At 39.2% G+C, this 44,695-nt stretch carries 45 protein-coding genes, 1 other RNA gene and 1 riboswitch (1 of these 47 only partly in view); of the genes, 33 read left to right on the forward strand and 13 right to left on the reverse strand.

Annotated features, from left to right (window positions below):
- The 4 genes from IW510_RS14165 to IW510_RS14180 form a co-directional block, all read right to left on the reverse strand.
- Positions 1-284, reverse strand: the 5' portion of a protein-coding gene (locus tag IW510_RS14165; protein WP_202060800.1) for a LacI family DNA-binding transcriptional regulator. Its footprint begins 706 nt before the window's first position; the window shows 284 of its 990 coding nt (coding positions 1-284); its start codon is at positions 282-284; the stop codon falls past the left edge of the window.
- 15 nt (positions 285-299) lie between these two features.
- A complete protein-coding gene (galT, locus tag IW510_RS14170) occupies positions 300-1,781 on the reverse strand; it encodes a UDP-glucose--hexose-1-phosphate uridylyltransferase (RefSeq protein WP_202060704.1) in 1,482 nt (493 codons plus the stop codon).
- 5 nt (positions 1,782-1,786) lie between these two features.
- Positions 1,787-2,782, reverse strand: coding sequence for a UDP-glucose 4-epimerase GalE (gene galE / locus IW510_RS14175; protein WP_202060706.1), 996 nt, complete (start codon positions 2,780-2,782; stop codon positions 1,787-1,789).
- Between the two features lie 144 nt (positions 2,783-2,926).
- Positions 2,927-4,087, reverse strand: a complete 1,161-nt coding sequence (locus IW510_RS14180; protein ID WP_202060708.1) for a galactokinase — start codon at positions 4,085-4,087, stop codon at positions 2,927-2,929.
- A gap of 308 nt (positions 4,088-4,395) precedes the next feature.
- On the opposite strand from IW510_RS14180, the gene IW510_RS14185 reads away from it, so the two are divergent.
- The 20 genes from IW510_RS14185 (at position 4,396) to IW510_RS14280 (ending at position 26,272) form a co-directional block, all read left to right on the forward strand.
- Entirely contained in the window at positions 4,396-5,274 is an 879-nt protein-coding gene (locus tag IW510_RS14185; protein ID WP_202060710.1) for a helix-turn-helix domain-containing protein, read from the forward strand.
- Positions 5,275-5,346: 72 nt separating this feature from the next.
- A complete protein-coding gene (locus IW510_RS14190) occupies positions 5,347-7,632 on the forward strand; it encodes a glycoside hydrolase family 65 protein (protein ID WP_202060713.1) in 2,286 nt (761 codons plus the stop codon).
- Positions 7,633-7,634: 2 nt separating this feature from the next.
- A complete protein-coding gene (locus tag IW510_RS14195) occupies positions 7,635-8,453 on the forward strand; it encodes an alpha/beta hydrolase (RefSeq protein WP_202060715.1) in 819 nt (272 codons plus the stop codon).
- Positions 8,454-8,603: 150 nt separating this feature from the next.
- Positions 8,604-9,611 (forward strand): LacI family DNA-binding transcriptional regulator, encoded by a 1,008-nt coding sequence (locus IW510_RS14200; protein WP_202060716.1) that lies wholly within the window; start codon positions 8,604-8,606, stop codon positions 9,609-9,611.
- Positions 9,612-9,701: 90 nt separating this feature from the next.
- The gene (locus IW510_RS14205) at positions 9,702-10,958 is read left to right on the forward strand and encodes an extracellular solute-binding protein (RefSeq protein ID WP_202060717.1); all 1,257 of its coding nucleotides are present in this window, start codon (positions 9,702-9,704) and stop codon (positions 10,956-10,958) included.
- Between the two features lie 28 nt (positions 10,959-10,986).
- Positions 10,987-11,859, forward strand: a complete 873-nt coding sequence (locus tag IW510_RS14210) for a carbohydrate ABC transporter permease (protein ID WP_202060718.1) — start codon at positions 10,987-10,989, stop codon at positions 11,857-11,859.
- A gap of 15 nt (positions 11,860-11,874) precedes the next feature.
- A complete protein-coding gene (locus IW510_RS14215; RefSeq protein WP_202060719.1) occupies positions 11,875-12,699 on the forward strand; it encodes a carbohydrate ABC transporter permease in 825 nt (274 codons plus the stop codon).
- Between the two features lie 156 nt (positions 12,700-12,855).
- Positions 12,856-15,039, forward strand: a complete 2,184-nt coding sequence (locus IW510_RS14220; RefSeq protein ID WP_202060801.1) for an alpha-galactosidase — start codon at positions 12,856-12,858, stop codon at positions 15,037-15,039.
- A gap of 377 nt (positions 15,040-15,416) precedes the next feature.
- Positions 15,417-17,108, forward strand: coding sequence for an arginine--tRNA ligase (gene argS / locus IW510_RS14225; RefSeq protein WP_202060720.1), 1,692 nt, complete (start codon positions 15,417-15,419; stop codon positions 17,106-17,108).
- Between the two features lie 40 nt (positions 17,109-17,148).
- A complete protein-coding gene (locus tag IW510_RS14230) occupies positions 17,149-17,376 on the forward strand; it encodes a hypothetical protein (protein WP_202060722.1) in 228 nt (75 codons plus the stop codon).
- A gap of 224 nt (positions 17,377-17,600) precedes the next feature.
- Positions 17,601-18,218 carry a TetR/AcrR family transcriptional regulator gene (locus tag IW510_RS14235; RefSeq protein WP_236674755.1) on the forward strand — a complete coding sequence of 206 codons (618 nt, stop codon included), beginning with the start codon at positions 17,601-17,603 and terminating at the stop codon, positions 18,216-18,218.
- 19 nt (positions 18,219-18,237) lie between these two features.
- Positions 18,238-18,924, forward strand: coding sequence for a M23 family metallopeptidase (locus IW510_RS14240; RefSeq protein WP_202060724.1), 687 nt, complete (start codon positions 18,238-18,240; stop codon positions 18,922-18,924).
- Between the two features lie 80 nt (positions 18,925-19,004).
- Entirely contained in the window at positions 19,005-19,532 is a 528-nt protein-coding gene (locus IW510_RS14245; protein ID WP_202060726.1) for a GrpB family protein, read from the forward strand.
- 161 nt (positions 19,533-19,693) lie between these two features.
- Positions 19,694-20,200 (forward strand): HD domain-containing protein, encoded by a 507-nt coding sequence (locus tag IW510_RS14250; protein WP_202060728.1) that lies wholly within the window; start codon positions 19,694-19,696, stop codon positions 20,198-20,200.
- A gap of 145 nt (positions 20,201-20,345) precedes the next feature.
- A riboswitch (Fluoride riboswitch) is annotated at positions 20,346-20,414 on the forward strand.
- Between the two features lie 60 nt (positions 20,415-20,474).
- Complete coding sequence (locus tag IW510_RS14255) at positions 20,475-21,740, forward strand: voltage-gated chloride channel family protein (RefSeq protein ID WP_202060729.1); 1,266 nt, start codon at positions 20,475-20,477, stop codon at positions 21,738-21,740.
- Positions 21,741-21,803: 63 nt separating this feature from the next.
- Positions 21,804-22,079: a UPF0223 family protein gene (locus IW510_RS14260; protein ID WP_202060730.1), complete on the forward strand. Its 276-nt coding sequence runs from the start codon at positions 21,804-21,806 to the stop codon at positions 22,077-22,079.
- 5 nt (positions 22,080-22,084) lie between these two features.
- A complete protein-coding gene (locus tag IW510_RS14265) occupies positions 22,085-22,864 on the forward strand; it encodes an inositol monophosphatase family protein (protein WP_442896435.1) in 780 nt (259 codons plus the stop codon).
- A 155-nt stretch (positions 22,865-23,019) separates the two neighbouring features.
- Positions 23,020-24,861: a translational GTPase TypA gene (gene typA, locus IW510_RS14270; RefSeq protein ID WP_202060732.1), complete on the forward strand. Its 1,842-nt coding sequence runs from the start codon at positions 23,020-23,022 to the stop codon at positions 24,859-24,861.
- Positions 24,862-25,145: 284 nt separating this feature from the next.
- Positions 25,146-25,589: a hypothetical protein gene (locus tag IW510_RS14275; RefSeq protein WP_202060734.1), complete on the forward strand. Its 444-nt coding sequence runs from the start codon at positions 25,146-25,148 to the stop codon at positions 25,587-25,589.
- A gap of 215 nt (positions 25,590-25,804) precedes the next feature.
- Positions 25,805-26,272, forward strand: a complete 468-nt coding sequence (locus IW510_RS14280; protein WP_202060736.1) for an SRPBCC domain-containing protein — start codon at positions 25,805-25,807, stop codon at positions 26,270-26,272.
- 78 nt (positions 26,273-26,350) lie between these two features.
- On the opposite strand, the gene IW510_RS14285 is transcribed toward IW510_RS14280, so the two are convergent.
- Both IW510_RS14285 and IW510_RS14290 read right to left on the reverse strand, forming a co-directional pair.
- Entirely contained in the window at positions 26,351-26,800 is a 450-nt protein-coding gene (locus tag IW510_RS14285; RefSeq protein ID WP_202060738.1) for a threonine/serine exporter family protein, read from the reverse strand.
- Positions 26,801-26,812: 12 nt separating this feature from the next.
- Positions 26,813-27,574: a threonine/serine exporter family protein gene (locus tag IW510_RS14290; protein ID WP_202060740.1), complete on the reverse strand. Its 762-nt coding sequence runs from the start codon at positions 27,572-27,574 to the stop codon at positions 26,813-26,815.
- 189 nt (positions 27,575-27,763) lie between these two features.
- Between IW510_RS14290 and IW510_RS14295 the strand changes: the two genes are divergently transcribed.
- The 3 genes from IW510_RS14295 (at position 27,764) to IW510_RS14305 (ending at position 30,370) form a co-directional block, all read left to right on the forward strand.
- On the forward strand, positions 27,764-27,952 hold the full coding sequence (locus IW510_RS14295; protein WP_202060742.1) for a hypothetical protein: 189 nt from the start codon (positions 27,764-27,766) through the stop codon (positions 27,950-27,952).
- A 238-nt stretch (positions 27,953-28,190) separates the two neighbouring features.
- Positions 28,191-28,910 carry a response regulator transcription factor gene (locus tag IW510_RS14300; protein WP_202060744.1) on the forward strand — a complete coding sequence of 240 codons (720 nt, stop codon included), beginning with the start codon at positions 28,191-28,193 and terminating at the stop codon, positions 28,908-28,910.
- A complete protein-coding gene (locus IW510_RS14305) occupies positions 28,907-30,370 on the forward strand; it encodes a sensor histidine kinase (RefSeq protein WP_202060746.1) in 1,464 nt (487 codons plus the stop codon). Before IW510_RS14300 ends, IW510_RS14305 begins: the two co-directional genes overlap by 4 nt.
- Positions 30,371-30,546: 176 nt before the next feature.
- On the opposite strand, the gene IW510_RS14310 is transcribed toward IW510_RS14305, so the two are convergent.
- The 3 genes from IW510_RS14310 to IW510_RS14320 all read right to left on the reverse strand — a co-directional run bounded on the left by IW510_RS14310 (position 30,547) and on the right by IW510_RS14320 (position 34,107).
- Complete coding sequence (locus tag IW510_RS14310) at positions 30,547-31,092, reverse strand: hypothetical protein (RefSeq protein WP_202060748.1); 546 nt, start codon at positions 31,090-31,092, stop codon at positions 30,547-30,549.
- A gap of 4 nt (positions 31,093-31,096) precedes the next feature.
- On the reverse strand, positions 31,097-31,801 hold the full coding sequence (locus IW510_RS14315; protein WP_202060750.1) for a hypothetical protein: 705 nt from the start codon (positions 31,799-31,801) through the stop codon (positions 31,097-31,099).
- Between the two features lie 191 nt (positions 31,802-31,992).
- Positions 31,993-34,107, reverse strand: coding sequence for an LTA synthase family protein (locus IW510_RS14320; protein WP_202060753.1), 2,115 nt, complete (start codon positions 34,105-34,107; stop codon positions 31,993-31,995).
- A 480-nt stretch (positions 34,108-34,587) separates the two neighbouring features.
- Here IW510_RS14320 and IW510_RS14325 point away from each other — a divergent pair, with 480 nt between their 5' ends.
- On the forward strand, positions 34,588-35,760 hold the full coding sequence (locus IW510_RS14325) for a class I SAM-dependent rRNA methyltransferase (RefSeq protein WP_202060756.1): 1,173 nt from the start codon (positions 34,588-34,590) through the stop codon (positions 35,758-35,760).
- A gap of 118 nt (positions 35,761-35,878) precedes the next feature.
- Positions 35,879-36,367 carry a Cys-tRNA(Pro) deacylase gene (ybaK, locus tag IW510_RS14330; RefSeq protein ID WP_202060764.1) on the forward strand — a complete coding sequence of 163 codons (489 nt, stop codon included), beginning with the start codon at positions 35,879-35,881 and terminating at the stop codon, positions 36,365-36,367.
- Between the two features lie 29 nt (positions 36,368-36,396).
- On the opposite strand, the gene IW510_RS14335 is transcribed toward ybaK, so the two are convergent.
- On the reverse strand, positions 36,397-36,810 hold the full coding sequence (locus IW510_RS14335) for a ribonuclease HI family protein (RefSeq protein ID WP_202060766.1): 414 nt from the start codon (positions 36,808-36,810) through the stop codon (positions 36,397-36,399).
- 82 nt (positions 36,811-36,892) lie between these two features.
- Here IW510_RS14335 and IW510_RS14340 point away from each other — a divergent pair, with 82 nt between their 5' ends.
- The 4 genes from IW510_RS14340 (at position 36,893) to ssrA (ending at position 38,992) form a co-directional block, all read left to right on the forward strand.
- Positions 36,893-37,330: an EbsA family protein gene (locus IW510_RS14340; RefSeq protein WP_202060768.1), complete on the forward strand. Its 438-nt coding sequence runs from the start codon at positions 36,893-36,895 to the stop codon at positions 37,328-37,330.
- A gap of 121 nt (positions 37,331-37,451) precedes the next feature.
- A complete protein-coding gene (locus IW510_RS14345; RefSeq protein WP_202060770.1) occupies positions 37,452-37,928 on the forward strand; it encodes a GAF domain-containing protein in 477 nt (158 codons plus the stop codon).
- Between the two features lie 78 nt (positions 37,929-38,006).
- Positions 38,007-38,429: a VOC family protein gene (locus IW510_RS14350; protein WP_202060772.1), complete on the forward strand. Its 423-nt coding sequence runs from the start codon at positions 38,007-38,009 to the stop codon at positions 38,427-38,429.
- Between the two features lie 198 nt (positions 38,430-38,627).
- Positions 38,628-38,992: a transfer-messenger RNA gene (gene ssrA / locus IW510_RS14355) on the forward strand.
- Between the two features lie 177 nt (positions 38,993-39,169).
- Here the strand turns inward: ssrA and IW510_RS14360 are convergent.
- Positions 39,170-39,658 (reverse strand): hypothetical protein, encoded by a 489-nt coding sequence (locus IW510_RS14360; RefSeq protein WP_202060774.1) that lies wholly within the window; start codon positions 39,656-39,658, stop codon positions 39,170-39,172.
- Positions 39,659-39,768: 110 nt separating this feature from the next.
- On the reverse strand, positions 39,769-40,311 hold the full coding sequence (locus tag IW510_RS14365; protein WP_202060776.1) for a hypothetical protein: 543 nt from the start codon (positions 40,309-40,311) through the stop codon (positions 39,769-39,771).
- A gap of 661 nt (positions 40,312-40,972) precedes the next feature.
- Between IW510_RS14365 and IW510_RS14370 the strand changes: the two genes are divergently transcribed.
- Both IW510_RS14370 and IW510_RS14375 read left to right on the forward strand, forming a co-directional pair.
- Positions 40,973-41,194, forward strand: a complete 222-nt coding sequence (locus IW510_RS14370) for a hypothetical protein (protein WP_202060778.1) — start codon at positions 40,973-40,975, stop codon at positions 41,192-41,194.
- Positions 41,191-41,664, forward strand: coding sequence for an SMI1/KNR4 family protein (locus tag IW510_RS14375; protein WP_202060780.1), 474 nt, complete (start codon positions 41,191-41,193; stop codon positions 41,662-41,664). The genes IW510_RS14370 and IW510_RS14375 overlap by 4 nt, the downstream gene beginning before the upstream one ends.
- A 213-nt stretch (positions 41,665-41,877) precedes the next feature.
- Here the strand turns inward: IW510_RS14375 and IW510_RS14380 are convergent, their stop codons facing one another.
- Positions 41,878-42,090 (reverse strand): tyrosine-type recombinase/integrase, encoded by a 213-nt coding sequence (locus IW510_RS14380; RefSeq protein WP_202060803.1) that lies wholly within the window; start codon positions 42,088-42,090, stop codon positions 41,878-41,880.
- Positions 42,091-42,460: 370 nt separating this feature from the next.
- Here IW510_RS14380 and IW510_RS14385 point away from each other — a divergent pair, with 370 nt between their 5' ends.
- Entirely contained in the window at positions 42,461-42,940 is a 480-nt protein-coding gene (locus IW510_RS14385) for a hypothetical protein (RefSeq protein WP_202060782.1), read from the forward strand.
- Between the two features lie 480 nt (positions 42,941-43,420).
- A complete protein-coding gene (locus IW510_RS14390) occupies positions 43,421-44,527 on the forward strand; it encodes a ComEA family DNA-binding protein (RefSeq protein WP_202060790.1) in 1,107 nt (368 codons plus the stop codon).
- The last annotated feature ends 168 nt before the right edge of the window (positions 44,528-44,695 follow it).

The raw sequence follows: 44,695 nt of genomic DNA on the forward strand, positions 1-44,695 counted from the left end.
GTATAGCCAAGTTCCTCTGCCTTGTGTTCAATGCCAAGACGAATAGATAGATAGTAAATATCCGCCAGCTCTTCCTGAGCGTTGAACCATTGGACCAAGCGAATCGTTTGTTTATCCTGAGGTACGTTTTTCTTGAATTTTGTATAATTCAACTCTTCGGCTGCTTCAAAGATTTTTTTCTTTGTGTCATCACCTACAGATAATCCCTGATCGTAATTTAGAACACGGGAAACAGTAGCAGGAGATACACCTGCGAGTTGAGCAATGTCTTTAATTGTAGCGATACGCTTCACCTTCTCTTATTGCAAATAATCGATAAATCTTTGGAATGCTTCCTGCCCTTGAGCATCTCGTTTGAATACACCGGCGTCTAGCAATACCTGCTCAAACACCTTTCCAACCGCTTCTTGAATAATCGCTGTGACATTCTGAGAAGTGATTGTCTTGCTTGCCTTTAATTGTGCTGCCCAGTCCTTGTGATAGTCAGCCATTTCATTTTTCTGACCTAACAGATAACTTTCCACTTCTTTTAGCTCTTCTGCTAATCGTGGGGGAAGGACGGCTAAGCCCATGACCTCAATCAGACCAATATTTTCTTTTTTGATGTGATGAACTTCTTTATGAGGATGGAAAATGCCATCTGGATATTCCTCTGAGACGTTGTTATCCCGTAAAACTAAATCAAGCTCAAACAGCTCTCCTCTGCGACGTGCAATCGGTGTGATGGTGTGATGCGGTGTTCCATCCTCAGAATAGGCGCGAACTTGAACTGTTTCATCAGAGTAGGCACGCCATTGAGACAAAATCCAGTCAGCAGCTTCCGTTAACTCAGAAATAGTTTGTCCCTGTAGACGAATCACCGACATTGGCCATTTAACAATACCTGCCTGTACAGACTTAAAGCGACTTAGCTCGAAGGACTTCTCTATATCAGCTTCTGCCATTGCAAAGGTATGGCGTCCTCCTTGGTAATGGTCATGAGATAGGATTGAGCCGCCGACAATCGGCAAGTCTGCATTGGAGCCGACAAAGTAGTGTGGCAAAAACTCAGTAATACTCAAAAGTCTCTTAAATGTTTCTTTTGAAATTTTCATTGGGCGATGTTCTTCTGATAAGACAATCGCATGCTCATTATAGTAGGCGTAGGGAGAATATTGCAATCCCCATGCTTCATCATCTAAGCTCATTCGGATAATCCGGTGATTGGTTCTAGCCGGATGATTGATTCGTCCTTTGTAGCCCTCATTTTCCATACAAAGAAGACATTTTGGATAGTTAACAGAAACACTGGTTCTTTCTGCAGCAATTTGCTTTGGATCTTTTTCAGGTTTAGAAAGATTAATCGTTATTTCCAGTATACCATACTCGCTTTTTGTCGGAAAAACGATATTTTGAGCGATAGCCTTTGTTTTGATATAGTTATTTTTTTTGCATAACTGATAGAAATAGTCAGTAGCAGCTTCAGGTCGATCTTCGTAAAGCTGAGCAAACTGTTCATTGACTGCAGCTGGAGAAGGGGTGAGCAAATCCGTCAGCTGGGCCTCCAAAATATCATAATCGGCTTGTAAAGCGCCGATTACGTTGTTGCTTTTGGCTTGTTCCATCAATGTATCAAGCAATTCAAGGGGATCAACACTTTCTGTTTGTTCAATGGGCTCAAGTGCATCCTCACCAATCATCCCAAGTATTCTATTTTGCAAGTACAAGCGATCCATTTCTTTCCAACTGCCGGTTTGAATGGCTAAATCAGCAAAAGCATGGATTGTTTGACTAATCGACATCGTATTCACTCCTGTTCAAGATAGCCGTTTGGGTGGCTGGTATGCCAATTCCAGGCGGTTTCAATAATTTCTTTGATACTTGTATGCTGCGGCTGCCATTTTAGTAGTTCCATCGCTTTGGTGCTGGAAGCGACTAAGGTGCCTGGGTCGCCGGCACGGCGTGGGGCAATGACAGCGGGGATTTCTTTTCCGGTCACTTCACGAGCAGCATCTAGCATTTCTTTGACAGAATAGCCTTGGCTGCTACCAAGGTTAAAGGTATTGCTCTCATTTCTTGCGGTTAAATATTCTAAAGCTAGAATATGCGCAGCAATTAAATCTTCGACATGTACATAATCACGAATGCAAGTGCCATCAGGTGTTGGATAATCATCACCAAAGATAGAAAGCTGTTGCCGTTGACCTAATGCCACTTGCAGAATGATAGGTACAAGGTGTGTTTCCGGTGTGTGATCCTCTCCAATTGACGCATCCGCTGCAGCTCCGGCTACGTTGAAATAGCGAAGCGCCACATAGCGCATTCCGTAGGCTTGGTCGCACCATTTCATCATTTTTTCCATCATTAGCTTGCTTTCGCCGTATGGATTTTTAGGATTCGTAGGAAAGGTTTCGTCAATAGGTGATTTTTCCGGTTCGCCATAGGTTGCCGCTGTGCTGGAAAACACAATTTTTTTCACATTGTAAGCTTCCATGACCTCCAGCAAAATCTCCATTCCGTAAACATTGTTGTTAAAATATTTTAATGGCTTTTCAACGGATTCGCCAACTAAGGAACTAGCTGCAAAATGGATAACACTATCAATAGCTTCTTTTTTAAAGACACTTTCCACGAAAGGCTTATCACGAATATCTCCTTCGTAAAAAACCGCATCAGGATGAATAGCTTCCTTGTGACCGGTCAACAAATTATCAATTACAACAACTCTGTATTTCTTTTCGATTAATTGACGGACTGCATGAGACCCGATATAGCCCGCACCGCCTAATACTAAAACTGTCATATACGTTCCTCCTAAAAGTATTCTCACCACAACGATTGTGGCTTATTGGTTTGGTTGAAAAATAACTATCTTTTTCTATCATCAAGCTGCTTTCAAATGATAGAAACTGTTGTCAATGTTATTTCTTCAGTTGCATTTCGTGGCTTACAGCTTTCTGGCACCATCATCAACATGTGCTTTATAGAAATCTGCTTTGTAGCCAATTTTACTCAGGTACTCTTGTCCAACTGTATCAATAAAAGGCGTTAAGGAAGTTTCTTTGACTAACGCGATTGCACAACCGCCAAAGCCTGCGCCTGTCATACGTGCGCCAAGTACACCATCTTGTTTTTGTGCCGCTTCAACCAGCGTATCCAATTCGATTCCAGTTACTTCATAATCCATCTGAAGCGAATGATGAGAAGCATTTAGTAATTCGCCAAAGGCCTTTAAATCACCATTTTGCAGCGCTTTTTTTGCTTTCAATGTCCGTTGGTTTTCAGTAACTGCATGTCTTGCTCGTTTGATTAACGTCTCGTCAGCAATCAATGGCAGATTTGCTTCGAAGGTTTCTTCGTCCAATTCGCCTAATGCTTCGATGCTTAGCTGTGCTTGTAGACGGCGCAATGCCTCTTCACATTCTGCGCGCCGCTCATTATATTTGGAATCAGCCAGCTCTCTGCGTTTGTTTGTGTTCATGATGACTACGACATAATCGCCGAAGACGGCAGGCACAAGCTCGTATTTTAATGTGTTGGTATCTAACAATATTGCCTGATCCTTTTTCCCCATACCGATAGCAAACTGATCCATAATACCGGAGTTGACCCCGATAAATTCATTTTCTACGCGCTTTCCGGTTTTCACGAGAGTCAGCATATCAAGCTCTAATTGAAAGAGGTCATTTAAGATGACGCCAGTCAATAATTCAATGGAGGCAGAAGAAGAGAGTCCGGCACCGTTAGGAATTGTACCGTAAAACAAAATGTTCATTCCAGAATCAATCGAAGCGCCTTGCTCTATTAAGTAACGAATCATTCCTTTGGGATAATTGGTCCAATCGTGTTCTTTTTGATATGACAAATCATCCAAATCGAATTCGATTATTCCAAGTTCAGCAAAGTTTTCAGAGTATAAGCGAATTTTTTTATCTGTCCTTTTCTCAGCAATCCCATAGGTGCCGATTGTAATCGCTGCAGGGAAAACGTGTCCGCCATTGTAGTCTGTATGTTCACCAATCAAATTGATACGTCCGGGGGCAAAATAGGCTTCCCCATTGTCTGACTCGAAGATTGATGAATAATTTTGTTTCAGCTTTGCTTCCATAAAAAAACCTCCAGTAAATTATTTAGTAAATTTATTGTAAAACATTTACTAAATAATTTCAAGAGAAAAAGAAAGCGTTTCACAAAATAAAAGAATTGTGAAGCGCGCTGAGGGTTGTTTGTGTGTGCGATTTGAATAGTCCGTCGTGGTTTTGCTGTTGGGAGAGATGGGTACATTATTCATATGGCAGTTATTTATCTGTGTTAGTTGCTGAAACTGTAAGTGTGAACAAAAGAGCTTCTGAGCCGTTTTCTGTATTGAGGCATAGAGAATGAATACTCCCTTTTTTAAGTAAATGAGTTATACTGATGTGGATGAATAGAATCTTAAATCAAGAGGTGAGGCATGTGGCTATCCACGAATTTGTACGGAGTGATAATCCGTTGCTGCCGATAAAAATATGGAATCAACAGCTTGGGGGCCCAGAGCTGTCCTCTCCGGTTCATTGGCATAGAAGCTTAGAAATTTTGTTCGTTGCTTCCGGAAGAGTAGGTTTAATGATTGAAGGGAATCAGCAGATAATGATGGCTGGAGACTTAAAAATAATTAATAGTGGTGAAATTCATCAGATTTCTGCTGTTGAGGCAGGGGATGAAATGAGCGGCATTACATTGTTAATCCCTTCCGAATTTATTCAAGCTTGGTTTCCCGAGTACGATCAAGGAATATTTGACTCAAGCTTGGTTTACGAAAACAAATCAGTTTTGACAGAGTATATTGAAGCAATCGGTTCTCTCTATGAGCAGGCAGCTCCTTATTATGAAGCGGAGATCGTCTCATTACTGTTGAAGCTATTACTGCAGCTTTATCGAAAAACACGTGTACCATCTGAGGAAGAAGAACGAGTCTTTGAAATCAAGGAACGATTATCAAAGGTATTGGATATAATCGAACAAGGGTACCAAAATACACTGACCTTGGAGCAGGCGGCGGCTGTTGCCGGCTATTCTGTTTCTTATTTTTCCAAAATTTTCACGGCTACGATGAAGAGAAGTTTTTATCAATATTTAATTGACTTTCGTTTGAATAAATCACTTAGAGAATTGCAACTGGCGAACAAAACAATTACTGACATTGCTATTGATAATGGCTTTTCCAGTATTCATTCGTATATTCATGGGTTTAAAAAGGCTTATCAGATGACACCAAAGGAATACCAAATGAAGATAAGAAATCGACATAAATAAAAGAAGAATTAAAAAGAAATCGATTACAAAGTAGTGGTACACTAAGGCAAAAGAAGAGAGAGGTGTGCGCAGATGAGTAAACAGATGATAAAGCGTGGGTTTCCTTTGACGAATGAAGAGCTGAGACTTCAGGAAACTCTTTTTCATACAGCGAACGGATATATCGGTGTTCGAGGAAATTTTGAAGAGGGATATCCAACCGATTTTGTAACCAGCCGAGGACAATATATCAATGGCGTGTATGATATTGCAGAAATGAAGCAGGCGGAGCAGTTATATGGATTTCCAAATAAAAAAGAGGTCATTCTGAATGTTGCGGATACTCAAACGCTCCACTTGTATTTGAATGGAGAAGAGGTTACGGCATTTAGCCAAGGGGTTCGAGAGTTGACGCGAATACTGGATATGGAGAAGGGGACAGCTTTACGAACATTTGATTGGAAGAGTAAAGAGGGGCAAGCTGTAACTGTTAGTTATCGGAGAATGACTTCCTTTGTTTTACTGCCTTTATTTACAATTGAAGTAACGGTGACCTCCCACGATTTTACTGGTGAGATATCTATCCTGTCAGAGCACCATGGCAGTGCCACAAACTTTGTTAACCCGAATGACCCAAGGATGGCTGCTGAGGCAGAGGACTATTTGACGGTTACAGAAACACTTTACGATGAACGTGAAGCGTATTCAAAAATTACGGCAGAGACAAAGACATCAGAGCTTGCGGTTCAAACACTTGTTTTTCATGATGTATCTCCACAGCTTGACTTGGGACTTGTAGAGGAGAGCGACAGCGTCCCTGTTGTCTTTGACGGCCGGTTAACAGCTGGAGAGACGGCCCGTTTGGTTAAGTACAGCTTGTTTTTAGATTCCAGAAGATACAATCTGATGGAAGATGGTATACTTCTGAAGCAAGCGGTTCAAGAAAAAACATTGGAGGAATGGTACCAAGCCCAGGAGGAGTACCTGCAGCATTTCTGGAAACAAGCAGAGCTGTCTGTGGGGGGAGATCCGCTATTGAATGAATCGTTGGATTACAGCTTGTACAGCTTGATTCAGTCGACGGGAAAAGATGGCATTTCCAATATCGCTGCCAAAGGACTTAGCGGCGAGGGATATGAAGGGCATTATTTCTGGGATACTGAGATATACATGATGCCGTTCTTTACATTGACTAATCCCGAGATTACAGGCAAGCTAATTGAGTTTCGCTACACTATTTTAGATAAAGCACGTGAAAACGCCCGAATCCTAGGTCATAAGCAAGGGGCGCTTTTTCCATGGCGAACAATTTCCGGAACAGAATCCTCCGGCTACTACCCGTCAGGAACAGCGCAATACCATATCAACAGCGATATTGCGTATTCAATTATCCAATATTATCAGGCAACCGGGGACCTGGAATGTTTGATTGACTACGGTGGAGAAATTCTAATTGAGACAAGTCGTCTGTGGCTGGATGCAGGACATTATGAGGGCTCGAGGTTTGTCCTAAATTGTATGACCGGTCCTGATGAATATACCTGTGTGGTCAATAACAATTATTACACGAATCAGTCTGTTCAATACCAATTACGCTGGTTAGTAAAGCATTATCCGCTTTTAAAGGAAAAGAATGCACCGTTTTTAGAAAAATTAGCGGTGACTGAGGAAGAAATAGCGGCTTTTGAAGCAGCAGCGAAGGCGATGTATTTGCCCTATTCTGAAGAGCTTCAAATTCACGCACAGGACGACAGCTTTTTAGGAAAGCCGATATTGCCAATTGAAGAGCTGCCAAAAGAAAACTTTCCATTATTGCTGCATTATCATCCTCTGTACCTATATAGACATCAGGTATGTAAACAAGCGGATATGGTGTTGGCCTATTTCCTGCATGATGAATCCTTTAAAACGGAAGAAATCGAGCGAGGCTATACTTATTATGAAAAACTGACAACCCATGATTCATCGCTGTCCTCCTGTATTTTCAGTATTGTTGCAAACCAAATTGGGGATGTAGAAAAGGCATACCGCTATTTTGAAGAGTCTTCAAAAATAGATATTACGAATTCTCATCACAATACACAGGACGGCATTCATGCAGCGAATATGGGTGGGACTTATTTAGGCTTGGTCTTTGGCTTTGCCGGATTACGAATTAGAGAAGACCTTTTGGAGCTAACACCGCGATTGCCAAAGAAATGGACAGATTGTCGATTTTCTATAAAATATCAAGGGAGTTTACTGCACATCAGCGTAGATAAAGAAAAGATTCAGCTTTCAGTAATCGAGGGAGCGGCTGTGCCTGTCTCAGTTTATGGACAGAAGGCGGTTGTATCTCTAGGGAATGACTGGGAAATACCTTATAGAAAAGAGCGATAGCTATGTTTTTTTACCGTCAGACAATCATGGAAGAGAATTGTCAGGCAGAATTGACGTTCTACTTACAGGAGAATTTTGAAGAAATTGCACCGACTCGTAAACGACCGTTGATCCTAATCTGTCCGGGAGGTGGCTATGAGAATCTGTCGAATCGTGAGGCTGAGCCTGTGGCAATTAAATTGCTTTCATTAGGTTTTCATGCAGCTGTTTTGAAATATAGTGTTTTTCCGGCTAAGTTTCCAACTGCTTTGCGCCAGCTGGCGAAGGCGATGCTGTTAATTAGAGCTGAAGCTGTCCGCTATCCAATTGATTCAGATCAAATTTTTGTCATGGGTTTTTCCGCTGGCGGACACTTAGCCGCCAGCCTAGGAGCATACTGGAATCAGCCGCTTTTAGCTGATTTATCAACAAATGCAGAGGAGCTACGTCCTGCCGGGCTTCTTCTGTGCTATCCTGTTATTTCTGGTGGGAGCTATCGCCATGAATCAAGCTTTCAAAAGCTTCTGGGAAGTCATCTTGATGAAGAGAGAGCAGCGGTTTCGATAGAGAAGCTGGTAACGGCCGATTTTCCGTCAACTTTTATCTGGCATACAATGGAGGACCAGGTTGTACCTGTCCAGAATACCTTGTTACTGGTTGAACAGTTAGTGGAAAAGCAGATTTTCTGCGAATGCCACCTTTACCCCAAAGGACAACATGGGCTATCATTAGGAACAGAGGAAACCAATGCACCAGACAAAAGCATGTTAAATCACGATATTCAAGGCTGGCCGGAGCTGGCTGCCCGCTGGATAAGAACTGCAGCTTTACAGAATAAATGATAGATAGCTCTTTAAGTAAACAAGGTGAAAATCTTGTTTACTTTTTTTGTTTTTACTTGATAATTCTTGTTATTCGTCTTATAGTTAAGTCGAATAAAGTAAACGATATATAGTAAAATATAATTTTGTACACTAATAGGAGGAGTCATTATGGCTGGAATAAGAGATGTTGCAAGAAGAGCAGGGGTGTCACCGACAACAGTTTCACGTTTTTTGAATGAGGATTCGGCATTGTCGATTACTGATGAGACCAAAAAAAGAATTGAAACTGCCGTGGCAGACCTGAACTATGTGAAAGGACCTGCCAAAAGATCCCGAGCGGCATCGGTAGCGATTGTGACGACGGTTTCTGAAGCAGAAGAAATCGATGATCCGTATTTCCGTTCTATTCGCTTAGGGATATTCGAAGAAGCAAAGAAACAAAAGATTGCTGCAAACAGAATCTTTAGACTAGATAGTGAATTTCGCAGTGAAGAACTGGATTCGTTTGGGTGTGTTATTATTTTAGGCCATTTAGAGGAATCATTTTTGGAAGAGCTCTATGCCCACAATAGCGAGCTGATTGTCGTGGATGATCCCTATACCTCGGAGAAATATGAGACTGTTTACTCTGATATTGAAGGCGCAGCACGCCAGCATTTAGATCGGCTATATGAGAAGGGGCATCGTAAGATTGCTTTTATCGGAGGGGTTCGAACGGCTCATCTGCCGGACGGAACAGTCACGTTGGATGAGGACGATGTTCGAACGGTTACTTACAAGCAGTGGATGAAGGAAAAAGGCTTGGAAGAGCATATTCAGCTGGCTCTTGGTGAATGGAGTACCCTATCTGGAATGGAGCTCACTGAAGCTTTTATCAATCAGCATAAGCAAGTACTTCCGACGGCAATCATGGTTGCCAGTGATCCTATGGCTGTCGGTGTGTATCGTGCGGTTCAAAAAGCTGGTCTGAATATTCCATCGGATATTGCCTTAGTTTCTTTTGATAATATCGAAGTGTCAGAGTATTTGACACCGCCGTTATCGACTGTTGAGCTTAGGACAACAGAGCTTGGTCGGACGGCAATTCGCTTTGCACGGGAGAAAATTGATGGTATGAGAGACTATCCGGTACGTTGCATTATTCCCGGAAAAATAATAATTCGAGAAAGTGAATAATAATGGTTGACAAATATTTTAGTAAACAGTAATGTGTGCACATAAGTTATTGGAAACGCTTTTCTACTAATACGAGAGGGGTACACTGTGATGAAAAGAATGAAAAAATTAGTGTTACTGACAGCAGCTTTAACTCTGGGAGGTATTTTGACTGCATGTGGTGCTAAAAAGAATGATTCTGCGGATGGGGAGCAAAAAGAAATTGAGTTTTTCTTTCAGAAACAAGAAATGGTTCCGACGATGAAAGAGATTATCAAGGATTTTGAAGAGGAAAACCCTGATATCAAAGTGAAGCTGACTAACGTGCCGGATGGACTTACTGTTTTGAAGACGAGAATGGCCAGTAATGATGTTCCTGATATTGTTCATGCTTATCCAGCATTACCAGACTTTGTCGAATGGTCAAAAAATGATATGTTTGAAGACTTGACAGGCTCCGACATCATGAAAGATATAAAAGCAGGAGCAGCTGAATCTTATGCTGTTGACGACAAAATATATTCTGTTCCACTGACGAATAATGCATATGGCTTCTTCTACAACAAAACTGAATTTGAAAAGCTGGGACTGGAAGAGCCGAAAACTTGGGCAGAATTTGAAGAAATCGTAAAAACTATTAAAAAAGATGGAAAGACACCATTCTCAGCCGCTTTGACGACAGATGCTGCTGGCTTCTTGAATGGCTTCCATCAATTAGCTTGGGCAACGATTACAGGCGGACATGAACAGGCAAATGATTACTTGCTACGTAGTCCCCAAGACTCAATCAAGGCAGATGATCCAACCTTTGAAAAGGTTGCGGATGAGCTGGATATCATGAGAGACAATACGCAGAAAAATGCGAACGGTGCCACTTATGATGATGCCGTAGCAGCCTTTGCTTCCGGCGATGCCATGATTTTTGCCAATGGGATATGGGCACTGCCGGCAATTCAAAGCCAAGACCCTGAGTTTGAAGTTGGGATGTTTGCTCATCCAGGCGTCAAAGAAGGAGAAGAGCTGACAGCTGGCGCAGCTGACTTGGCTGTTTCCATCAGCAAAACAACAAAAAATAAAGAAGCAGCAGAAAAATTTGTCAGCTATTTGGCAAGCAAAGAAGCCATGCAGAAATATTATGATGTGGATGGTTCACCAACCTTTGTAACCACCGTTGATACAGAAGGTAAATTCCCTGAAATCGAAGAGGTTTCCAAACTGGTGGGGACAGACAAACAAATCATCTGGCTTCATAACGAATGGGATTCCGAAGCTGATTTTTGGTACGCAACAGTTGACTATATCAACAATGGGGATCGTGAACAGCTGGCGAAAAATCTGAACACATTTTTTGATGCAATGAAAAAATAATTTTTAATAGAAAGAGGGTAACGATCAAATGAAAAAGAAAGGTGTCCTTGGTCTTGGCTGGGCGTATTCATTCTTGATCATCCCTATCCTGCTGCAGTTGATATTTTTCTACTTTCCAATGCTTCAAGGGTTCTTTTACAGCTTTACTGATTGGACTGGATTGACGTCAAACTATAATTTTATCGGCTTTGATAATTTTAAGGAAATCCTTACAGATGAAAAACTGCGCTCTTCTATCTGGTTCACCGTTATTTTTACAGTGGGACTGATCGTTGGCGAAGTGGTAATAGGAATTTTTATCGCCAGACTACTAAATGGCAAACTAAAAGCATCTGGTTTCTTTCGGACTGTGTATTTCTTTCCGGCAGTTCTGAGTACGGTGACCTTAGGCTTAATCTTTAAACAAATTTTCAACTATGGACTGACACAAATCGGCGAAACATTGAAAATTGCTTTTCTACAGGAAAACTTGATTGCCAATGAAAAGACAGCTGTCATCGGTGTGCTGTTTGTAGCACTTTGGCAAGGGATTGCCATTCCGGTTGTTATTTTCTTATCAGGATTGCAAAGTATACCAAAGGATGTGATGGAAGCTGCCGAAATCGATGGCGCATCCTCCAGACAACGGTTTTGGAATGTAGAAATTCCATTTTTATTGCCATCCATCAGTATGGTGTTTATTCTGGCGCTGAAAAATGGCTTGACTGCATTTGATTTGGTTTATTCACTGACCGGTGGCGGTCCGAGTGGAAAAACAACTTCTGTAGGGTTACTGGTTTACAATTATGCGTTCAAGAGTAATAAGTTTGGCTATGCCAATGCAATTGCGGTTGTGCTGTTTCTTGTGATTGGTCTGATATCTGTTCTGCAAATACGGACCTCACGCAAATTTGAAGTGTAGGAGGGAGTAAACATCATGAAAAAGCAGTCCACTGTTTTGAACTATATCGGCTTGCTGATTGGTTTGGTTCTGATTTTTATCCCGTTGTTTTACACGGTCATCAGTGCGTTTAAAGAAACCAAGCAGATCACAAGAGATTTTCTGGGCATGCCGGCGCCATTTATTGGCGAAAACTTTACTCGACTGTTGGATGATGGTATTGGTCAATACTTTCAAAATTCAGTCATTATTACAGTCGCTTCGGTAGTATTAATTACCCTGTTTGTTCCAATGGCGGCCTATTCAATTGCTCGAAATATTTCAAGAAAGAAAGCCTTTGGCATCATGTATAGCTTATTGATTTTAGGAATTTTCGTTCCGTTTCAAGTAATCATGATTCCAATCACTAGTCTGATGAGTAAATTTGGTCTATCCAATATTCCCGGCTTGATTATTCTTTATCTAGCCTATGCGATTCCTCAGACCTTGTTCTTGTATGTAGGCTTTATTAAAAATACGATACCAGAAGAAATCGACGAGGCGGCTGAAATTGATGGTGCGGGAAAACTACGAACATATTTCCAGATTATCTTCCCATTGATGAAGCCTATGCATGCAACGACCCTAATTATCAATGCATTGTGGATTTGGAACGACTTCCTGTTACCATTGCTGATTCTTAATAAGGATTCAGATAATTGGTCGTTACCCTTGTTCCAATACAATTATTCCGGTCAATATTTCAATGATTTCGGGCCATCCTTTGCTTCGTATGTTGTAGGGATTGTCGTTATCCTAATTGTTTATCTGATTTTCCAAAAAAATATTATTTCAGGGATGACCAATGGTTCTGTGAAATAAAATAAATGAAACACTCACTCATAGGACTGGAGCATTGTGTCGTTCACAAGATGCTCCGGTCCTGAATTTTAAAAAATAATTGGCAATGTAGAGCAGTCGACTGAAGATATGGCTGAATACTAGCTGGTTATGAAGGAAGGATTTGTAAGAATGCCAATGATTACTTATGATGAAAAAGAACAAATTTTTCATTTGTCTAATAAAAAAATTAGTTACCTGATTCAAATAGAAGCTGGGGGTATCCCGGCACATCTCTATTTTGGAAAAGCGATTCGACACTACCATAATCATTTTCGCTATCCAAGAACCGACCGCTCATTTTCTCCAAATCCACCACTTTCAACGGATCGGCAGTTTTCATTTGATACAGTGATGCAGGAGTTTCCGGGCAATCCGGGAGATTATCGTACACTCTCTTACGAGCTGCTGCATGAGTCAGGAAGCAAAGTGAGTGATTTTCGTTATTACGGCTATAAGATAGAAGAAGGGAAGCCACTGCTTTCCGGTCTGCCGGCAACCTATGTGAAGGAGCCAGCTGATGCACAAACCTTGACTATTACGCTGAAGGATCAATTGTACGACTTGTACCTTGATCTTTCTTATACGATTTTCGCGGATCAATCGGTTGTCGCACGGTCGAATCAACTACGAAACGAATCGAATGAGCTGGTGTATATCAGCAAGCTTGCCAGCTTGACACTTGATTTTAGCAGTCAGGCTTTGGATTTAATTCATTTGCATGGAACTTGGTCAAAGGAGCGAATGCTTGAACGTGAAAGAATTACAGCAGGAATCAAGCTTTTAGACAGTAAGCGAGGCTCAAGCAGTCATCATCAAAATCCGTTTGCAGCTTTAGCTGCCCCAGAAACAACGGAGAAGAGCGGTGAGGTGTATGGTTTTTCTCTGGTATACAGCGGGAATCATCAGATAACTGTTGAACGTGATCCTTACGAGCAAACGCGCTTGATAATGGGGATGAACCCTCATCATTTTTCATGGAAGCTGAATAGGGGCGAGGTATTTCAATCACCGGAAGCGATAATGGTTTACTCCGACCAAGGGCTAAATGGCATGTCTAAGAGCTTTCATCATTTGTTCCAGAATCATTTGGTACGAGGTCGTTATCAATACGAAGAACGTCCGATTCTTGCAAATAATTGGGAGGCAACCTTTTTTGATTTTAACGAAGAGAAGGTTTTAGCCATTGCAGAGGAAGCACGCAATCTTGGAGCTGAGCTTTTTGTTTTAGATGATGGGTGGTATGGTCATCGAGACAATGATGATTCTTCTTTAGGTGATTGGGTCGAGTATAAGAAAAAGCTGCCGGAGGGCTTATTGGGATTATCAAATAAAATCCATGATATGGGGATGCAATTTGGCTTGTGGGTAGAACCGGAAATGATTTCCGAGGATAGCGAGCTGTTTCGTCAGCATCCTGACTGGGCACTGCATATTCCGGGAAGAGGAAAAACGATTGGACGAGGTCAATTCGTTTTGGATTTCTCTCGAAAGGACGTGCGAGACAATATCTATCAGCAGTTGAAACAAATTTTTAATAAGGTGCCGTTAGAGTATGTTAAGTGGGACATGAATCGAAATATGACAGAGGTCTATTCCGTCTTACTATCAGCAGAACAGCAAGGTGAGGTCGCTCATCGATATATCCTTGGGTTGTACGAATTTTTGGAACAGTTAACGACAGAGTTTCCTGATATTTTATTTGAAAGCTGTTCCGGCGGTGGTGGTCGTTTTGATCCTGGGATGTTGTATTACATGCCGCAGGTCTGGGCCAGTGATAACACAGATGCGGTATCAAGAATGCAAATTCAATACAGCACAAGTCTGGTTTACCCGATTTCAACGATTGGCGCCCATGTAGCTGCTGTTCCAAACCACCAAACAGGGCGGATAACAAGTCTTGAAACCCGAGGGAATGTTGCGATGTCTGGTGTCTTTGGTTATGAACTGGATTTGACGCATCTTTCTGCCGAAGAAAAAGAAGTAATGAAAGAACAGGTGCATTTTTATAAAGAGCATCGGCAGTTGATTCAGTTTGGGGACTATTATCGCTTGAAGAGCCCCTTTGATGGAAATCATGCTTCTTGGATGTTTGTTGACAGTGAGAAAAGCCATGCGCTTGTTTTTTACAGCCGCATGATGGCTGAAGCATCGTCTGCGTTCCATGTGTTGAAGCTGACCGGACTTGATTCTACCAAAGAGTACGAGGTTGAAGGTCAAGTCATTGGCGGCGATGAGCTCATGAATATCGGTATGTATATCGATACAGAGATGTGGGGCGATTATGCGAGTAAAATGATTGCGTTGAAGGCTGTAGAATAATTTTTGCTTAGCCTTAGTTGAAACGTTCATTTCTGAGAGAAGCGACTGTGAAAAATAAATTCCGACAGAACCACTGGTCAAACCAAAAAAAATTTGGTATACTTCACAAAAGATAGATACTGACAAAGAGAGTACCTTACTTTAAGTCAACACAGCGATTTCGGGAGGGTGGAAGCCGAAAATGATGAAGTAGTGGGAAGCGCACTTTGCTGAAGCCTGAATAGAAGGCCGGTCAATCTACCGTTATCAGATTTGAGCAGGTCTGTTGAATAATCAACAGATAAGTAGAGTGGTACCGCGGGAATTTCTCGTCTCTAATCATCGTCCAGGCGATGGTTAGAGGCGTTTTTTTATTACTATTTTTTAGGAGGACAATCATGAATAACAAACACATCGTTGCTGAAGCTATTTTTGCTGTTGTAAAGGACGATTTGGCACTTGAACAAATTTTGCAGCTTTTGGAGAACCCTAAGTCATCAGATCACGGAGATGTTGCATTTCCAGCATTTTCTTTAGCGAAGGTCTTTCGAAAAGCGCCACAGCAGATTGCTGCTGAATTGGCAGAAAAAATTGATCAGTCGGCCTTTGAAAAAATCGAAGTTGTCGGACCGTATCTGAACTTTTTCATGAACAAAGAAGCAGTTAGCGGCGCAGTCATCAAAGAAATTGTTGCGCAGAAAAATCATTATGGTGATGCATCTATCGGAAATAACAGTAATGTAACGATTGATATGTCTTCTCCAAATATCGCCAAGCCAATCTCAATGGGACATCTGCGTTCAACCGTTATCGGAAATTCGATTGCCTTCATTCTTGAAAAAATTGGTTATCAGCCAGTAAAAATCAACCACTTGGGCGATTGGGGTACGCAATTTGGTAAATTGATTGTGGCTTATAAAAAATGGGGCTCTGAAGAAGCGGTTAAAAAGGAGCCAATTACCGAATTATTACGTCTGTACGTTCAGTTTCATGAGGAAGCTGAGGAGACACCAGAGCTTGAAGATGAAGCAAGAGCATGGTTCAAAAAGCTGGAAGAAGGCGACGAGGAATCTATGCAGCTTTGGCAATGGTTCAGAGATGAATCTTTGCAAGAATTCAATAAAATCTATGACATGCTTGAGGTTTCCTTTGATTCATTTAACGGTGAAGCATTCTTTAACGATAAGATGGATGAAGTGATTACACTTCTTGAGGAAAAACATTTGTTGGAAGAGAACAACGGAGCGGAAATTGTTGATTTGACTGCCTATGATTTAAATCCGGCGTTGATCCGTAAATCAGATGGTGCGACCTTGTACATTACAAGAGACCTGGCAGCTGCCTTGTACCGTAAGAAAACTTATAATTTCGCGCAATCTCTCTATGTTGTAGGAAATGAACAATCCAATCACTTTAAGCAGCTGAAGGCTGTATTGAAGGAGTTGGGCTTTGAATGGTCAGATGATATGCATCATATTCCATTCGGGTTAATTACACAGGGAGGCAAAAAGCTTTCCACACGTAAAGGTAAGATTGTTCTGTTAGAAGAGGTGCTAAATGAAGCAGTTCAGTCTGCTGAAAGACAAATCTCTGAGAAAAATCCAAACCTTGAAAACCGTGAAGAAGTAGCCAAACAGGTGGGAATCGGAGCTGTTATTTTCCATGACTTGAAAAATGATCGACTGAACAATTTTGACTTTGTTTTAGATGAAGTGGTTCGTTTTGAAGGTGAGACAGGACCTTACGTTCAATATACCCATGCACGTGCTATGAGTATTTTAAGAAAGGGCAGCTTCACGCCAAATGAAGCGATGAACTACAGCTTGAATGATAAAGAAAGCTGGGAAATTGTTAAAATGCTGCAAAAATTCCCTGAAACAGTGATGCAGGCTGCGGAGAAATATGAACCGTCTGTCATTGCGAAGCATGCGATTCAATTGGCGCAAGCCTTCAACAAATACTATGCTCATGTGAAAATTCTTGCGGATGATGAACAAAAGGAATCACGTTTGGCATTAGTGTATGCGATGGCTGTTCTTTTGAAAGAAGACCTGCGTCTTCTTGGTTTACATGCACCGGATGAAATGTAACAGACAGCTCTGAAATTAATAAGTAGATGGAGGAAGCTAGATGAATGCAGGACAAGCAAAGTTTTATGAATTTATGCTGGAACGATCAAAAGCGGAGCACGTAGAAGAAATGAAAGAATTGTTGGCAGATGCCTTTAATAAAGCAGCCGCTGGAGAGCAAACACCGGAATTTTTTGCTGTGTTCAACGAGAAGGTTTTCACTTATTTGAAGCCGGAAGCTGTTGAAGAGGTAAAACAAGCGATGGCTCATTTTCAATCGCAAAAATAGTGTGTAATAAATAAAATTGTATAACTAGCATTGAATCAGTCTAGTGTTGATTCAACTGAGACAAAAAGGACAGGCAGTGGGACTATTTTCCGCAGCCTGTTCTTTTTTGTATAAAACACTTCATTGACCTAACAGGTAAATGAGGTTATAATTAAATTTACCTGTTAGGTCAATCGTTGGTTAACCATTCAGTATAGTTGTTTTAAAGAGGAGTTGAGTAGTCTATGATGATTGAGAAGCTAGAAAAAGAAAGGCGATTACTTTTGATAAATGCTGCGCTCGAAGAGTTTTCAGTAAAGGGGTATGACAAGGCTTCAACAAATAGTATTGCGAAAGAAGCCGGCTTATCCAAAGCATTAATGTTTCATTATGTGAAAAATAAGGAAGCACTGTTTCTGTATCTGGTTGATTATTGTACAGAGCGTATCAACAAAGACTATACACAAAAAATGAACAATAACGAAAAAGATATTTTTGAGCGATTAAAGCAATCGTATCTTCTGCAAATAGAGTTAAGAAAGACTTATCCTTGGATTTTCGAATTTAACGAGTTGGCTGCAGTAACGAAATCTGAACCCATCAATGAGAAGCTGAGGGAGAAAACGGCGCAAGGAAATGGTTGCTTTGAAGAGCTGTTTGAATCTATTGATGAAACGAAATTCTGTCAGGAGCTGTCAGTTGAGAGATGCAAAGAGTTAATATTCTGGAGCAATATTGGTTTTACCGAGCAGCAGCTGCTAAAGATTAAGGGAACTGAGCGAGGAACTATTGACTATGATGGAATCATTCAGGAAATTGACCAGTATTTTACTGACCTGAAAACAATTTTTTATAAAGCATAGGATGAATGGAGGGAGAAGTATGGAACGAGCACCGGTAGTTATTGAGTTTCCGTTACGAGGGGAATGGCAGGCGCCTACAACCCCAAAGAAGCAGATTCCAAGTCATGGTACCAATCGATTGGGATTAAGATATGCCTTTGATTTTTTACAGGTTAATTATAAGAAACGTTCAACTCCTTTTCATCGTCTCAGTGCCATACGCTATTTTTTGTTTGGCGTTCCTTTGAAGGACTGCTATTGTTGGGGTGAGCCGATTTACGCTCCCTGTGATGGAAAAGTGGTCATGTTGGAAGATGGAATTCGCGAAAGAAAAATTGTCCACTGGTTTGTCGACTCGATGATTGCAATAAAAAATGCTTTATTTTTTAATGAAGAGAAAGATGCTCATAGTAAAATCGCTGGAAATTATGTCGTAATCAACTATGGAAAAGATGGTTATATGGCATTTGCTCATTTACAAAAGGATTCGATTGCCGTAACTCTTAATCAGGAAATTAAAAAGGGCGATTATCTAGGAAAAGTTGGCCATTCGGGTAATTCGACAGCTCCCCATCTCCATTTTCAGCTTATGGATAGTCAGGATATTGCCCACTCCCAAGGTATTCCTTGTTTATTTGAGCAATACGAGGTGTATCAAAACGATGGCTGGCAGATGGTATACAACCAGATGCCGTCTGAAACAGATAGAATCAGATTTATTAAATAATACCAGCAAGCAACTACTTCATTGCTCTGCGTGTCAAATTATGATACATTCTAATAATCGATTTTTTTAGGAGGGATAAGATGGTTCGTAAAATTGAAGTAGTTTCCTATGATTCACTATGGCCAAAAAAGTTTGAGGAGGAGAAGGATCGATTGATGGCAGTTCTTCCTGAACAGCTGGTCGTTCAAGTGCTGCATATTGGCAGTACCTCAGTTCCTGGATTGGCGGCCAAGCCGATTATAGATATTTCTCTAGTTGTTAGTGAGATTAGTGAGCTGGATAATTATCAAGATGCTTTGTCGTCGTTAGGCTATGAAAGCTGGGGAGAATATGGTCTGCCGGGACGCAGGTATTTTCCCAAGGGTGGAGATACACGCACACATCAAATTCACGCCTATCAATATGATAATCTGTCTGAGCTGGGCCGACATGTTGCTTTCCGAGATTACTTGCGTGTACATCCGGAGATTGCTGAGGAATACGCACGTATAAAAGTTCATGCAGCCGCTGCTCATCCAACAGATATTGACGGTTACTGTGACTATAAAGATGAGTTTGTGAAAAATATAGAAAAAGAAGCGTTGAAATGGCTTTGGCAAAATAAATAACAATTGTTTGAAAAATAGTATCTTTGTATCTGTCAAGGTCTTTGATTACAAATATTAAGCTTTGTTTACGTCCTGCAATAAATCTAGAATTTTTAAAAAAAGGGTGCTATACTTTTCACAAGCTTGAAGCTTAACTACTTATAAAGGTGGCACCCATATCTATGACAGAAAAATGGACTGAAGATAAAGAATATATGTCTTATGTAGAAGATTTATTGGCAACTGAGGAAGTGCAAAGGTTAGGAAATTATATTCAACATATGAATTCGACACGTTTAGAACATTCCATCAGTGTTTCTTATTACAGTTACAAGCTGGCAAAAAAATGGAATGGTGATGCTCGTGCGACTGCCAGAGCAGGGTTGTTACATGACCTGTTTTACTATGACTGGCGTACAACAAAATTTGATGAGGGATCTCATGCTTACATGCATCCGAGAATCGCAGTGAAAAATGCGGAAAAGCTTACTGAGCTTTCTGATTTGGAGCGCGATATTATCATCAAACACATGTGGGGAGCAACGATTGCCCCGCCGAAATATAAAGAAAGCTACATTGTGACAATGGTTGATAAATATTGTGCAATTAAAGAAGCATCGCTGCCGATTGTCTCAACAGTAAGAGGCAAATGGCTGCAACGCTTTAGCCGTAAAGAACCTGTCCAATAATGTGAATCGAACCAGAGCAGAGACCCCCTCTTCTGTTCTGGTTTTTTATTTGCGCATGGATAATTTAGAAAAAAATGCGTGGTAGCTCCAAGGGTTATCAATTGTCTAACCATCAGCTTTATGCTAAATTAGAATCAATCAAATAGACTATGATGGCGATGGTGTTCGCCGATAATTATTTATTTTTTGATAAATTGATGACGCCTACCAAACAAGGGAGATTTCTCTCGTTTGGTAGGCGTTTTCATTTTGTTCAATGAGGGAGAGAAAGGCAATGAAAAATAACAAAGTAGTATTAACAACAATTTACATGGGAAAGTGGCTGCTTATTGCCCTAATTATCGGCAGTATCATGGGCACGCTATCTGCTTTCTTCTTAAATAGTCTGACCTGGGTATCAGCCTATCGCGGCACACATCCTTGGCTGCTGCTTCTGCTGCCAGTCAGTGGGGCTGTCTTTGCCTATCTTTATAGCCGCTATGGAAAAAATGCTGCCGGCGGAAACAATTTGGTCATCAGTCAGGCGAATGGCGGAGAAGAAAACATTCCGCTGCGCTTGATTCCACTGACTCTATTCGGCACAATTACGACTCATTTATTTGGCGGTTCAGTTGGTCGTGAAGGGACAGCTGTTCAAATGGGCGGCGCAGCAGCTGATGCGGTAGGGAGAGTCTTTCGCTTATCTGGTTATGAACGGGAAATTATTCTTATCGCCGGGATTAGTGCCGGCTTCAGTTCTGTATTCGGTACTCCTTTGGCTGGTACCATTTTTGGATTAGAAGTGCTGGCTTTAGGGAAGCTCCGTTCAGAAGCCATTTTTCCTAGTTTTTTCGCAGCCTTTTTTGCAAATATGGTAACAGAAATGTATGGCATTACTCATACACACTACAAAATGGGGGCCGTTCCTGAATGGACGGTTCAGGTTTTCTTGAAGCTGGCGATTGCCGGAATCTGCTTCGGCTTGATTGGCTGGGTATTTAGCCGATCCATTGTTTTTCTAAAGAAAACTTATAGCAACTGGGTATCAAATCCTGTTTTACGTAACTTTTTAGGCGGTGCAGTGGTGGTAGTCGCAGCATTGCTTCTGGGAACACAGCGGTATCTAGGTTTGAGTTTGCCGCTATTAAGTGATGCATTTTCAGGACAGGCTAGCCCTTTTGATTTTATTGGGAAATTGTTCTTCACAGTTCTATCACTTGGGGCGGGGTATCAAGGCGGGGAAGTAACACCTTTGTTTGAAATCGGTGCCACCTTAGGGAGTACACTGGCGCCATTCCTTCAACTATCTGTACCTTTTTTAGCCGGATTAGGCTTTATTGGTGTTTTCTCCGGAGCAACTAATACACCGATTGCCTGCTTTATTATGGGAATTGAGCTGTTTGGTAGCCAGTCGGCCGTTTATCTTTTAATGATTTGTATTATCAGCTATATGTGTTCCGGAAACAGCGGAATCTATTCTGCACAGGAAAATGAGCTGGAAAAGGGGAGAGTCCTTTTACCTTTGTATGAAAGCTGGAAAAGCAAACAATCAAAGCATTAAACATAGGGGAATACTTTCAGCTCGTTTCTACTTGTGCTACACTAGGAGGGATGAGGTGAGAGGATGAAAGAATATCAATATCCACTAGATTTAGATTGGACGACAGACGAGATGGTCATTGTGACAAATCTTTGGTCTGCTTTGGAGCAGGCAAATGAGTCAGGTATCCAAACAACAGATTTCCTTGATGCGTACAAAAAGTTCAAACAGGTGGTAAAAAGCATTGGTGAGGAAAAACGCTTAGGAAATGAATTTGAGAAAGCATCCGGTTATTCTTTGTATCGAACAGTACAGGAAGCAAAGAAAAAGGAAACGGGCAGATTAAAGATAGGAGGCTAATGGAGATGCAGCTTGTAAATGTTGAGGAAGTAAAAAATTGGTTGAATGATGCCGGAGAATTTATTAAAACCAGTTTAAACAATACATTGGAAATCAAAGAAAAGTCCAATCGTACAGATTTAGTGACGAATATCGATGAAGAAACGCAACAGCTTTTGATTAATAAAATTCAAGAGGTCTATCCAAACGATAAGATATTAGGAGAAGAAACTGGGTATAACACAATCGACTCCATGTCCGGACGTGTCTGGATTATCGATCCAATTGATGGGACGATGAATTTTGTGATGGAGCAAGAAAATTTTTGTATCATGCTGGGCATCTTTGAAGATGGTATTGGTAAGCTGGGTTTTATCTATGACGTCATGGCGGGAGAACTTTATTGGGGCGGTAAAGAGCTTGGTGTATTCAGAAATGATGAGAAGCTACAACAGCCTGAGTCTTCCAAGCTGAATGAAGGTCTGTTAGGCTTTAATGCATATATGTTCGGTGAAAATATTCATGGCTCTAAAGAAGTGGCAAATGCCAGCATGGGCATTCGTGTCAGCGGCTGTGCCGGTTTGGAAATGATTGCCTTATTGAAGGGCAATCATATTGGGTATATTTCTAATCTTGCCCCTTGGGATTATGCGCCCGGGATGGCCTTAATTGAAGTGTTCGGCTTCCATGCAACAACACTGACTGGAGGAGCATTGTCCTTTGATGAACGAGAATATTTTGTCGCAGCTCAGCCGGAAACACATAAAGAAATCGTAGAAATGTTCAAAAAAACAGGCAACTTTTAGAGAAAAAGACGTGTATTTACAAAAAAAACAGTACATAGTCTAAGGTTTTCATTGTTTATGAAAACTTTAGACTATATTTCATGAAAAAAATTTGTTATAATAAACAGTCGGATTTAGATGAACAGGCACAGTAAGCAATGGATAAGGAGCAAACAATGGTAAATTATAGAAATGATATCCGTAACGTCGCAATTATTGCCCACGTTGACCACGGAAAAACAACCCTAGTAGACGAATTACTGAAGCAATCAGATACTTTAGATGGACACACGCAATTACAAGAGCGTGCGATGGATTCCAATGCAATTGAAAAAGAGCGCGGAATCACAATTTTGGCGAAAAACACAGCTGTTGATTATCAAGGAACACGAATCAATATCATGGATACACCAGGACACGCGGACTTCGGTGGTGAAGTTGAGCGTATCATGAAAATGGTTGATGGTGTTGTTTTGGTTGTCGATGCCTATGAAGGTACAATGCCGCAAACACGTTTTGTATTGAAAAAAGCGTTGGAGCAACACTTAACACCAATCGTTGTTGTAAACAAAATCGATAAGCCTTCTGCACGCCCTGAGCATGTAGTTGATGATGTATTGGAATTATTTATCGAGCTAGGTGCAGATGAAGATCAGCTGGAATTCCCGGTTATCTACGCTTCTGCAATCAATGGAACATCAAGTATTTCAGATGATCCAGCGAATCAAGAAAAAACGATGAGCCCGCTCTTTGATACAATCATTGAACATATTCCTGCTCCTATTGATAATAGTGATGAGCCTCTGCAATTCCAAGTATCACTACTGGACTATAACGATTATGTTGGACGTATCGGTATTGGTCGTGTATTCCGTGGAACAGTGAAGGTTGGCGATCAGGTTGCGTTGATGAAACTTGACGGCAGCGTGAAGAAATTCCGTGTAACGAAATTATTTGGTTTCTTTGGCTTGCAGCGTCTTGAAATTCAAGAAGCAAAAGCCGGTGACTTAATTGCCGTTTCAGGAATGGAAGATATCTTTGTTGGTGAAACGGTAACACCGATTGACCATCAGGATGGTTTGCCAATTTTGCATATCGACGAACCAACACTACAAATGACTTTCTTAGTAAATAACTCTCCGTTTGCCGGAAGAGAAGGTAAATTTGTTACTTCTAGAAAAATTGAAGAACGTTTGATGTCTCAACTGCAAACAGATGTTTCTTTACGCGTTGATCCAACAGACTCTCCGGATGCTTGGACTGTATCAGGTCGTGGTGAGCTTCACTTGTCTATTCTTATTGAGAATATGCGTCGTGAAGGCTACGAGCTGCAAGTATCTCGTCCGGAAGTTATCGAACGTGAAATTGAAGGCGTAAAATGTGAGCCGTTCGAACGTGTGCAAATCGATACACCGGAAGAATATATGGGCAGCATTATTGAGTCATTGAGCCAACGTAAAGGTGAAATGCAAGACATGATTCATACTGGAAACGGACAAATCCGTCTGATTTTCTTGGCACCTGCACGTGGATTGATTGGTTACACAACAGAGTTCCTTTCTATGACAAGAGGATACGGCATCATGCACCACACCTTCGACCAATATCTACCGATGATTCAAGGAACGATTGGTGGACGTCATCAAGGTGCATTGGTTTCAATTGATACCGGTAAAGCAACAACATACAGTATCATGAGTATTGAAGAACGTGGAACAGTATTCGTTGAGCCTGGTACAGAAGTGTATGAAGGTATGATTATCGGTGAAAATAACCGTGACAATGATTTAACTGTTAACATTACAAAAGCGAAACAAATGACGAATGTCCGTTCAGCGAATAAGGATCAGACTTCTGTTATCAAACGTCCTAAGCTATTGACGTTGGAAGAATCATTAGAGTTTCTAAATGAAGATGAGTATTGTGAAGTAACACCTGAAAGTATTCGTCTACGTAAACAGATTCTGAACAAAAACGAACGTGAAAAAGCAAGTAAGAAAAAGAAAAAAGCTGATTAATCAGATAAGAATAACCAGAAGCAGTACAGTTTGGGCTAATCGCCCGCTGTACTGTTTTTTTATTACATTAAAAAGAGATAGTTCACATTAATACTGTGGGGGATGTTGTTGAGGGAAACAACTGTCACTCGGCACCTATTACAAGCTATTGACTTAATAGTTGTTGTATAGCACTATAGTAACGAATAGTTAAAAAGGTAGAAGACGTGTGCTGTTTCTTTTATAGAAGATATAAGCTGCGGCTGATTAAAGGAAAAAGGAATGAATGATGGATGGATAAACTTATGCTAAAAAGATTTTGTGGTGAAGAAGCCTATCCAATAAAAAAGGCAGTCTGGTATATTCTTGATGGAGATGGGACATGGGATGATCCCTACTCTTTATGGCTAGAAATAGAATGTGATGCGGGTGAAAACTTAAATGAAGATACCATAATCTTAGAGGCTAAACCAAAATTAGATATCTCTTTTCATGCGTTAAATCTCAAGGAAGAAGAGCTGCAACCTGGCTTCGTTCTGCTGTTTGAGAATGAAGAAGAGGACAGTGAAGCCTTATTGTATTATTGTGACCATCAACCCACAAAAAATAATCGAATGGAAGTATTGGAAAGAACGGGTGATACTCTATTGATTAAGATTACCGCAGAAACGATGGATGTGAACTACTATGATGGGTCAAAGCCGGATAATAAAATTGAGTTGACTACATGGTTTCAGTTTAGAGGATAAGTGATTATGCAAATGCCGTATAAAAATTTATATAAAAAGCGCACAGCGTGCATTGCTTAGAAAAGGAAAACAGCTAGTTTTGGCTCTGCCATTGAGAGTATTCAATCTTGTTAAGCCATCATCTGTTTGCTTTTATCATGTTGTAATAAGTCTCTTTGAAGTAGAGAGGCAAACGACTATGTTATGATAAAGATAGAAAAAGGAGGGCGATAGCTATGAAGCTCTATCAACGTGAAGCAAAGATATATTTCCAACAGGAGTTAGCGATAGATACTTCTATTTCAGAGGTTTGGCAGTTATTGACAACAACTGCGGGGCTTGAAAAATGGTTTCCGGAGTTAAAAGCGGAGCAGCTGGCTGAAAAGAAAATTCTGACTTTTGAGGCAGATGGCTTCAAAGCTGACATGGAAGTTTTGGCTTATGAGGAACCTGTACATTTTAAGATTATGTGGGATTCCGGTGAGGTCAGCTTTCGTCTGAAAGAGCTTCTGCCGCAGGAAACCCGTCTGGAATTTTTGGAGGTTTTACCAATGGACTTTCCCAATCTTTATCAGGATATTGCCGGTTGGCATTATGTGCTGAAGCGACTGAAGGCCGCCGCGGAAGGGAAGGAAGAGATATTTACTCCAGAATGTATCAAGCAGAAAGCGCAAGAGCTGGAAAGAATGATGAGAGAAAAGTGATAGGCTGGAAAAGAAGACGTGACGCGCTCGGAAAGAAAAAGCGCGTCACGTTTTTTGTTAATGAAAAATATTTGTTTATCATAGCTGCTGCTGTCGTTTGACAGCCATACGTTTCAGCAATTTTTCCACCATATTGGTAACCATAAAGCCGGCAGCGATTGAGCCGGCAGTCATAATCACAGTCATGGCGCTGTGCAATCCTGAAATATAGTTGTCTAAAACAAAGCTTCTGACTGCCTGGTAGGCTGGTCCGCCTGGAACCAAAGGCACTAAGCTGGGAATATTGAAGATAATTGTAGGCATCTTCTTTTTTCGAGAAAAATAGATACTAAGCAGTCCAATGCAGAGGGCACTGAAAAAATTGGCAAATGCATCGCCAGTCTCCAGTTCTCGCGTTAGAATGAAAATCATCCATCCAATTGCTCCTGTAATACCACAAACATTTAAGGCTTTTCTTGGAATATTTGTAATGACTCCGAATGCTACAGTACCCAGATAACTATAGATAAACTGAAAAATAATATTCATGTATTGTTCTCCCTACAAAAATAAGATAAAGACCATGGCAATGCCAATGCCGATAGATCCTGCAACGAATAGAGCCTCTGTTGCTCGTGCCATCCCACTAATTAAATGACCGGATAAAATATCTCGAAACGAATTAGTAATTGCGACACCGGGAACTAAGGGCATGACAGAGCCGATAATGATGTTGTCCATGCTTGAGGCAAGGTTGACGATGACTAATAGATAGGCTGAGAGACCAATAATCACAGAAGCAACAAAATCATCCATAAATTTCATTTTTAAGTATTTCCTGATTAAATAAGAAATTGAAAAACCCAGCATTCCAACAAAAAAGGCAGCAACAAAATCTGTTGTTGAATTACTGAAAATATACATCAAGGTACAGCTGACAATACCTGCTGCAAAGATTTGGAGCGTGATAGGGAAACTGGGTGTTTCTGTATCCACTTTTTTCAGCTTCTGATGCAGTTCAGTCAGAGAAATCTCTTCTTTTTCATATTGTCTGGAAAGCTGATTTACCGCAGCCACTTTTTCCAGGTTCATACTGCGCTCACGGATGTTTTCAAGCTGGGTATAGGGAACAGAACGGAACCCCATAAAAATCCCCGTAACAGTGACGTGTGTCACGCTGTCGGAATAGCCTGCATTTGCAGCAATCCGGTTCATTGTATCTTCTGTCCGATAGACTTCTGAGCCATTCTCCATCATGATTCTTCCGGCTGTCAGACAGATGTCGAATAAGAGCTGTATGTCATTATCAATTGTTTTTTTCATAGTGACCTCTACCTCATGTAATTTATATCAGAATCAGTTTACCATTTTTTAGTGATGAGTGGAACTAAAGAAGGTGTAAAAATAACAATGAGACTTTTTTAATGAAACCGGTGATTTCCATGCAGCTACTTGATTTTTATACAGAAAAGTCCTATGCTTGACGTAATAAATCAAAGGGGTCTTTTGGACATGGACAAACAATGGTCATTGTATTCAGCAAGCAGTTTGGTAGTACTGATTTTATTAAGAAGAGCATTGCTTCAGGAGCACTTCTTTTTAAGTATCTTGCTTGGTACTGTATTGTTGTTACAGATGACAGGCGGGGCAATTTGCTTCTATCAAAACCGAAAAAAGAAAAAAATTCCGACTTCTAAATAGAAGTTGGTTTTTTTATGGTCGAAAATACGTGGAATCATGAATAAAAGGCAAACCTTTCTTGAAGAAAGATAGATTTTATTGGAGACTGGCGCTTTTTAGAGTATACTTATACTAGATGAATGAGACTAAATAAACAGGCAGAATGGGCTTCCTTGTTTTCATTGTGGAGGCAGCTGATGATTTTAGTATATTCGTATCGTGAAAATAATTACTGTTGGTAAAGGAATGAGGAGCAATTATGAACGTATTAATGATAGAAGATAATGAATCTGTTTCAGAAATGATGCAGATGTTTTTTCTGAATGAAGGATGGGAAGCTGTTTTTGCCTATGATGGGAAAAAGGGACTGGACACTTTTTTAGAGAACCCGGAAAAATGGGATATGATTACACTTGACTTAAATCTGCCATCGATGGATGGGATGACTGTTTGTCGTGAGATTCGTAAAGTTTCTCACACTGTTCCAATTATTATGTTGACGGCCAGAGATTCTGAGAGTGATCAGGTAATCGGTCTCGAAATGGGCGCCGATGATTATGTGACGAAGCCTTTTAGCCCATTGACGTTGATTGCCAGAATCAAAGCTCTGCACAGACGTTCGGAAATGGCTGAACATGTTGGTGATGACGAGCAGTCAGATGACGCTTTCGATGTTGTGACACAACATTTTAAAATGAATACAAAAACCAGAGAAGCATACTTGGATGATCAGCTGATTGAAGGCTTGACACCCAAAGAGTTTGATCTTCTCTATACTCTGGCCAAAAAGCCGCGCCAAGTTTTTTCCAGAGAACAGCTTTTAGAAATGGTTTGGGATTATCAATATTTTGGTGATGAACGAACAGTTGATGCCCATATCAAAAAGCTAAGACAAAAAATTGAAAAAGTAGGTCCTCAAGTGATTCAGACCGTTTGGGGCGTAGGGTATAAATTTGATGATTCTGGTGTTTCTTCATGAAATACCTGTATCAGCAGCTTTTAGCTTTTTGGGGAGTAATCATTTTAATCATTGTTATCGTTGGAACATCGTTTACGCAAATGACAAAGACTTCGATGCAGGAAGATAATTATGAACGATTATACGGCTATGCTGAGGAAGCCTTACAGGCAAAAGCTTATTTTAATGAGACCTTGCCTACTGAACAGCTGCGAGTGAATGCAGCGTTTCAATTAACAGAGGGAATCTTAAAGAAACAGAATGTCCAGTTTGTCTATTTTGACGTGAATATGGAACGGCAGTTTCCTCAGGTTACTGAGGAGCCGTTAGACTTTTCTATTTCAAAAGAAGAATTTGATGTCTTGTCAAAAGGAGAAAGAGTCTATAAAACAATCGACAAAGATATTTATGGAAAGAAGCAAGCAACCTCTTATGTGCTTTCTCCGGTGATGGTCTCGATTTCTTATAATGGAACGGAGAGTCAGAATTTAGTTGGCTATTTAGTAGCCACTCAGCCTGCCAAAAATGTAACAGACAGTGTTGCACAGGTAACCTCGAATCTATTCAAAGGATTTTTGATTTCCAGTGTTGTAGCACTATTTGTCAGCTATGGTTTGGCTGCTTTCCAAGTAAAACGTATCAATCGGATGCGTAAGGCAACAAGAGAAATTACTAGTGGTAATTTTGATATCAAGCTGGATGTCCATGATAAAGATGAGTTTGATGATTTAGCCGAGGATTTTAATAAGATGGCGGAATCACTGGCAGAGTCACAAAAAGAGATTGAGAGACAAGAAGAACGACGCAGACAGTTCATGGCAGATGCTTCTCATGAGATGCGAACACCGTTGACAACGATTAATGGTTTGCTGGAAGGTTTGGAGTACGATGCAATACCTGAAAATCAGAAAGCAAATGCGTTGAAATTGATGCAGAATGAAACAGCTCGATTGATTCGTCTAGTCAATGAGAATCTGGATTATGAAAAAATACGTACAAATCAGATTAGTATTGTCGTGAAGAAGTTCGATGCTGTTGAAACAATTAAGAACATTTTTACTCAGTTGAATAAAAAGGCAGAAGCAGCAGGAGACACCCTTCATTTAGACGCTGCAGATTCTGTAGAGGTTTTTGCAGATTATGATCGGTTTGTCCAAATCGTCGTAAATATTCTTCAAAACGCGATTCAGTTTACAAAGGATGGCGACATTCGTGTTCAAGTGGAGAAAGGATATCTTGAGACGATTATCAAGATTTCTGATACGGGTATCGGAATGAGTGAAGAGCAACTGGTAAATATCTGGGATCGCTACTACAAGGCGGACCCATCCAGAAAGAACACCAAGTATGGGGAGTCCGGATTAGGACTACCAATCGTTCAGCAGCTGGTTCGACTGCACAAAGGAACTATTTCCGTAGAAAGTGAGCTAGGGAAAGGAACAACCTTCACAATTACCTTGCCTGATGTGGAAATAGAGTAAAGTAAATGGAACGGATAAGAGCAGTTCCTGAATAATAAAATGACCTTGGCCGATGGGAAAAACCATCAGCCAAGGTCATTTTCTATTGTTGAAAGGAGTGGGGGCACTGAGCTATGCTGTTGAAGAAGAGAAATTAGTCTAACAAAAAGCGAAGCCTTTGACGGGCTTCGCTTTTGTTAAGCAATCACTGTTTTATCAATATAAGGGCTGTCGGCAATCTTTTGATCGTCAGTAACCAGCCATAGAGAAACAGAGAATTTCGTTGTTAATTCTTTCAAGAGTGGGAACAGCTGCTGCTTTTCATAAACGCTTAGCTTTGAAAAGTCATTTGCCAAAATAATCTTCTTTCTATTTGATAAGATTAGCTGCATGAGCTGAAGCTTTACTTGTTGAAAGATTGAGAGATTGTCAAAGGAATCAGAAAAAGTGAACATTGGCAGGTCCAAAAGTACCGCCCATTCCTTCAACAGCTGTTTTCGCTCCTTATCCTTAACAGAGCTGCATATAAAGAGATTATCTGTAATTGAGAAGGATGGAAAGAATGCAGCATCATCCAATAGAAGACCAATTTCTTTTGTATGATTTTGTTGAAGAATCATTTCAACAAAATCCGGCAACTCATCTGTAAGTTGTTCTTTGTTCTTAAGTACGGCGATAACTTTATGTTCATTCCATGCAATAATCTGATCGATAGCAGTATGGAAATTTTCAATAGTTTTCACGTAATCACTTCCTAAAAATAACTTTTGATTGTCGAATAATATAGCTTGTGAAAAGGCCTGCTGCAAAGAGCGTAATGCCAATAAGAACCGCTGTATTTCGATTAAACTTAGCGAAAATATCAACTAGAGAGAATCGTTGAAGATTAAATGAAAAGAATCCGGCAGTCTGGTAACCAGCGCTCGCATCAGAGGTTGGGATATTTTCTGTAATAACGATTGATCCTGTTGCAAGTGGATAATCAGCCTCTGCTAAAGAATGAATATGAAAGAGCACAGATTCATATACGTTTTGAAAAATCAGTAGGAGTGAACTGACAATAATTGTCGCAGCAATCGTAACAATCAGAACCTCCAGTAGTATCTGTTTCAAGATATACATTTTTGAGAAGCCAAGAAGCCGCCAGTTTTGAATGAGCATCTTTCGTTCAGTAGCTGCAAAGTAGAAGACAATACTAATCACTACAGAAAATAAAATAATACTACCTATGTAAAAAGAAGAATAAACCGAATTCCAGCTCTGGTAGGAGTGGAGAACATCTTTTGTTGAACCATTATCTGCCAGCTGTCTAATCCAATAGTTGTTAAGATCAATCAGATTTCGAAGGGCATTTAATGCGAATAAAAAGATGGAAAAAATGATTGTTGTCACAAGTGTCGATTTTTTGTAGTAATATAGATCAGCAAAAGCATAATGAAGGCTTTTCAACATTTCTCACCTCTTTAATTACCTGTAGTAAAATTATAAAAAAAGAATATGAATTAATTATGAAGAAGTGACAAAAAAGCGTATGGTATTTTTAAGTAATTTCAGGACAATGATGCGGGGGAGGAGACTGTTGAAGAAACAAAAAGAAAGAGCAAGCCGGAAATGATTCGGCTTGCTCTTTCTTTTAACTAATATTATTGGCTGCTGTTATTTTCGTAGCCTTGATAGGTATTTGTCTGGTATTCATTTACCGTGCTTTGATTGTTGTTTTTACTGTAAACACTTGTAGACTCAGCACCCTTTTCTTTTTCGATATCAATCAACTGTTGTAATTGATTTTTATAGTTATAGATGGATGCATCAACAGCTTTAAGTCCGCTGCCGGAGTAGAAACGAAGCAAGTCGCCAGTATTAATCTCATCTGACATGCTTAGTTGAGTATTAGCGGCTTCTTTCAAAGCCTCTGCCTCTTGTTGTATTTCTTCAGAAGGCGAATCGATTAATCGACCAGTTGCTGTTTCATAAATATTAGAACCAAGCATAGTATATTTCTTAGAAACATAATTACCGTTTCGGAAGGCTACTACTTGGTCGTGTTCTTTAGAGAATAAATCTTGACCGAGTAGGATATAGTTTTCAGTATCTACACCTAATAAGTGAAGCAATGTCGGTAAAGCATCAACTTGACCACCATACGTAGAGTTGACACCACCATTTTCCTGTCCCGGAATGTGAATCATGTAAGGGACACGCTGTAATGCCGCGTTATCAAAGTCATTCCAAGTTGCCTTGGATTTGCCAAGCAGCTCTGCAAGATTCTGTGTTCTTGAAGAAGAGATACCGTAATGGTCACCATAAAGGACGATAACAGAGTTCTCATACAAACCGGAAGCCTTCAAATAGTTAAAGAATTCTTCAACAGATTTATCAAGGTAATTTGCTGTTGCAAAGTATCCGTTGATTGTTTCGTCTGAAGTGTCAGCAATTGGGAAGCCGCCCTCTTCGTTTGTAAATTGTGAATAAGGGTAATGATTAGATACTGCCAAGAATTTAGAATAAAACGGTTGTTGTAAATGCTCCAAATATTGCACGGACTGTTCGAAGAACGGTTTATCATGAAGTCCGTATTGGAATGAATTATCATCGTTGACATCATAATAGCCTGCATCGAAGAAATAATCATAGCCTAGATTCTTGTAGGTCTCGTTACGATTCCAGAAGTTACCGGCATTTCCGTGGAACACAGCGCTTGTGTAGCCTTGTGTCTGGTTAAGAATTGTCGGTGCAGCTTCAAACGTATTTTTACCGCCGATTTGAGTGAAGAGCGAACCTTGACTCAAACCGAATAATGAATTTTCGAATAAGGTTTCAGCATCACTTGTTTTTCCTTGTCCCACTTGGTGGAAAAAGTTTTCAAAACTGAATGTGCTGTTATCATGGAACAGGCTGTTTAGGAATGGTGTGACTTCATGCTCAACACCATTTTCGTCCTTCAGTTTGTAGTCAATGATAAATTGTTGAAGACTTTCCAAGTGAATATAGATAACGTTCTTTCCTTTGGCAATACCAAAGGTTTCGTCGTTCGGTGCTGCGTAGTGTTCTTTTACATACTCTTCCACGGCAACCATATCGCTGTCACTGGCTTCCGCCCGTACTTGGTTCGTCTGATAGGTCTTCACGCCATCATAAACAGTGAAGGCATTCAAGCCAAGAAATTTTACAATGTAGTCACGAGAAAATTCTCTACCAAGCAGTTGTGGTCGTTCCGTTTCAGCAAGGAATAGGTTAAACAAGAAGAATAACGCTGAGACCAAACTGATGGAAACGGCAACTCTTGCGCGGATTGCTCGATCTTCCATTTTTATTTTCTTTGAAAGCAGTAGACCACCAACAATAATGAAGTCAATCCAGTAGATGAAATCATAAGGTCTGAATAGACGAAGTGCGCTTTCTCCAAGCCCGCTAGCTACCTTGCTGGCACCAAGCATGGTATTCACTGTAATGAAATCTGTAAACTCTCGATAGTAAACGATATTCGAGAATAAAAGCAGGGACATTAAGAAATAGATGACCATCATGGTGATATATGCCCGTTTTGTTTTACGCACATAAAGTGCAATCGCCAGTAAAAAGAAGGTCGTCGCTATTGGGTTAATCACAAGGATTATATATTCGTTGATATTTTCAAGCCTTAAGTGAAAGTCTGTCATATAGGCTAAAAGGTTCTTCAGCCATAAAAGTACTCCTACAGTAGTGAATAGTCCTAATCTGGTATTTAAAAAGTTCGGTATTTTGATTTTTTTTAACATAATAATTCCTTTCCAACACTACGTTCGAAAAAACAGAACAAGTTTTCATGAAAATAGTAAATTGCATACATGTAATTTTACCTTGTCCGTTGGGTACTGTCAATTATTCACCGAATTATTCATGCCTTTTGTTAAGAAATTTTAGAAACCTTAAGAATCATTGGAAATAGGGCGTGGTATGGGGCTATTTGGCTTAGAAGTTTATGCTGAGATGCGATAGTTTGGAAGGTAAATGACTGTTATTTTCAAAAAGACCAGAATAATTTTAGTATTTAGATGTTTAAACGGAGAGAACGATGATTGCTGAGGAGCAACCGGAACTGTTGGCTAGTGAAAATGGGGTGAGTAGTTGCGGTAGGTATACTTGGTGATTGTGGAGGTCAAAAAATGAGGTTCTTTTGTCACTGCTTGTTTTTTTTGATATACTTTTTACTGCGGTTGATTGATTAAGCCGATGACAAAGAAGCAGGAGAAAAGTGTGTGAAAATTCAAGTAACGAAACAAGCAGCGGCAAAATTCCGCAGTGGTTATCCGCTGATTCAAGAAGAAGATATAAGAAATGTACCTCAGAATTTTCCAGAAGACTGGGTGGAATTTACCGATGGGTCCGGACAGTTTATTGCTCATGGCTATTTAGCCAAGCAAAATAAAGGAATTGGCTGGCTGTTAAGCTGGGAAGAAAAAATAACAGCAGCGTTCTTTGAAGAGCTTTTTCAAGAGGCAAAAGCTGTCCGTCAGGCTTATGAGCTGGATGAGCAAACATCGGCTTATCGCCTGTTTAATGGTGAAGGAGACGGTATCGGTGGGTTGACGATTGATCGGTATAATGAGTATGCTGTTTTTTCATGGTACAATGAGACGATTTATACACATCGTGAACTAATTGTGAATAGCTTTAAGAAGGTGTTTGGAGAAATTGTTGGTGCGTATGAGAAAATCCGTTTTCAAGCCAAGGGTTTTTCAGAGTCTCAGTTTATATATGGAAAAGAAGCAGATGAGCCGCTATTAATCATTGAAAATGGTGTAACGTATGCGACTTATTTGAATGAAGGGCTGATGACAGGTATTTTTCTGGATCAGAAAGAGGTTCGCAATGAACTGATTAATGGCTATGCTTGCGGGAAAAGTATGTTAAATATGTTTAGCTATACAGGTGCCTTTTCAGTGGCGGCTGCAATGGGCGGAGCTTCTGAGACTACAAGTGTGGATTTAGCGAAACGCAGCTTCAGCAAAACAACTGAGCAATTTGAAGTGAATCAGCTGCCGACTGCTCAGCAGAAAATTGTTGTAATGGATGTGTTCGAATACTTTAAATATGCAAAGCGAAAAGAACTGACCTATGAGTGTATCGTTCTTGATCCGCCTAGCTTTGCTAGGAACAAGAAAAAGGTATTTACTGTAGCCAAAAATTATGGCGAGTTGATTGAACAATCTGTTGATATTTTATCTGATAAAGGCTCAATTATTGCATCAACGAATGCAGCGAATATCTCGTTGGAGCGTTTCCGTAAAATGGTTGAACTTGCATTGAAGGAAAAAAATGTTTCTTATAAAATTGAGAAGATTTATCAGCTGCCCGCTGATTTTAAAGTAAATCCGCATTTTCCTGAGGGCAGTTATCTAAAAGTTCTATTCTTGAAAATTGAGAAGTAACTGAAAATATTTTGCGTTTGGAAGCATGAAAGACATGAGAAAGAGCCGTTAAACGATTGAGTGTGTTTTTCTCTTGTGATTGCTTTTAAATGGAATGATTTAGCTGGAAGGTGAGAGTATGGCTAAAAAGAAGAAACATAAAACAAATGCGATGCGTATTGTAGAGCAAAGAAGTGTGAAATATAAAGAGTATGAATTTCCTTGGACGGAGGAGCACCTTGGAACAGACAGTGTCTCGCAGTTACTGGGGGTTGACGAAAACCGAATATTTAAAACGTTAGTTGCAATTGGCAATAAGACTGGTCCAATTGTTGCGGTGATTCCAGGGACAAAGGCACTTGATTTGAAAAAGCTGGCGAAAGTCAGTGGCAATAAGAAGGTCGAGATGCTTCATTTGAGAGACTTGGAGGACACAACCGGCTACATTCGCGGCGGCTGCTCACCTATTGGGATGAAAAAGCTGTTTCCTACATATCTTTCTGATGAGTCTGAAAGGTATGAGGAGATTATTGTTTCTGCAGGGCAAAGAGGCTTACAAATGGAGCTGAGACCGCAGGATATTGTTCAGCTGACAAAGGGAAAGGTTGCTGACATTACGGCAGTATAATGGATGCTTTGGCGGACAGGTGATGTTGTCTAGGTTTTGAAAAACTTTCTTAACGCTTGTCGAGCCAGAGTGTCCGCGCCTTTGTTTTTATTTTCCGGAATCCATTGAACGAGCAGCATGGAGAAGTGCGGCTCCAATTCTTTAAATTTGGCCAGATAAGGCTGGAAAATCGGATTTCCTGTATAATTTTTATCAATAGTTTGAACAGTAACCTTGCTATCAGAATGAAGGAGAATCGTCGTTTGTGTGTAGTGTTGCTCAACTAGCCACTCCAGGGCAGCGAGCAGAATTCGGAACTCTGCTTCATGGTTCGAACAAGTACCCAAAGGAAAATGGAGCTGTTCGTGGATGGCTTCGTCATTGAACGTACCGGTAACAACAACGCCGCCGCCGCTGGGACCTGGATTTCCTTTTGTTGCAGCATCGACATAAACTCGTAACATAATTTTCTCCTTTATATTTTCTGTTTGAAGCACAAGTGTGCTACTATTATATCATATGAATTTTCAGTTAAGGGGTCGCTATATGAAACAAAAAAAATATCATTGGCAGCCGGAATTGTCAATGGCCATCATTTCTTGGTCATGCACATTCGCTATATTATTTCTGAGTTTGATTTTGTCTTTAGAATATACAAGACCTTACCTGGTAAGTAATATTGTGTTGGCTGTTTTTTTCGTTTTTGCTTTATTGGGGCTCAATCGTTATTTCAAATTGACGGATCGAGGTGTAGTGATTCATTATTTGCTTCCTTTCCGTAAAAAAGAGCTTCGACTAGAGAGTATACAAACAATTAAAATAGGAACAAAGAGTATTGAGATTGTTTCAGAGGCATTTTCTTCTGGTTCACGCATTTTCATTATGCCAAAAAAACAGAAGGAAGGCTTTATTGAAGCACTGAAGGAGAAGTCATTGACTGATAAAATTGTCTATGATGACCAGTTAAAATTAGGGGAGCATTGACATGCATAGCTTGGGGCTTAGGTGTACGGAGAATTGTGAATAATTTTCTGTACACCTTTTATTTTTGGGAAAAATAGGCTAATATAGTAAAAAAATGTAGGAACAGTGGAGGATAGGGAAAATGTGGAAGAGTGAGAAGCAGAAAAAAGATACCTATGAATTGATGATTCAACAATTAACTGGCCTGACAGAAATCGAGCACGATGTCATTGCGAATTTGGCCAACTCATCTGCGTTATTGGCAGATGCATTACCAGATACGGTTTTCGCCGGTTATTATTTATATAATGGAGATGAACTGGTTTTAGGACCTTTTCAGGGAAAGGTTTCTTGTACTAGAATTAAGTTGGGGAAAGGTGTTTGCGGGGAATCAGCAGAAAAGCAGAAAACATTGATTGTTGATAATGTCAAAACCCATGAAAACTACATTTCCTGTGATTCAGCAGCAATGTCTGAAATTGTTGTGCCGATGGTTAAGGACGGCGTTCTTCTGGGTGTATTGGATATTGATAGTGGTGTAACCTTCAGCTATGACGCAATCGATCAAGAGTATTTGGAAAAATTTGCTGCCGTTTTGATTGACCAATCAAATTTCTAATTCTTCCAGGAGCAGATGCTTCGTAACGATCCTCTCTTCATGAGATAATAAAGAAAAAATTGAGAGGACGGAGCAACAATGGAAGTATATTTAAATTTCAAAAATGAAGCAGCTGAAGCAATCAAGCTTTATGAAAAAGTCTTTGATACTTCGACAACGAATATCATGACATTTGGAGAGATGCCTGAAGACCCTGAGCATCCAGTAACAGAGGAAATGAAGGATTTGATTTTGAATGCGAGCATGATTATCGAAGGAACGTATGTGATGTTTTCCGATGTACCAGATGGAATGGGAATGCCTTTGGTGAAAGGAAATAATGTGTCATTGGTGGTCAGCACGGATGATGAAGAGAAAATTGATCGCCAATTTGGTTTGCTTGCAGAAGAAGGAACAGTAACCATGCCGTTAGGGCCGACATTCTGGACTAAAAAGTATGGAATGCTGACAGACAAATTTGGCATCAATTGGATGTTTTCTTATTATAAAGAGGAGTCCTAGTCGATAACTATTAGGAATTCAGATATATCAGACAGTCTATTTATCGGAGGCTGTCTGATGTTCTTTTTTCCAGAGCGTGAAGGGAAGGAGAATGGGAAAATAAGAGTGTCCATTCTCGATTTTCTTATAGGAAATTTACTCTGAACTATTTTGATTATTTTAACAATTATGTTATACTATTAAAGCACCAAAGTATCTGGGGGCGTTACGGATTCGACAGGCATAGTTGAGCTTGAATTGCGTTTCGTAGGTTACGTCTACGTAAAAACGTTACAGTTAAATATAACTGCTAAAAACGAAAACAATACTTTCGCTCTAGCTGCGTAAAACCAGCGGGTGAAGATCCTCTCGGCATCGCCCATGTGCTCGAGTAAGGGTCTCAAAATTAGTGGGATACGCTGAATTTTTCCGTCTGTAAAATTCAGAAGAGATTATCAGACTAGCGAAGAAGGATGTTTGTTTAGTGCCAGAACTCTTAGCGAAACCTAAGCATTAAACTATGAGCGTAGAAATTTAAGTGACAATATGTTTGGACGCGGGTTCGACTCCCGCCGTCTCCATACCTTGAAGAGTTAAAACGTTGATTTGTAAGGAATCACAGGCGTTTTAGCTCTTATTTTTTTATTTTTGACCGACTTTTGACTGACTTTTTTTCTTTTTTGAGTTTCTTTTTTGTCAGATACAAAAGAAATTTATTGTTATTTTAAATACTGATTAAGAGGTTAGAGCGATGGGAATAGTTATTTGTATTTTCGATGTGGGGTATATTCCGAGTTGGTTTTGCTTTTCTCTACTTTCTTCTTTTTGAATATATGTTCCCAAAGCCTAAAACCTAAATTAAGGGGATAAATCATAAGTAAGAAAGTGTTTGTACTAAAATTGATATTTTCCAAAATAATTGGATCATCAAATAATCTAAAAGTGAACATTAGATAAGTAATTAACAATGTAGAAAAATCTACAATAGCCTTGAACAAATCAGGCATAAACTCTTGATGTTTAAAAAAGTAGCCCGTTCCCTTTTCCCAATTATTTAGCAAAAAGGCAACAACACTAGAATTGATAATGAAAAAACATAAAAACATTAGTAGTGACATATTTTCATTATTGTGGAAAAAAGTGATGTTTTTCCCTATGGCTAAGAATAATATTGTCGAAATAATGTACGGAAAACCAACTAAATATATAAAGTGAAATAGTAAAGCAGAAAACTTATCACTCTTTTTCATTTTTGTACAACCTCCTTTTATTTTCCTTATAGTCTATTAAGTCAAACATGAAAGCAGGTGTAAATTATTATTACACACTTATCAATAAGACGTTAGAGTGGTGAGAATGGTTATTTATATTTTCGGTGGGGGTGGTAATTACTTTTCTCAGTATGTGCATTTGTTTTCTTAAATTTTGAAATTTCATTCTTGCCTTTTTCTTTATATTTTTTAGGAGTGTGCCACAGTTTATAGAAACGTATGGCACCATTTGCGGGATAAACGGCAAGAGCGAAAGACTGTAGAAGCATTATGTTTATTGAATCTTTTACTTTTGATAATGCGACTCCTAAAATCAAAGCAGATACTAAATATGAAAATAAGTCAAAAACTTTTGCTGAAAAATCAATATGAAAATTAAAGTATTTTTGAATCGTAATGACAATCATAAACAAATCGAAAAATGCAGTTACTACAATAACTATAGAAAAGAATCTGAGATAGTGCTCACGAACAAATTCAGGATATAAGAGTTTAGGTATCGCATAGTATTCTAAAAACATTATTAAAATAATATTGAATAAAACAACCATAAATGGAAAGAAAAAACCATAAAACCAATAATATGCCGACATAATAAAAGTTATTAGTTGGGAAATAACTTTTTTTATCATGAATTGCCCCCCTTGTGTTTTTTCTCATAACCATTTAAACAAAACTTGAAAGCTATTGTAAATACTAAGTCAAATGTAGAAGTACTAAGAATTAATTACTTATATTTTCGGTATGGTTTATAAGGTGGAACAGTTATATCATTTTCGTCATTTATGTTATCATTTATAAAAGATTTTACGGCGCTTTTTTTAGGAAGAAATATTCCATAAATTTAAAACCGTTGTTTATTGGATAAACGAAGAAAAGGATAGTATTAATCATCATTGTATCAATTTGAGAATTGCCTTAAAAAATTATAACGAAAATATCATAGTTGTTAAATTTATGATAAAACCAAATTCCTTAATAAAGTTTAGGTCAGCTGTTCTCATAAGAAGATAGAAAACAGGTACGTTTATCAATAGTGATACTAGAAATATGATTCCTATAAACCTCAAAAAGTGTTTATCTGCATAAATTGCCGTTAAAGAGTGGAGAAAAACAAAAATGAGTATGTTCAAAATGAAAAGAACCAATAAACGAGAGGCAGAAGTGAAAAAAAATTTATCCCACCGTTGTTTTAATGTTTTAGAAGAAAGTTTTAGATAAAGTGTAGAAAAAAATCTCTTTTAATTGTTCTTATAGTCTATTAAACCAAACATGGAAGCAGGTGTAAATACCTTGTATATAGAATTCTTACCGGGAGAGAAACATCTTGTCAAAAATGTGGTTATATCGAGAGCTCTCGATATATTTCAGGATGCGGGCTATCTGTTCACTTATAATGACTTGATTATTGATATCGATAATACGATTCAAGAGAAAGCCAAGCGACTTTTAGACCGGTTCAGAATAAAAACGCAGATTGTCAACGATAATAATAGTTTGGAGCAAGAAATATGAAAATAGATGAAACATCGGTAATCTTACCATTACCAACCAAAGAAGTTATTAAAAAGGAAGAAGGCTACTGGAGAGTTTCCTTACCATCTGAGTATAAGGAGTTTATCTCTATAAATGCTGGCGCAGTACCGATAACAAATGTCGTCACCATCAATTCGCACGAATATGTTATTGAAAGATTTCTATGTATTTTAGAGGATTGCAAGCAAAATGACTTGGCTATGTATGACATAGATGTTGTCCTATCACAGATAGAAGAAAGATTGACCGATAATGAGGATTTAGTTGGAGTCGAGTTATTGCCTATTGCAAGTTTGCTTGGCGGAGATTTTCTTTGCTTAGATTTTAAGGATAATGAAGACAATCCAAGCGTTGGAGTTTGGAAACACGATGAATCGTATGAGTTAGAACCTGTATTTTTTAAAGGATTTTCTGATTTTAAAGAGTTTTTAAGAAGTTTAACTGAGTAATAAAAGAACTAACTGACTAATTAGAAAAAATAGATATTTTAGGTTGCCCATTGTCGGGCAGTCTTTTACATAGAAAAACAGCCTCTTATTAATAGAAGCTGTTTCCGATTGTTCGCCGTTATTTTTAGTTTGATAGTATTGAATTCATTTTGACTGATTTTTTTCTTTTTTGAGTTTCATTTTTGTCAGATACAAAAGAAATTTACTGTTATTTTAAACGCTCATATAGTTGGCAAAGAGAGAAGCAGTTTCTGCTTTACGCCTAGAGGTGACATGAGTGTAAATATTTTTTGTTATCCTTATGTCGGAGTGTCCGAGCCTTGTTTGTACCTGTTCATCACTAGCGCCAGCTTCAAAAAGTATACTGCAATGAGTGTGGCGTAAACCATGTGTAGTGATGAATTTAAAATCATGTTTTTCAAATATTTTAGTACTGTATTTTCTTGTAACAGTCGGTTGAAGAAAATCATTTTGAAGAGTACTGAAAGAAGTTGTTTCTTACTTAGCGTGTTAAAACCAAGGAAGAAATACTGCTTTTTTTTTTGCGTTTTCCGCCTTTTTTAATTGGAAAGATTGTATCACCTATGCTAACGACACATTTCTAATTACTTGTTTGTGGTGTCCAAATGATAAGTTTTGACTCCTCACTGATAATCTGAAAAAAATCACTTATTTCCACTTTTTTATGTGTTTGAATTAAATTACTAAAAGATTTTTAATCTATATTATATATAATTTTGATTTATCTATATATCGGTGTTAATATAAGGGCATTAATAGTGAAAGGATGTTATATATGAAAAAGTTAAGCTTATTAGTAGTTTTCTTAGGTGTCTTAGGATTCTTTACAATTGGTAGTGAGGCAGAAGCAACTACAGATGTTGTTGCTGAAAACTCTATGACCTCCATTATGCCGTTCGCATCTCCTAGGATAGAGACCATCACACTGAAAAATGGGGAGTCGTACAGAATTGAAACAACAGTCATCGGATTAGGAGGCTACTGTAACACACGATTAAGAGTGAAAACAGTAAGTGGAGATCGTGAAGTATTTGCTCTGAAGGTGAATGACTCTGAGTATACGTGGGTTGCGAATGCGAGCGAATATATTATTCAGGATGGCGTAACTAATCCAAAATATGGAGAGGTTGCTAAGCAATCTTTTACTATCACCAATTATTCAGCTGGATCAGTAGAATATAAAATTGGAGTAAAGGTTGGTTATGGAGCCACTCCGATAGAAGCAGGAACAGATGCTGGAAATTTTGAGTTGTAAAATATAAGGGAAGTTAAGTTTGAGTGAACACAGGTATCGATGTTCCGTTCACCACCTTGAAATTTGATTTCTAATATTTGTTAAGACCCCTAGCTGGGGTCTTTTTTTACACAATAACTCAAAAATTTACAAGCCGGAGAGATTAAGTTCAATAGCATCGCTGATTTAAAAGTTTTGATTGATGCGGATTTGATGTTGAGAGAAATTGATAAATAGATAAGATAGGTTATCCTTCTTTTATAGATAGTATTTTTAAGGAGATAAAATGAGACTTTTTATTAATACGAATCGATACCAAACGTCTTACAAGAAATTCCTCCGTTGTTTCTGACATTACAGTAGGTGAAGTAACTCATGGTGGACATATGACTTATAGATACGCAAAAAGGATTGATTAATACAATTCTTTCTTTATGTTTAAAAGTATTTTATTTTTAACTTAAAGGTTGCTAAAATTAATTAAATGGAAGGAGAGATAGTATGTTTAGCAAAGGAAAAGTAAATGTTAGAGAAATCAAACCGAAGAAAATGCTGCGCTTACCGATTCTGTTTGTATTTTTTGGAATGTTGTTCATATTACCAGTAAGAGCAAGTGCAGAGGTACCAATCAAAGTTGATTTGAATTATGCGGAGCAAAAAGATTTAGAATTGATAACAGGTGTTGGACCGGTGATAGCTGAAAGAATTGTTCAAGAACGGCCATTTGAGTCGGTGGATGATTTAATCAGAGTAAAAGGAATTGGGGCTAAAACTCTCGAAAAGATTAGGGCAGAGGACGTAGCTTTTGCTATTAAAGATTCAGAAACAAAGTCATATAAAGAATGGTTTCAAAATGATGAGTTGGCAAAAGATGTTTACTTTGCTTCATATGGTTTGGCAGGTCAAGGGCTAAGTATGTCCGAAGAAAATATTAACCAGAAGATTACCTATGAAAGTATTAAAAAAATAGATTTTATGAGTTTTGAGTTAGATGTTTTCGATGGAAATATGGAGAATTTCTATTTACTTGGTAATTTGAATAGAATTTGTTTTGAGTTTACTTATGAAGAGGGGCTGTCTAAGGATAGGGACTTAAGTCCATTTAAAAATCTTAGAAATATATATTGCCTTGAATTTTGGGGTGCTTATTCCGAAAGAAATAATCTCATGTCGTATAGTAAACAGTTATTGAAATATTTTCCCAAAGTACAAAGTATAGAATTTGATCGTTGTCATTTATCTTCAATAGATTGTTATGGAAACAAAATTCTTTCGCCGGAAGGAGAGGATTTACTTGATCAATTTCTTTCAAATCTATATCGATTTAAAGAATTGAGCTATATTAATATAAATTACTCAGATTTTAATAGTTTAGAGTTTCTATCAAAAATAGAAACTCTCAAACAGTTTAAAGGTTTTGGTGTGTTTTTACCCAGCGATTCTTTTGGCTATTCTCTTAGTGTAGAAAGGTATCTTCCTCTTCAAAAACTCCCTAACTTAAATTATGTGGAGATTATTTGCCCAGGAGCAGTTGAGAGAGAGGATGTTTATAATTTAGAAAAAGAAATTTCAAGCTTGCTACCAGGAGTGACAACTAACGTGTATTAGATATAGCAAAGAGGACTAGCTGTTTAGCGGTCCTCTTTCTTCTTATTAATGACTTTAGTCGGTTTCAATCACTAAAGTGATTGAAACAAAAAAACCACGCGTACTGCGCGTGGAAGAAGTAGCTTTAGCGATAAAACTCCTTTCGATATACTAGATAAAGGCTACCAA

The organism is Enterococcus sp. BWR-S5 (assembly GCF_016745255.1).
GTDB lineage: Bacteria > Bacillota > Bacilli > Lactobacillales > Enterococcaceae > Enterococcus_L.

Excerpts from the sequence above, each read along its gene's own strand:
- IW510_RS14215 (WP_202060719.1), top strand. The coding sequence starts at position 11,875 with ATGAAAAAGCAGTCCACTGTTTTGAACTATATCGGCTTGCTGATTGGT.
- IW510_RS14195 (WP_202060715.1), top strand. The coding sequence starts at position 7,635 with ATGTTTTTTTACCGTCAGACAATCATGGAAGAGAATTGTCAGGCAGAA.
- IW510_RS14360 (WP_202060774.1), bottom strand. The coding sequence starts at position 39,658 with ATGAAAAAGAGTGATAAGTTTTCTGCTTTACTATTTCACTTTATATAT.
- IW510_RS14240 (WP_202060724.1), top strand. The coding sequence starts at position 18,238 with ATGGAACGAGCACCGGTAGTTATTGAGTTTCCGTTACGAGGGGAATGG.
- IW510_RS14250 (WP_202060728.1), top strand. The coding sequence starts at position 19,694 with ATGACAGAAAAATGGACTGAAGATAAAGAATATATGTCTTATGTAGAA.
- IW510_RS14345 (WP_202060770.1), top strand. The coding sequence starts at position 37,452 with ATGTGGAAGAGTGAGAAGCAGAAAAAAGATACCTATGAATTGATGATT.
- IW510_RS14245 (WP_202060726.1), top strand. The coding sequence starts at position 19,005 with ATGGTTCGTAAAATTGAAGTAGTTTCCTATGATTCACTATGGCCAAAA.
- typA (WP_202060732.1), top strand. The coding sequence starts at position 23,020 with ATGGTAAATTATAGAAATGATATCCGTAACGTCGCAATTATTGCCCAC.
- IW510_RS14185 (WP_202060710.1), top strand. The coding sequence starts at position 4,396 with ATGTGGATGAATAGAATCTTAAATCAAGAGGTGAGGCATGTGGCTATC.
- IW510_RS14340 (WP_202060768.1), top strand. The coding sequence starts at position 36,893 with ATGAAACAAAAAAAATATCATTGGCAGCCGGAATTGTCAATGGCCATC.
- galE (WP_202060706.1), bottom strand. The coding sequence starts at position 2,782 with ATGACAGTTTTAGTATTAGGCGGTGCGGGCTATATCGGGTCTCATGCA.
- IW510_RS14230 (WP_202060722.1), top strand. The coding sequence starts at position 17,149 with ATGAATGCAGGACAAGCAAAGTTTTATGAATTTATGCTGGAACGATCA.
- IW510_RS14385 (WP_202060782.1), top strand. The coding sequence starts at position 42,461 with ATGAAAAAGTTAAGCTTATTAGTAGTTTTCTTAGGTGTCTTAGGATTC.
- IW510_RS14335 (WP_202060766.1), bottom strand. The coding sequence starts at position 36,810 with ATGTTACGAGTTTATGTCGATGCTGCAACAAAAGGAAATCCAGGTCCC.
- ybaK (WP_202060764.1), top strand. The coding sequence starts at position 35,879 with ATGGCTAAAAAGAAGAAACATAAAACAAATGCGATGCGTATTGTAGAG.
- IW510_RS14280 (WP_202060736.1), top strand. The coding sequence starts at position 25,805 with ATGAAGCTCTATCAACGTGAAGCAAAGATATATTTCCAACAGGAGTTA.
- IW510_RS14375 (WP_202060780.1), top strand. The coding sequence starts at position 41,191 with ATGAAAATAGATGAAACATCGGTAATCTTACCATTACCAACCAAAGAA.
- IW510_RS14200 (WP_202060716.1), top strand. The coding sequence starts at position 8,604 with ATGGCTGGAATAAGAGATGTTGCAAGAAGAGCAGGGGTGTCACCGACA.
- IW510_RS14315 (WP_202060750.1), bottom strand. The coding sequence starts at position 31,801 with ATGTTGAAAAGCCTTCATTATGCTTTTGCTGATCTATATTACTACAAA.
- IW510_RS14235 (WP_236674755.1), top strand. The coding sequence starts at position 17,601 with ATGATGATTGAGAAGCTAGAAAAAGAAAGGCGATTACTTTTGATAAAT.
- IW510_RS14390 (WP_202060790.1), top strand. The coding sequence starts at position 43,421 with ATGTTTAGCAAAGGAAAAGTAAATGTTAGAGAAATCAAACCGAAGAAA.
- IW510_RS14180 (WP_202060708.1), bottom strand. The coding sequence starts at position 4,087 with ATGGAAGCAAAGCTGAAACAAAATTATTCATCAATCTTCGAGTCAGAC.
- argS (WP_202060720.1), top strand. The coding sequence starts at position 15,417 with ATGAATAACAAACACATCGTTGCTGAAGCTATTTTTGCTGTTGTAAAG.
- IW510_RS14295 (WP_202060742.1), top strand. The coding sequence starts at position 27,764 with ATGGACAAACAATGGTCATTGTATTCAGCAAGCAGTTTGGTAGTACTG.
- IW510_RS14190 (WP_202060713.1), top strand. The coding sequence starts at position 5,347 with ATGAGTAAACAGATGATAAAGCGTGGGTTTCCTTTGACGAATGAAGAG.
- IW510_RS14300 (WP_202060744.1), top strand. The coding sequence starts at position 28,191 with ATGAACGTATTAATGATAGAAGATAATGAATCTGTTTCAGAAATGATG.
- galT (WP_202060704.1), bottom strand. The coding sequence starts at position 1,781 with ATGTCGATTAGTCAAACAATCCATGCTTTTGCTGATTTAGCCATTCAA.
- IW510_RS14320 (WP_202060753.1), bottom strand. The coding sequence starts at position 34,107 with ATGTTAAAAAAAATCAAAATACCGAACTTTTTAAATACCAGATTAGGA.
- IW510_RS14350 (WP_202060772.1), top strand. The coding sequence starts at position 38,007 with ATGGAAGTATATTTAAATTTCAAAAATGAAGCAGCTGAAGCAATCAAG.
- IW510_RS14265 (WP_442896435.1), top strand. The coding sequence starts at position 22,085 with ATGCAGCTTGTAAATGTTGAGGAAGTAAAAAATTGGTTGAATGATGCC.
- IW510_RS14205 (WP_202060717.1), top strand. The coding sequence starts at position 9,702 with ATGAAAAGAATGAAAAAATTAGTGTTACTGACAGCAGCTTTAACTCTG.
- IW510_RS14220 (WP_202060801.1), top strand. The coding sequence starts at position 12,856 with ATGATTACTTATGATGAAAAAGAACAAATTTTTCATTTGTCTAATAAA.
- IW510_RS14285 (WP_202060738.1), bottom strand. The coding sequence starts at position 26,800 with ATGAATATTATTTTTCAGTTTATCTATAGTTATCTGGGTACTGTAGCA.
- IW510_RS14255 (WP_202060729.1), top strand. The coding sequence starts at position 20,475 with ATGAAAAATAACAAAGTAGTATTAACAACAATTTACATGGGAAAGTGG.
- IW510_RS14290 (WP_202060740.1), bottom strand. The coding sequence starts at position 27,574 with ATGAAAAAAACAATTGATAATGACATACAGCTCTTATTCGACATCTGT.
- IW510_RS14210 (WP_202060718.1), top strand. The coding sequence starts at position 10,987 with ATGAAAAAGAAAGGTGTCCTTGGTCTTGGCTGGGCGTATTCATTCTTG.
- IW510_RS14260 (WP_202060730.1), top strand. The coding sequence starts at position 21,804 with ATGAAAGAATATCAATATCCACTAGATTTAGATTGGACGACAGACGAG.
- IW510_RS14365 (WP_202060776.1), bottom strand. The coding sequence starts at position 40,311 with ATGATAAAAAAAGTTATTTCCCAACTAATAACTTTTATTATGTCGGCA.
- IW510_RS14305 (WP_202060746.1), top strand. The coding sequence starts at position 28,907 with ATGAAATACCTGTATCAGCAGCTTTTAGCTTTTTGGGGAGTAATCATT.
- IW510_RS14275 (WP_202060734.1), top strand. The coding sequence starts at position 25,146 with ATGCTAAAAAGATTTTGTGGTGAAGAAGCCTATCCAATAAAAAAGGCA.